The sequence below is a fragment of the Chitinophaga filiformis genome (assembly GCF_021646545.1).
GTDB lineage: Bacteria > Bacteroidota > Bacteroidia > Chitinophagales > Chitinophagaceae > Chitinophaga > Chitinophaga filiformis_A.
In genome coordinates this window covers 519,044-576,714 of sequence record NZ_JAKIRP010000001.1, presented here as the reverse complement: position 1 = coordinate 576,714, position 57,671 = coordinate 519,044, and the positions used below count along the sequence as shown (strand labels likewise).

Genomic DNA, 57,671 nt, shown 5'->3' with positions numbered 1-57,671 from the left:
GAGATGGATTTAATGATGTGCATTATGTGTATGGAAATACCATTGCCAATATCGTAGTGAGATACTACAACCAGTTTGGTCAGCAGATATTCGAAACCAAAGATCAGCGTACCGGATGGGATGGTACCATGGGAGGCCGTCAGCAACCTGTGGGTGTCTACATCTATGTACTCCGCGCTACGCTGCAGGATGGTTCGATTGTGAATAAGAAGGGAACCGTTACTATCGTTCGCTAACGAGATTAGAAAATGTATAAACAGGGCCGGGATGGCATATCATCCCGGCCATTACAAAAAAGTTAAAAATCTTCTTATGAAGAATAGAAACATACGCATCATTGTCTGGATGGTATTGGTCACTTTGCTGCCTGCATGGGCAAACGCACAGGTGGACCCTCACTTCTCACAGTACTACGCTTATCCTATGTGGCTGAACCCTGCACTGACAGGTATCGTTGATGGCGACTACCGTGTCAGCGCGAACTATCGCAACCAATGGGTGAACATTGGTAAGCCGTTTTCGACTACCGGTGTATCCTTTGACGCCGCCGGACCAAATAATATCGGCGTTGGTGCGAACATCATCAACATGTCGGCGGGAGATGCCGGTTACAACTATCTCAATGCTATGGCCAGTTTTTCTTATCGGGGCGTGCGCTTGGGTGAAACAGGTACCAGTCAGCTGGTATTTGGTATCCAGGCGGGCATGATCAACCGTAAAATAGATCCGGCCAAGTGGCAGCTGGGTAGCCAGTATGACCCGGTGATGGGCTTTGATCCTTCGAAACCAAGTGGTGAAAATATCAGTACAACGTCTTCCAATGTATTTGACGCCGCCGCGGGTGCAATGTTCTTTGACAGCAATCCCAATCATCAGTTCAACCCTTTCGGCGGTTTTTCTGCAGGCCATCTTACACGGCCGACAGATCCGTTTTTAACAGGTGAGGATAAGCGGCTGCCGGTAAGGTATATGGTACATGCCGGTACACGTGTTAAATTGAATGACATCTTCAGTATTACACCGCATGGGTTACATATGCGTCAGGGAAATGCACATGAAACCGTGGTGGGTGTATACGGACAGGCATACCTGAATGAAGAATTTGATTTCCTGCTGGGTGCTAATTACCGTATCAACGATTCTGCCATCCCATTTGCGGGTTTTCACTTCAAGAGCTTCGTGCTCGGGCTTAGCTATGATGTAAACACCTCCAGTCTGAGACGATTGGTCAACGGTAGTAATAGCTTTGAACTATCCTTATCCTTCATAAGCCGGAAAAAGAGAGTTTACTCAGAAGAAAATTTCTTTTGCCCGCGCCTGTAAAAACAAAACATACACGGATGAAACAACATGTACGCTATTGGCTGGCTATCGCATTATTATGGATTGTTAGCTCCTCAAAGGCCCAGTATGTATACGACTATAAAAGAACCGGTGATATTTACTTCGAGGCAAAGGATTACTACTCCGCCGCACAGTATTACAACAAAGCCCTTGCTACTTTTAAAATAAAACCCGGCAAGATCCTGCCTTACACTGTTGAGCTGCGGAGCGGTAAGGAGTCCGGTAAGCTCAAAGATTACGAACTGGTGATATATCGCCTGGCAGAATCTTACCGAAATTACTACGACTATGGTAACGCAGAAAAATATTATGAGCAGGTAGTGGGCTTCAACAATAACACGCTCTTTCCGCTTGCCCGTTTCTGGTATGGTGTGAGCCTGCGTGCAAATGGAAAGTATAGTATCGCATTGGAGCAGTTCACAAAATTTAAACAGGAGTATAATAAGATAGACGAATTCAGTACCCGTACTAACCTCGAGATAGCTTGTTGTGAATTTGCGATCGGCGAGGAAAATCGCCTGCCGCTATATACGATTGGCAAATTGTCAGGAGATGTAAATGAAGGGGGCGCAAACTACGCTCCTGCTATGTTGGGAAAGGACCTGCTGCTATATACATCTTCCCGTCCCGACAGTAGCGAGCTGGAGAAAGAGAAGAAATCAAAGAAAGCTAATCCTTACATCAACAATCTGTTCATTGCCCGCGGAAAGGGCGTTGACTTTCGTAATAGTCAGCCGGTTAGTATTCCCGAAGAGAAGGGTGTAGATCAGGGGGCTGCCACTGTCAGTCCTGACGGAAATACGCTTTATCTGACCCGCTGGACGACCAAAAACGGGGTAAAGGCGGCTGCTATTTACACAAGTGCCCGGAATGCCGGCAAATGGGATGAGCCCAAACTCATGGGGCCAAATGTGAACGTGCAGGGATATAGCGCAATGCAGCCGTTCGTGACTGCAGACGGGAAATTCCTGCTGTTTGCATCCAACAGGCCGGGTGGAATGGGGAAAAATGATCTGTGGTATTGTCCGCTTGACAAGGGTGTTGCCGGCCCCGCTAAGAACATGGGCACCAATATCAATACCCGTGATGAGGAACAAGCGCCTTTTTATGATACTGAAAAAAAGGCCCTGTTGTTCAGTACTGACGGAAGGATCGGACTGGGTGGACTGGATTTCTTTGTGGCCGAGGGCGACTTCAGCAGCTGGAGCGTTCCAAAAAACATGGGCATTCCGCTGAACTCCCCCAAGGATGATGTTTACTATTCGGCGGTTGATAATGAGCATCCGTTGGCTGCCGGGTACATCAGTTCGGATAGGGAATCTGTTTGCTGTCTGGAAGTGTTCGCTATAAAAAAGATATCCAAAACCATCAATGGATTAGTACTGGATTGTGATAATAATATGCCACTTACAGGCGCCAAGATCACATTGCTGGATACTATATTACAGCGTGTATTGCAGCAGGTTACATTGGATGAGACCGGACGTTACAGGTTTGAAGTAGAGCCGTTGAAACATTATAAGATCATGGCGGAAAAAGAGAACTATTTCTCAAAGGCCATTTATGCAAATACAGACGATTTAACAAAAATTGACTCTTTGTATAATCCAAATACGTGTCTCAAGCGTTATGAAATAGGAAAGCCCATTATCCTGAAGGATATTTATTATGACTTCGATAAGGCAACCTTACGTTCGCAGTCACTGATAGTACTTGACACAGTGGTCGCTATCATGCAGGATAACCCGAACATCATCATTGAAATGAGTGCACATACGGATAGTAAGGGTAAGGATGCGTATAACATTAAACTGTCTCAGAAAAGGGCGCAGTCCTGCGTAGATTACCTGATAAGCAAAGGTATCTCTAGCGATCGTATGATCGCTAAAGGATACGGTGAGACAAGGCCTATCGCACCTAACGAAATGTCGAATGGAAAGGATAATCCGGACGGCAGACAGCTGAACAGAAGAACAGAATTTAAAGTGTTGCGTGTAACCCAGTTGGCAGACTAACAGGAACGGCAATTTCTTTATAAAGTAGGTTCTCTGACCTACGGGTTGGAGCCATATCCTAATGACTAGCGAAGACCATCACAATAATGGCCGGAAATTTCCGGCCATTATTACTCTTTTTTACCCTGCAGTCTCCTGATATTCTCTATCAGATAATTGCCATCAGAAATTACTGTGCGCTGCTTTTCAGGATGTTACCGATAGCTATAACGCTGTCTTTGCCAGCTTTGAAGTAAACTTTAGAGAATGCGCTTATTTTCAGTGCGCTATCATAGTTAAACTTACGTGTCTGTCCATTTACAACAACGGTCTTAACTTTGTTCCAGATCACTTTTGTTGCTTCAGCACCATTACCCGGAATAGTGTCTTTCAACAGGGTATCGATGGTTGGAGTAGCAACAGAACCACCGATCAGGTAGAACGGATGTTTAGTGTCTTTGGTAGAAGCCTTCAGCGTGATAGACAGGTTTACGCTGCTATCAGCATTTTCAGTCAGCTTAACAGTACCTACCTGAGTAGCATCTGTCGCGCTCTTGGTCAGCTTGTATTCTTTAGAACGTGTGTTCGGTTTTACAGGTTCATCATCATCGCTGCAAGCTGCAAAAGTAATACCCATAGCAAGGGCTAATGCTCCCACTTTCAGAGCATGTTTTTTAATCGTAAGCATGGTTTCCGTTTAATTATGAATTAATAGAAATAGGTTTCCGTATTTAGTACAATAAATTGGTTTCTCAGCGCTGATGCAATTGTTAAACGGAGATGGTCTCGAAAAGTTACAGTGATTGTAGAAAAATTATTTAATGTGTTTCCGGCAAGCAATGAATTGCTTATCTGTACTGCGTTTGAGGCCCGTAAAAAACTATAGGAAAGGAATATATGTTGTGACACCCAGTAAAAAAAAGCAGCCGAATTAAAAAACATTTTACCTTTGTTGCCTACAAATGAAGCGCCATGAAAATGTAATTTAATATCCGGTACTTCCGGATATGCCCACAGCCCCTTTTAGATGTTAACAGGTACAGATCTGTACCGGCAATTTCATTTTTGATTATTTTAATTTTATCTATATGCGAGATACACAGGCCAATTCCCGCCTGGGAAAGGTATTCCGGTTGTTTGTTATGGCAGTATCAGGCACGGAAAAAGAGTTTACAAGTGGTAATATTAACCGTGCTATTTTTTTATTATCAGTACCTATGATCCTGGAAATGGTGATGGAGTCACTTTTTGCAGTCGTGGATATTTTCTTCGTCAGTAAACTGGGTAAACATGCCATTACTACTGTTGGACTAACCGAGTCTATGATGACGCTGGTCTATACTGCCGCATTCGGACTGAGTATGGCTGCTACGGCAGTGGTGGCGCGACGCACAGGCGAGAAGGACAGTGATGCAGCCGCACATACTGCTGTCCAGTCACTGTATGTAGCCCTGGTGCTGGCGATGGCTATTGCTGTAACGGGCATCATATTGGCTCCTGATCTGCTTGCACTGATGGGCGCCTCTGCAGAAGTGATCGATAACGGTCATATATATACGCGTATCATGCTGGGAAGTAATCTTATTGTGATGTTGCTGTTCCTTATCAACGGTATTTTTCGGGGCGCGGGAGATGCTGCTATTGCTATGAGATCATTGTGGATAGCGAATATCCTGAATATCCTGCTCTGTCCTTTGCTGATCAATGGTCTGGGGCCAATTCCCGCATTGGGTCTGAAAGGCGCTGCACTGGCAACTACAATAGGCCGTGGCATAGGCGTATGTTATCAGTTATATTATCTGTTCGGAGGTAAGGGGCTGATCCGTATTACCGCCCGTCATATACGCCCCGATATAGGCGTGATCTGGAAGCTGCTGAAGATAGCTGCAGGAGGAACCGCACAGCTCCTCATTAATACGGTCAGCTGGATATTCCTGGTACGCCTGATTGCCCGTTTCGGCGAAGATGCGGTAGCTGGCTACACCATTGCAATACGTATTGTCATTTTCACGCTGCTGCCTGCTTTTGGTATGGCCAATGCGGCTGCTTCCCTGGTGGGACAGAACCTGGGTGCCGGCCAGCCCGACCGGGCGGAAACATCGGTATGGAGGGCCGCGTTCTTCAACATGTTGTTCCTGGGATCAATATCCATCTTTTTCTTCCTGGCGGCCCGGCCGGTGGTAATGATCTTCACAAGCGACACGGCCATTGTATTACAGGCAGCAGAGTGCCTGCAGCTGGTAAGTATAGGGTATATCTTTTATGCCTATGGTATGGTGCTGTCCCAGTCTTTTAACGGCGCGGGAGATACGCGTACTCCCACTCTGATTAACCTGGTAGGCTTCTGGCTGTTACAGATACCCATGGCCTGGATACTGGCAGTAAACTATAACATGGGGCCAGCTGGTGTTTTCTGGGCAATAGCCATAGCAGAATCCTGTATCGCGGTAGCGGCTATTGTGATATTCAGAAAAGGATGGTGGAAGCGGGTGAAAGTTTAGTTACATTTGCGCTGCTTTGCAAACTAACTAAAACTCAATAAAAAGAATACGCATGTCGCTAACTGTTGTAGGTTCTATGGCGTTCGATGATATAGAAACGCCCTTTGGTAAATCAGGCCGGATCATTGGTGGTTCAGCCACATTCATTGCATGGGCCGCTTCTAATTTTGTAAAGCCCATCAACCAGGTATCCGTAATTGGCGGTGACTTTCCTCAGGAAGAACTGGACGCGCTGGGTGCCAAAGGTGTCGCTTTCGATGGGGTACAGGTGAAGAAAGATGAAAAATCCTTCTACTGGGCCGGTAAATATCATATGGACATGAATACCCGCGATACGCTGGCTACTGAGCTGAACGTACTGGGTGAATTCCAGCCCGTAATACCCGACACTTACCAGGGAAGCGAATTCCTGATACTGGGCAACCTGACACCACAGGTGCAGCTGTCTGTTATCAAACAGATGAAAACAAGGCCCAAACTGATCGTAATGGATACCATGAACTTCTGGATGGAAGTGGCTATGGACGATCTTAAAATAGTGCTGAAAGAAGTAGATGTACTGCTGGTAAATGATGCAGAAGCCCGTCAGCTGACCGGAGAAGTATCGCTGGTAAAAGCTGCCCGCACGATACTGACAACCATGGGCCCTAAATACCTGATCATTAAGAAGGGTGAGCACGGTGCACTGTTGTTCCATGAGAACCATGTATTCTTTGCGCCAGCACTGCCACTGGAAGAGGTATTTGACCCAACCGGCGCTGGTGATACCTTCGCTGGTGGTTTTATTGGCCACCTGGCAAAAACAAAGGACATCTCCTTTGAGAACATGAAGACGGCCATCATCGTAGGTTCCGCTATGGCGTCATTCTGTGTGGAGCGCTTTGGGGTAGGCCGCCTGCGTGAGATCACTTCAGAGGATATCAGTAACCGCCTCGAGCAGTTCGTACAACTGGTAAATTTTGACATTGACCTGATCTAGTCGGAAACGCTATAAAAGAAAAGCATCAGTCCCGGAGGCTGATGCTTTTTCTTTTTTATACTATAACCCATTACTATTTGTAAATCTGATTCAGAATAGCCGCAAGTCTCAACCCTCCTTTCAACAGCTGGTTATTCAGGTCGCTGACAAACCAGAAATTATAACGGTAGCTCAGTTTATCATTGGCATGCGTCAATGAATATACTTTGCCTGACAGTTGATTAGATTCAAACATCCAGTCGGCTACAGTACCACTCTGTATTTTTCTTACAGTGGCAACGGTAGCGGTATCCAGTGCCTGTGTATATTCTGTATAACTGAGCTGCTGGAATTCAATGAGGTGTTCATCCCATACCCTGTGCAGGTTGGTAGGCTTGTCAAACCACATTACCTGGATCTTATTACCCCCCTGGTCCTCATCGCGGCCTGCATGCAATGGCTGATGCATGTCTCCGATCATGTGGATAAGGAAACTCAGTGCAAATACTTTGTCTTCTTTCGAAGTGGCCGGATCTTTTAGTTTTTGGATCAGCGCATTAGTTTGTGCATACAGGTTGTTTCCTGTAGCATGTGCCTTTATTACCTCGTCAAATTGTTGGCGTGTACAGTTAGCAGGGAAATCCAGGTAGTGCCAGGGAGAAGTATGATCATACCGGTGCGTGGTGTCTGACTTGATAAAATCAGGCCAGTTGGCTACCATCGCCATGCTTTGAGGGCCAAGGATGGCATAGATGGCTTTCCGCGCCTGCGGACTTAAATGACGGCTGGCGATCTCGGCTACCACACGGTGGCCGGTAACGCCCCAGGCAAAGCCTGACATGGGCAACAGCAATAGCATACCCATTAGAACATGGTAGAGTTTTTTAAGCATAATGCATGAGGTGGTTAATAAGTCTTATTAAGTGCGTAAAGGTGGGCCAGATTTTTCAAATGAAAAAGCACTGTCTATTAATTTGTACATTTGATAACGCTATAATTTAGAATATGCCCTTTAAGATAAATGCACCATATGCCCCTGCAGGCGATCAACCGGAAGCCATCCGACAATTAGTAGAAGGATTACAGGATGGGGCGCCTGCCCAGACATTACTGGGGGTAACAGGATCAGGAAAAACCTTCACTGTCGCTAATGTTATCCAGCAGGTACAGCGCCCCACCCTGGTGCTGACCCACAATAAAACACTCGTGGCGCAGCTGTACGGAGAGTTCCGTCAGTTCTTCCCGGATAATGCCGTGGAATACTTTGTGTCTTACTACGACTACTACCAGCCAGAGGCTTATATGCCGGTGAGCGATACTTATATTGAAAAGGATCTGTCCATCAACGAGGAGCTGGATAAGCTCAGATTGCGGGCAACGACCAGCCTCTTGTCCGGACGAAGAGATATAATAGTTGTAGCGAGCGTGTCCTGTATCTATGGTATGGGTAACCCGACGGATTATGAAAATGGTATCATCCGTCTGCACAGGGGACAGACCATTGCCCGCAATACAGTATTGCATGGACTGGTCAATTCCTTATATACCCGTACTACCGGCGACTTCAACAGGGGTAATTTCCGCGTTCAGGGCGATACGGTGGATATTAACCTGCCTTATGTAGACTTCGGTTACCGTATTACTTTCTTTGGCGACGAGATCGAGGAGATCGAAAGTTTTGATGTACAGAACGGCAAACGTATCGGTACCATGGAGAATGCGGCTATCTTCCCCGCCAACCTCTACCTGGCGCCAAAGGACATGATGGCCCAGATCATTTTTGAAATTCAGGATGAACTGCTGGCCCAGGTGGAATATTTCCGGTCTATCGGAAAACACCTGGAGGCACAACGTCTTTCTGAGAGAGTGAATTATGACCTGGAGATGATCAGGGAACTGGGCTATTGCAGTGGTATTGAAAACTACTCCCGCTTTCTGGACCGTCGTGCACCTGGTACCCGTCCTTTCTGTCTGCTGGACTATTTCCCAAAAGATTACCTGTTGGTGATAGATGAGAGCCACGTAACGATTCCCCAGATCGGAGGTATGTACGGTGGAGACAGGTCCCGTAAGCTGACCCTGGTTGACTACGGTTTCCGTTTGCCCTCGGCGATGGACAACCGGCCGCTGAACTTCTACGAATTTGAGAACCTGGTGAACCAGGCCATCTTTGTCAGCGCTACTCCGGGTGAATATGAGCTAAGACAGACGGAAGGTGTGGTAGTAGAACAGGTGGTGCGTCCTACAGGACTGCTGGAGCCGCCTATCGAAGTAAGGCCAAGCGTGAACCAGGTGGACGACCTGTTGGAAGAAATAGACAAACGTGTTGCCAAAGGCGGCCGTGTACTGGTAACCACCCTTACCAAACGGATGGCGGAGGAAATGGACAAGTACCTGCATCGTATTAATATTAAGTCCCGCTACATTCACTCTGAGGTGGATACCCTGGAGCGTATAGAAATATTAAGAGACCTGCGTCTGGGTAATATCAACGTGCTCGTGGGGGTAAACCTGTTGCGTGAGGGCCTTGACCTGCCGGAGGTGACACTCGTGGCGATTTTGGATGCCGATAAGGAAGGCTTTCTGAGGGACGAGCGCTCGCTGACACAGACAGCGGGTCGTGCTGCACGTAACGTAGAAGGGCTTGTTATCTTTTACGCAGATAAGATAACAGACAGTATGCAGCGTACTATCGATGAAACTGACCGCCGCAGGCAGAAACAGATTGCCTATAATATCGAGCATAACATCACACCAAGAACGGTGTTGAAAAGTAAGGAACAGATCCTCGGACAGACGGCTGTATTGGAAATCAAACAATTCGATGAAAACTCCCCATACGCAGTACACGATGAAGTAACACTTGTTGCGGAAGAAGCAGTAGGGTATGCAAAACAGGAGGCTACCGTAGCCAAAACAATTCCTCAGATGGAGAAAGCAATTACGAAGATCAGGAAGGACATGGAGAAGGCGGCAAAAGACCTCGACTTTATGGAAGCTGCCAGGTTACGTGACCAGATGTTCGCAATGCAACGCGAATTAGAAAGTATGAAGCAATAATACCGCAGTAAGATCCATTTTTATGTCCTGGATCATAAAAATTATATTAATTTATTTTTAATGTATTGATAATTTTCAACGACACTATTTCATTCAACAAAATCAGTCTAATATTTATTAGACTGATTTTTAGTTTATTATGATGCGTATCTCCTAATTGCAGTAGCAAGTGCCCTTCCAATGTTAGAAAATTGTTAAATGCCCACCTTGAAAATTCATAAATATTTCATAATTAATGTTTTATGTTTCGTTTTGTGGCCTTTTTACACCACCCTTAACATCAAAAAGTAATACTGATATTATTATTATTTATAATATAGTTAATATTTAGCCCCCTATCCTATATTTTTCTTCAATCATTTCTATTTTTTGCCTTTTCTATTTGATGAATTAGATATCCTCCCTATTTTTATTGAAGAAATTTAAAATGTACAGCTATGAAGAAAACATCATTTCAAGACTATTTGCCCTTCCTTTTGCTGGCAGTTGTCGCGATATTTGCATTGTTTGTACCAGGGGAGCTCCCTTTTGCTGATCCCAAGGGTCAATACAATACAGGTGACGTTGCCTGGATACTGGTGGCATCCTGCCTCGTGTTTCTGATGACCCCCGGGTTGTCATTTTTCTACGGAGGTATGGTTAACCGTAAAAACGTGATTTCAACACTGGTACAAAGTTTTATCGCTGCCGGTGTGGTTAGTATCGTGTGGGTAGCCGTAGGATTCAGCCTTGCCTTCGGTAAATCGATGGGTGTGAATGGTTTTGGTCTGATTGGAGATCCTTCAACCTTCCTGTTTTTCAGAGGCGTACCTTCCGGTGAGCCCTGGTCTCTGGCTACGACCATTCCTTTACTGGTATTCGCACTGTTCCAGATGAAATTTGCCGTGATCACTCCTGCTCTGGTAGTGGGTGCTGTAGCAGAAAGGATCCGTTTTACATCTTATGTACTATTTATGGTGTTATTCAGCCTGCTGGTTTATGCGCCTATCGCACACTGGACCTGGCATCCTGACGGTTTCCTGTTCAAATTGGGCGTGCTTGACTTTGCTGGTGGTACAGTAGTACACATCTCTGCTGGCTGTGCTGCACTTGCAGGTGTACTGGTACTGAAACGCCGTAAAGACCATATAGAAAAGAAAGAACTGCAACCTGCCAATATTCCTTTCGTACTGTTAGGTACTGGCCTGCTCTGGTTTGGATGGTTCGGTTTCAACGCCGGTTCCGCACTGGGTGCTAATGGTCTGGCTGCTTCCGCTTTCGCTACTACTAATACTGCTGCTGCCGCTGCTGGTTTATCCTGGATCTTCTTTGATGTGATCCGTGGCCGTAAGCCTTCCGCACTGGGCTTCTGTATCGGTGCTGTAGTTGGTCTGGTAGCTATCACTCCTGCTGCAGGTTACGTAGGTATCCCACAGAGCATCATGATAGGTTTTGCTTCGGCTATCGTTTCCAACCTGGTAGCTCACTATAAATCCAAAACCGCTATTGACGATACACTGGATGTATTCCCTTGTCACGGTGTAGGCGGTATGGTTGGTATGCTGCTCACCGGTATCTTCGCCAGCAAGAACGTAAATGGTGCTATCAGCGATGGCCTGTTCTACGGTGGCTTTGAGCTCTTCAAAAATCAGGTGATCGGATTAGTGATCGTAGTAATATATAGCTTCGTGGTTTCTTACGGAATCTTCAAGCTGATTAACATGATCCACCCGCTTCGTGTAAGCGATGAAGAAGAGGCACTGGGTCTGGATGCTACACAGCACAACGAACAGTATCATCCTGCAATGATGAGTGTAGCCGACAACGGTACACTGAAAGAAGAGCAGCTGATTCACTAAGCGCATAATAAGACATTGACATAGTTTGACACCCAAATGTTAGAATAGCTAATAATCGAACTGGGAAATAAAAAAGTAAACAGTATTTTATTTTATCAACCAGAATTACTTTATCAACCAATATCTCTGTAGTATTCCATGTAGATTCCTTTTCCGGTTGATTATTAGCTATTCTTTTCTCTTCCCTTATTTCCGGCCATAGACCAGCGAGTATAGAATTAACGAAACGATTCACGCACACCATTTTTATCAACCAAACCTCCTTGCATGAAAAAAGTTATATTGGTAGCATTTGCTGCCTGTCAGGCGCTTATTGCGCATTCCCAGACTGCTGCTGATACAACTAAAGCCCCATCGCTTAAGCTTTCCGGCTCTGCAGACGTCTATTATCGTTACAATTTCAATGGCAACATTGATAACAAAACAAGCTTCACCAATTCTCACAACAGTTTTGAATTGGGAATGATCTCACTTAAAGCCGAGCATGAATTTAAAAAAGGAAGTATAGTGGCGGATGTTGGCTTTGGCAAAAGGGCCGCTGAGTTTTCTTACAATGAAACACCAGATAAGACCAACACCGCGGAAGTGGTCATCAAACAACTGTATGTAGGCTACCAGGTCCTGGATAAACTGAAGATCAGTATGGGAAGCTTCGGTACTCATGTAGGATATGAGCTACTGGATGCATACCTGAACAGGAACTACAGCATGAGTTATATGTTCAGCAACGGTCCCTTCTTCAGCACCGGTGTCAAGGCCGATATCACTATCAGCTCCGCATGGACGGCTATGGTGGGGGTCTTTAATCCGACCGATTTTAAATCCGCTTCCTGGACCAATAACAAATATATCGGTGCGCAACTGGGGTATTCTTCTACCCAGGCGCCCCTTAAATTATATCTCAACTACCTGGAGGGCAAGGACACCAGCGGTATTCAGAACCACCAGATCGATTTTGTCGCTACTTACCAGGTGAACAGTGTACTGGGGCTGGGGTATAACGGTACGATGAGTACATACAATAATACCCGCGACAAAGAAGGACTTGAAAGTTCCAAACAATGGTGGGGATCTGCCGTATATGTTAACCTGGATTTCAATGAAAAGCTGGGTCTGACTGTACGTGGTGAATACTTTGATGACCAGGATGCCTTGAAAACCTTTAGTGGTACAGATGGTGGTAATGTGCTGGCAGGCACACTTTCGCTGAATTATAAGGTAGGTAATCTTACTATTGTTCCCGAGTTCAGAGTGGATAAGGCTTCAGTGGATATCTTCCAGAAGAAATCCGGAACGCCGGTGGGCACATCTCCCAGTGTATTACTAGCCGCTACATATCATTTTTAAGCAGTAGCTCCTGCTGCCTTATGCTCTTCTTTCCGGACCGAAGGTCTGGAGGGAAGGGCATAGGCCATTCTTATTACTGGGTAAGGAAAATAATTTTTTTATTTTGTGCGCAAAACTGATTACATGCTGCAACCCTCCACGTTGAAGTTCTTAAAGTTATTAAGTAAGAATAATAATAAAGTCTGGTTTGACGAGCATAAATCCGATTACCAGAAGGCGAAAGCCGATTATGAAAGTGTGGTACAGCAGATCCTGGATGGTTTATGCAAACAGGACCCTGCTATTGTAGGTTTACAGGTAAAGGATTGCACTTTCCGCATATACAAGGACGTCCGTTTTTCAAAAGATAAAACGCCTTACAAGACCAATATGGGTGCGGCTTTTGCACCTGGTGGCCGTAAAACGCCCCGTCCAGGTTATTACTTCCACCTGGAACCGGGAGGCAATAGCTTTGCCGGTGGCGGATTGTGGATGCCCGAAGCCGATGCACTGAAAAAGGTAAGGCAGGAAATAGATTACAACTTTGAGGAATTCCAGCAGATCATCTCCAATAAAGACTTCATCCGCTATTTCGGTAAAATAGAAGGAGAATCGCTGAAGACTGCACCACAGGGCTACCTGCCAGATAATCCGGCCATCGCGTACCTGAAGTTGAAAAGCTTCACGGTATGGCATCACATTTCTGACGACGCTGTCACACAGCCCGCACTGGTAAGAGAAATTCTGAAAATATTTGCTGTAATGCAGCCCTTTGTCAAGTTCCTTGACAGAGCGCTTTATTCGGAATAGTCAGGTAATGCTTCGGGGTGAAAATAATATCAACAGGTCACTGTCTGTCATCACAGATGGGTAAGCCAAACAATGCACCCTGAAATTACGCTGTCATCTGCCGGATACATATACGCCGGTATACATATTTATGCCGGCAGATGATTACAGCTCAATAAGTTTTAACGGGTTAGTTCTTGTGGATCAGGAATTCGAATGGTCTTGCCTTGCGGTTCTTTAACAGATTTTCTTTGTCTGTTTTAGTGTGCGCAAAACGTTGATTGTACACGTTGGCAACCTCAATAATCGGGATTATGCCGTCCAGTGTATCATGTTGATCCACAATGTTCATGATGCGGGACACCTGTGAAGAAAAATTAGAACTCCACTCTTCAGTAAATTTGTGCATCAGTAGCAGCTCGCGATTGGCGTTGGTTTTCATAGGACTTAAGGGTGTTTACGGATTTGTGAATTTTAGTTCTTCGGCTTCTTACTTTCTTTAAAAAATGACTTTTATGGAACAGTAAGTTGGCATAGGATTATTGATACCAAAATTGGATTTTATCTAGCAGAAAGCAATACTACTTCTGTGTAATTTTTGTCAAAGTGATACTTATTTCTCATCAAATTGATACTAAAAGAGCAAGTGTAAGGACACTTGCTCTCTTTTATTGTAAAAAAATCGTTTATACGTTCGCGAAAAGATCCTTTTGAGGGTCATTCCGGTCCTTAGATGTTGTCACTCAGATCCATTTTTGCGCATGCAGGTACTCCGCTATCTGAACAGCGTTGGTTGCAGCGCCTTTACGCAGGTTATCTGCCACGATCCACATATTCAGTGTCTTTTCCTGTGTTTCATCACGACGGAGACGGCCTACAAACACTTCATCCTTCTCATGTGCATCTTTCGGCATAGGATACTGCGCTTTGGATGGATCGTCTACTACAACAACACCAGGTGTTTTCTCCAGTATCGCACGTACATCAGCCAGTTCATACTCCTTATCGAAAGCAACGTTCACTGATTCACTGTGACCACCTATTACAGGTATACGTACAGTTGTAGCGGTTACACGGATCTTGTCATCTCCCATGATCTTAACGGTTTCTTTCACCATCTTCATTTCTTCTTTCGTATAACCGTTATCGAGAAATACATCGATCTGTGGGATCACGTTCAGATCTATGCGATGTGCATAAGCTTTTTCTCCTTCCACACCATTACGCTCGTTCATCAGCTGGTCTACCGCTTTTACGCCGGTACCTGTTACTGACTGGTAAGTAGATACTACCACGCGGTTGATGTTGTACTTTTCATGTAAAGGATTCAGCACAAGTACCATCTGGATGGTAGAGCAGTTTGGATTGGCAATGATCTTATCTTCAGGCGTCAGTGTCTTACCATTGATCTCAGGTACTACCAGTTTTTTGGTAGGGTCCATTCTCCATGCAGAAGAATTGTCGATCACAGTAATACCTGCTGCTGCAAATTTTGGAGCCCATTCCAGGGAAGTACTGCCACCAGCGGAGAACAGTGCAACATCCGGCTTCATGGCAATTGCCGTATCTGCATTCACCACCTTATAAGGCTTGCCCTTAAATGTTACTTCCTTACCAACAGACTTCTCAGACGCCACGGGAATCAGTTCTGTAACCGGAAAATTTCTTTCGGTCAATACTTGTAACATTTTTGAGCCTACCAGCCCGGTAGCTCCTACTACGGCAACTTTCATTGTTTTTACATTTTAAATTTTTGGAAATGCAAATTTAACACAACCTGTGCGGTTTTCAATGTTTACGCCAGAATCATAGAAATTCACTAAATTTCTGCCTAAACCAACCTACTTTTTTAGACATGCGTATTTCCATTGTTTGTGCATGCCTGCTCCTGCAGGCTTCTTTCTCATTCGCACAAGTGAGCGAACAGTTTGATTATCAAAGCATTAATGAGGCGATTTCCTGGAAAGGCTCCGATACCGCCTGGCGGATTGAAAATGGTCGTCTGAAAAGCCATTTACAGCGACAAAGCAGTAGTTTCCATATCGCCACATCCTCTTCCCTGGCCCGCAATGCAATATGGGAATGGTGGCTGCAACTGGATTTCAACACTTCCTCTCTCAACTATGTTGACGTCTTTCTTACAGCAGACAGCGCAAACCTGCAGGGGACGGGCCTTAAAGGTTACTTCGTCCGCATAGGCAATACTAAAGATGAAGTGAGCCTCTATAGAAAAGACGGCAATACAGCCCCAGTCCTGTTGATTGACGGGCGTGATGGAATCACGAATCACACCTCTACGAAACTGAAGATCAGGGTGGTCCGGAAAGACGATGACTGGGAACTGTGGACAGATGAAAAGGCCGACGGCACTGCTTTTATCCGCGAGGGTACCGCCACTGATCATATGTACAATACTTCCTGGTTCATGGGATTTATAGTACGTCAATCCACTGCGTCCTTTTTTGGCCGCCACTACTTTGATAATGTAGTCGTCACCCCCATTGTAGCAGATACAACACCGCCAGTTTTAAACTCGTACCATCTGCGAGACAGTCGTACAATCACATTGTGTTTCAGTGAAGCACCGGATAGCGCCACGCTCTCACAGCCGGAACATTTCCGCTTATCTGTTCCCGGCAATACGCCCGACAGCATCTGGCAGGATAGCAGCCAGCCGGCTTGTCTGCACATCCAATTCCGGGATGTTTTTCCCAACGGAGATAGTTGCCGTTTGTCGATAGATGGAGTAAGAGACCCTTCCGGGAATGTCATGGAGCCGGCTACAGTAACCTTTCTATATTATACCAGCCGCGGATATGACGTACTTATTCACGAGTTTCTGCCACGGGCTTTGCCTTCCGCCGGTTTGTTGCCTGCACGGTTTGTAGAGTTGAAGAACAATAGCTCTTATGCCCTACAGCTGAAAGATTGGCGGATCGGAAACAGCAACCGGGAAGTTCCATTGCCGCAATATCTGCTGCCACCTGGTGGTTTATTGGTGGTCTGCGATAAAGGGAGCACAGATCTCTTCCCTGCCGACATTCCCATCATGGGTATCAGCAGTTTTCCCGCTCCCGGCGACAGTGATATCATCACGTTGCGCAATGACAGTGGGATCCTGGTACATGCCGTCGCATATGATCGTAGCTGGTATGGCAACCCGATTAAGGAAAGAGGTGGCTGGAGCCTGGAAATGACTGACACCAACTGGCCCTGTGCCGGTAGCAGCAACTGGAAACCATCTACTGCACCGGCAGGCGGAACTCCCGGTCGGCCCAATACCGTAGCCGGGACAGGAACTAAGCCTCCTCCTGTATCACTGGTAAAGGCTTTTCCACGGGATACGATGATCTTGCGTCTGTCATTCAACGGTATTATGGATAGTCTTGAGGTAACTGAGCACTTGTATTATGCGTTCTCGCCTTCATTGCAGGTTGCCGCCATCACTGCTGATCCACCCTTATATAATAATATATCGGTCCACCTGACGACACCCTTATTGAAGGACACCGTCTATACAGTAGCCGTATCTGGCATAAAGGATTGTACCGGGCAGGAAGTGACTACTGATGGCGATATTGCCTTTGCCCGGGTCAGTACTGCAGACACTTTCGACATCGTGATCAATGAAATATTGTATGACCCTGCTTCCGGTGTGCCTGAATTTGTAGAGATTTATAACCGGAGCCGCAAAGCTGTGGACCTGTCCCGCCTGTATCTGGCCAGAAGAAAAGAGGACGGACAGCTGGACGACCCCGTCGCTTTGGGTGAACAGTCTTTATTATTGTTGTCAGGAGGCTATGCTGCCTTTACTACAGCGCCACAGTCCCTGTGTACATATTATGATTGTCTCGAGGCAACAGCTATTCATAAAATAAACCTGCCCGCGCTGATAAATGGAGAAGGCACAGTAGTACTCTTAAATGAGGGCGGGCAGATATTGGATGAGCTGTATTATTCTGACAAGATGCATGTAGCACTGGCTGACAACACCCGGGGCGTTTCACTGGAACGTTTGCTGCCGGACAGTCCAACACAGGATAAGTATAACTGGCATTCTGCCGCGGCTACTGTGAAATATGCGACCCCAGGTTACCGCAATTCACAGCAGGTTCCCGTTGCTGAAGTTCAGGGCGACCTGACCGTACAGCCAGCCGTTTTTTCTCCCGATAATGACGGCCTGGAAGATCTTGTCATGGTCAGATATAATTTTCCCGGACCCGGTTATATCATAAATGTCACGATTTTTGATGCAGAGGGCAGGCCGGTAAGGTACCTGGAAAGGAATACTTTACTGCCAGCTTCGGGATATATGACCTGGGACGGCCGGGGAGAATCGAACCGCGAGCTGGTATCAGGAATATACATCATCTTTGCGGAGGCTTTTAACGCCGAAGGAAAGGTCAGACATTGGAAATTGCCTATAGTACTGGGAAAAAGGTAGATTACTTGATTATGTCAAAAAAAATGGTTGATCAGGGCAATTATTAATAATAATTGGGGCGGCAGCCTTATTCCAATTTGTCGGATAGAAACGATTTTTTATATTTGCGCTTCTTAAAAATTTGAACATGCAGTATAGAGAAATAGTTGCAGTAACCGGTTTGGGTGGTTTGTTTCAATTGATTGCCAGCAAACAGGATGGCGCTATCGTAAGATCTCTGGAAGACAAGAGCACTAAATTCGTGAGCTCCCGTGTCCATAATTTTACTCCGCTGGAAAGTATTGAGGTATTTACTACCGGAGACAATGTGAACCTGGCCGAGGTATTTAAGGCCATGCAGGATCAGGAAGCGAAAACAGCCCCGGTGGATGCCAAGGCTGACAATAATGCTATCAAGTCTTATTTTAAAAGCGTGTTCCCTACTTTTGACGAGGAAAGGGTTTACGTCAGCGATATGAAGAAGATGGTAAAATGGTATGCCATCCTCAAGAGCAATGATCTGCTGAAATTTGAAGAAGCACCTGAGGATGGTCAGGAAGGTGCAGCTCTTACCGCAGATGCGTCCCCTGCTCCTGAAGCTGAAGTAGCAGAAAAACCAGCTAAAAAAGCCGCAAAACCTAAAAAAGCCGCCGCTAAGGATGCTGAAGAGGTAGCGACTGAAGAAGCTCCCGCTGAAAAAGCGCCTAAGAAAGCCAAAGCGAAAAAAGAGGAAGCACCTGCTGCTGAAGGAGAAGAAGCTCCTAAGAAAAAGGCTGCTCCTAAAAAGAAGAAAACAGAAGAATAGTCTATATTCATACCTTATAGTAACAGACGCTGTGTGTGCAAAACATGCAGCGTCTGTTTTTTATATATAGCCCCATTTAGCCCTCACGCCCCGCTTAAATCTCAGTTATTGAGTATTAACCCCATCTACTTCTGATTTATAATCACGTGTTTATATAGAATACTTTTCAACTAAGCCTTGTAAGGCTGCTACTATAGTGTGTTCCGGGAGATAACCCATATATAACCCATATATAAGCCATATATGACCCATATATAACCCATATTTATAGAGATATGGGTTATATATGGGTTATATATGGCGAAGTAATGGGTGATCTATGAGTTATAATAGGGAAACAACCGAAGTAGACACAGTATACGACCATTATCAGTGCATATTACGTGCTCATTTTTGGGCATTACTGTCCCTGTGCGCTCATGACATTGGCGCATAATTTCTTATTTTAGTAGAATGAAGACTTTAGACGCAAATATTGAGAAACAGCCACGTAAGCTGTTACCGGAGAATTTTACGGTAACGACGTGGGACGCATTGCAGCCTTATTTTGAAGAACTGCAGCAACGGCCGCTGGAGAGTGTAACGGCCCTGGAGCAATGGCTGAAAGATATCAGTGAGCTGGAGGCTGTCATTAGTGAAGATGCCTGCTGGCGACAGATACGCATGACCTGCGATACAACGGATAAGTCGCTGGAAGAAGCATTTGCCTATTTCTGCATGGAGATCCAGCCTAAGCTGCAGCCATATGCGGATGCTCTGAATAAAAGATTACTGGCCAGTGAATGGGTGAAGGACCTGGACCAGGAACTATATGCTACTTACCTGCGTAATGTGCGGAAACAGGTAAAACTGTTCCGGGAAGAAAACGTGCCCATACTGGCAGAACTGAGCGTACAGTCGCAACAATATGGCACTATTGCCGGCAAAATGACCATTACGGTAAACGGACAGGAATACACCCTGCAACAGGCCGCCCGTTTCCTGGAGGGCAGTGATCGTGCTCTGAGAGAGGAAGTGTTTGCTAAAACGGCTAACCGTCGCCTGGAAGATAAGGATAAGCTTGACGAACTTTACACGACACTCGTGCAGAAAAGGGACCAGGTAGCGAAGAATGCCGGTTTCGCAAACTACCGGGACTATAAGTTCGAAGACCTCGGCCGTTTCGATTATACGAAAGAGGATTGTTTCCAGTTCCATGCCGCGATAAGGGAGCATATTATGCCTCTGGTAAAACGCCTGCAGGAAAAGCAGCGTAAAAAACTGGGTCTGGATGTGCTGAAGCCGTGGGATTCCGACGCCGAGCCAGCCGGAGTGAAGCCACTTGAGCCTTTCAAGACAGGGGAGGAACTGGTGAATAAGGCGATAGAATGCTTTGATGAACTGGGGCCATTCTTTGGGAATTGCCTGCGGGTAATGCAGAAAATGGGGCGTCTCGATCTGGAAAGCCGTAAAGGCAAAGCCCCCGGAGGATATAACTGTCCGCTGGCAGAAACCGGTGTGCCTTTCATCTTTATGAATGCCGCCGGTCAGATGAAAGACCTGACCACCATGGTACATGAGGGTGGCCATGCGGTACATTCCTTCCTGAGCCACGATCTGTCACTCAGCGCCTTTAAAGACTACCCGATGGAGATAGCGGAGGTAGCCAGCATGAGTATGGAGCTGTTTACAATGGATTACTGGAATATCTTTTTCAGCGATGAGGAAGAACTGCGCCGGGCTAAACTGCAGCAACTGGAGCGTGCTATTGTCATCTTCCCATGGATTGCCACAATTGATAAATTCCAGCATTGGGTATATGAAAACCCGCAGCATACTGTAGAAGAACGTACTGCCAACTGGAACAGGATCCAGGACGAATTCTCCACCGGGGTGGTTGACTGGAGTGGCTGGGAGTCTTACAGGTCTATAGGCTGGCAACGGCAACTGCACCTGTTTGAAGTACCGTTCTATTATATTGAGTATGGTATTGCTCAATTAGGGGCTATCGCTATGTGGAAACAGTACAAAGAGAATAAACAGCAAGCATTGGATAACTATGTCAATGCGCTTAGCCTGGGAAGTACCCGTACCCTGCCGGAATTGTATAAGGCCGCAGGCATCCGGTTTGACTTCTCTCCCGCTTATGTGAAAGAACTGGCGGAATTTGTTCAGAAAGAGATTGATAAGATCAGCTGATAGCAATATCAGAATAGAAACTAAAAATGCAGCGAAGACCTCGCTGCATTTTTAGTTTCTATTCTGATCATACTTATTTGCAGTGATTGCACACACCGCTTACCACCACATCCACATTATGTATGGCGTAGCCTTTTGGTAAGTGGATCTCGGGTACGTCTGTGTCCTCCAGGCAGGTGGTATTACCACACTCTTCGCATTTGAAATGAACGTGATGATCGTGGTGATCGTGTTCCGAGCAGTCCGATTTACAGAGTGCATAGCGAATGGAGGTATCGGTGGTCGGGATACTATGGATGATCCCTTTGTCGAGAAATGTCTGTAAGGTGCGGTAAACTGTCACACGGTCAAAGGTCTGACCCGCCAGCTTTTCAAAGCTGCTGTGTTCAAGTGCGCCATTGCTGTTCATGAACAGCTCCAATATCTTCACACGGGTATCTGTTATGCTGAGCTTACTGGCCCGGAGCAATTCAGTGATACTTGCTTTGTTCTTGTTGCTCATGATAAAATTAGATGAGTTATTTTTCTTCCTTTAACAACCTGGATATGTCTGAGATCAGCTTATCCACATCCGGCTTTTTGGTTCCCTCATAGAGTCCTCTTATGCGTCCTTCTCCATCTACGAGGGCAAACCACTGCGTATGTACAAAGTCTTCGTCTCCTGTATAGGTGCCATCATCCACCAGATATCCGGCTCTTGCTAATTTATACAATTCCTTCTTGGTACCGGTGAGGAACCACCAGTTTTTCGGATCAGCGCCATGCTCTTCTGCATATTTCTTCAGTACAGGAATGCTGTCGGTTTCAGGGTCCACGGTGTGGGATAATATGCGGAAGCGGGGCTCGTCCTTGTAGGCGGCGTATACTTTGGTCATGTTGGCATTCATCTTCGGACAGATGCCGGTACAGGTAGTGAAAAAGTATTCCGCCACGTATATTTTTCCCTCTACGTCCTTACTGGTGATAGTCTTTCCCTCCTGGTTGATAAATGAGAATCCGCCAACGATATGACCATTGGTACCTAGTACCGGTAATTTTTCTTCCGCGAAGAAGCTACCTCTCTCCCCCTTGAGCACGTATCCTGCATAGCCCAGGAAGGCGATGGACAACAGCGCGAAGAATATAATATAGAACACATTCTTTTTAGACATAATGCCAGTCGTTTTACGTTACAAAGGTAGTACACAATTAGCTAAATACACTTGTGCAACTATGTTGCATAAAAAGACTAACTTTGCTTTAACATACTCCTCCTGAGTCGGGGGTATCTTTTACTGACAAGGTTTTACGCATACATAGATTAGGGTAAACAATGTGCTGTGCCGCGTAGGTGCGGCACTTGTTTTTTTACATTTTGAGGCCGATTTTAATACCCACATGGACGCTGGGAAGTACGCTGATCAGTCTTCCATCGTTGGAACCGACCATTCCGTTATCATTATTGAAGTTATTATAGTCATATACTTTCATCCGGACACCCAGTCCCACATAGGGGTCTACAATGAACTTATCTTTCCTGATCTGCCGGCCCAGGAGAAACTGCAGGGCATAGACGTCTTTATTGCCGGTATTCTCGTAGGTACCATTATTAATGGTGACCTTGTCACTGGGATAGAATACCTTCTTATATAATAATACCGGTTGGAAATAGGTTCCCTGTGAGCGGAAAAAATCGTCCTGCCGGGAAACCAGGTACCAGCGTAAGCTGGCGCTGAAGCCCAGGCCTCTGCCGTCTACAAACTGCTCAGTGCTGATATCGGGCTTTTTCTGACCGATATCTATTTTTTTTGCCAGGATATAATCGGGGTAGTCAGTATAGATGCCACTTATCCCCAGTTCGACACTTATCTTTTCCGACAATTCCTGTTCTATGGTGACTTCCAGTTCATTGATCAGCCGGGAGGGGTTTACCTTAATATAGGTAGACCGGCGAAAGGGATGTTTGTCCTGTGCGAAAACAGTGATGACACTAAAGCATAACAGGCAAATAACAAGCAGTGGTTTTTTCATATAGTTGTCTGCATTTGACGACAGCAGTCAGTCGGGAGTTGTAGGATTATAAGGGAAGCCTACAGGCTGAGCTGAAAGCTGTGATTAAGAGGTCAATAATCGTTCCACAATTACCGGATACCACTGATGTTCAAGCAGGTGAATTTTGGCTGCCAGTGTTTCTGGGGTATCGTCCGGGGTGACGGTACAACGTTCCTGCAGGATGGTTGCTCCATCATCATATTTTTCGTTAACGAAGTGAATGGTAATACCGCTTTCTACTTCTTTGGCCAGGATCACTGCTTCATGTACAAACTGGCCATACATACCTTTGCCCCCATATTTTGGTAGCAGCGCCGGATGTATATTAATAATACGGTCCGGGAACGCCTGTACCAGGTTGGCAGGTACCTTCCAAAGGAAACCGGCTAGTACGATCAGATCTGTATCTGCCTGTTGTAACACCTTTATATAATGGTCTGTACGGAAAAACAGTTCTTTTTCTATCAGTACGGACGGGATGCCTTCTTTTTCGGCTATCTTCAGCACGCCAGCTTCCGGCTTGTTACAAAGTATCATAGATACTTTTGCGATGGTCGAGTGACGGAAATGATCGATTATTTTTTGTGCGTTACTACCTGCTCCTGAGGCGAAGATGGCTATATTTTTCAAAATATCTGTGTATTAAGGACGGCGCAAAAGTAACTAATTGGTCTTATTTATGAGCGTGTTTGAACTTTCCCGGGGCCAGGCGGTTTATAAAGGAAACCTGCGAAGCCAGCGAGTGTTAAAAAAGCAACAGCCGAATCAAAAATAATACCATTCAAAAGAACACACCATTATATATATAAGTAAAACGATGAAACCGGAAGCAGGCGATCTCAATTCATGACATTTATCATGTTTTTTTTCATGCGAAACGCATTGACCATTACCTGCTTTACCGCGTCGTATATAGGGAAAAGGAATCAGTGATGCAAGTAAGAATTTTTTATAATTGTTGATAAATTGTCAACATTGTGTCTTATTTTTGTGAGCACTTTTAAAGAAACTTAAGGTCAAATCTAAACTAAATAGGCTGTGTATCGTCGTGTTTCCATTCTTATGCGCAAGCATTTTGTGAGTGTTCTTGTCCTATGCGTTGCAATGATCGCATCCTTGTCCGTAAAGGCTGCAGATCCTGCCAAGGGTAAAACATTGTTTCAGCAGAATTGCGCCAGCTGCCATAATGTTCACAAGCAAGTTACTGGTCCCGCACTGAAGGGTGTGGAAGAGCGTTGGTCTGATAAGAAATTATTACGCCAATGGATTCATAACTCTGGTTCTGTGATCGCATCCGGAGATCCTTATGCTGTTAAACTCTTCAATGACTTTAACAAGCAGGCAATGCCAGGTTTCCCTTCTTTCACCGATGCAGATATCGATGATATCCTTGCTTATATCGCGGATGAAAGCACTAAAGGACCTGCGACTACGAAAGTTGATCCTGCCGCTGCAGCGGGTGGTGCTGGTGAAGATAGCGGTAACAACAGCCTGTTGTTCGGTATCATTACCCTGATCCTGGCGGTTGTAGCACTGATCCTGATGCAGATCAACAGTAGCCTGAATAAACTGGCTGCCGATAAAGATGGTGTTGCGGTTCCTGAACCAGTTCCTTTCTACAAGAACAAAGCATACATCGCCTTATTGATCCTGGTGCTGTTCATCGTAGGTGGTTACTACACTATCAACGGTGCTATCGGTCTGGGACGTCAGAAAGATTACATGCCTAAACAGGAGATCTTCTTCTCTCACAGAGTACACGCCGGTGTTAACCAGATCAACTGTCTGTATTGCCACGCAGGTGCCGAGAAGAGCAAGCACGCCATGATCCCTTCTGAAAATATCTGTATGAACTGTCACAAGACCATCAGCGAATACAGTGGTACTCCTGAGCTGTTCACTGCAGAAGGTCAGAAAGTAAATGGTTCTGCTGAGATCCAGAAATTATACGACCACGTAGGATGGGATAAAACTTCCCAGCAATATACCAAACCTGGTAAACCAATCGAGTGGACCAAGATCCACAACCTGCCTGACCACGTTTACTTTAACCACTCACAGCACATAGTAGCTGGTAAACAGCAATGTCAGACCTGTCACGGTGCAATCACTGAAATGGATGAGGTTCATCAGTTTGCAGAGCTGTCAATGGGCTGGTGTGTAAACTGTCACCGTACAACCAAAGTACAGTTCGCAGATAATAAATACTACAGCATTTTTGAACAGTTCCACCAGCAGGTGAAAGAAGGCAAGATCGACAGCGTAACCGTTGAGATGGTAGGTGGTACTGAATGTCAGAAATGTCACTATTAATAAACTAAATGAAGCAAATCGGGTGAAGGAAGCTGGGGAATGTTAGCGAAGGTCAAATCGTTATGCCGGAATGCCATACTTCAAACGTCAGAACTTCATAGGTGTCTAAAAAAATAATCCGTAACTCGTTAGTATAAATAACATGGAGCAAAAAAAGTATTGGAAAGGCTTGGAGGAGTTGCACAATACCAAGGAACATCAGGAGATTGTGAATAACGAATTCAGAGAGGATTTGCCTTTTGAAGAGAGTGAAAGCCTGTTGAATGCTACTACCCCCCGCAGGGACTTCCTGAAATACCTGGGGTTCACTACTGCAGCTGCTACAATTGCGGCCAGTTGCGAAACGCCTGTTAAAAAAGCAATACCTTATGTAAATAAGCCGGAAGAGATCACTCCCGGTGTTCCGAATTATTACGCTTCCACTTACGCAGTAGACGGTGAGTTCCTGCCTGTTGTGGTAAAAACCCGTGAAGGCCGCCCTATTAAAGTTGATGGTAACGACCTGTCTTCTGTAACCGGCAGTGCTTCCACTGCAAGAGTACAGGGTTCTGTACTGAGCCTGTACGATGCGGCACGTCTGCGTTTCCCAACTATCAACGGTGCGGAAACAACATGGGCAGAACTGGACAAACAGGTAGCTGCTGCACTGGCAGGCCTGGGCAGTGCTCCTATCGTGTTGCTGACTTCTACTATTATCAGTCCTTCTACCAAAAAAGTAATTGCCGGTTTCCAGGCTAAATATCCTGGCTTCCGTCATGTAACATACGATGCAGTATCCTACTCTGGTATGCTGCTGGCTAACGAAGCTTCTTACGGAAAAAGAGCACTGCCTGTATACCACTTCGAAAATGCAAAGACTATCGTAAGTCTTGGTGCAGATTTCCTGGGTACCTGGCTGAATCCCGTAGAATATTCAAAACAGTATGGTGCTAACCGTAAGATCGATGCGAAGAAGCCGGAAATGAGCAAACATTTCCACTTCGAAAGCATGATGAGCGTTACCGGCGCCAATGCTGATGAAAGATATACTCACAAACCATCAGAGACCGGTGCAGTAGCACTGGCCCTGCTGAGCGCTGTAGGTGGTGCTGTAAGCAAACCAGCTATCGCTGACAAACGCCTCGCAGAAGGTATCGAAAAAGCGGCGAAAGCGCTGAGAGACAGCCAGGGTAAAGCACTGGTTGTAAGCGGTTCCAATGATGTAAACGTACAGATCATCGTTAACGCCATCAACAGCCAGATCGGCGCGAATGGTGTAACTATCGACTGGGCTTCTACTGTTAGCTACCGTCAGGGTATCGACAGCGAAATGGCGCAGCTGGTAAGCGATCTGAATGCTGGTAGCATCGGCGCTTTATTCGTATACGGTGTGAACCCTGCTTATGACTACTATGATGCCGCGAAATTCATCTCCGGTGTTAAGCAGGCGAAACTGACCGTTACTTTCAACGATCGTAAAGACGAAACTTCTGAACTGTTCAAATATGCGGCTCCTGCTCATCACTACCTGGAAAGCTGGGGAGATGCTGAAGGCCGTACCGGATATTTCAGTTTCATACAACCTACCATTGCACCACTGTTCAAAACACGTGCATTCGAATCTACCCTGCTGGCATGGAGCGGAAACGCTACTTCCTGGGAAGATTTCCTGAAGAACGAATGGATCACCAAACTGGGTAGCCAGGAAGCGTGGGACAAAGTACTGCAGGATGGTATCATAGAACCTGCACAGGCTCCTGCTTTAGGTGGTGCTGCTTTCGCAGGTGATGTTGCAGCAGCTGCTGCAAAGATCAACAGTGCTAAGAAAGGCGGTAAGCTGGAACTGGTACTGTATGAAAAAGTAGCTATCGGTAACGGTAAGGAAGCCAACAACCCATGGTTGCAGGAAATGCCGGATCCAATCACCCGTGCTACATGGGATAACTATGCAGTTATTTCCAACACTCTCGCTAAAACGTTCCACACTGAACTGGGAGACGACTACGAAATCAACAATGACAGGACTGTACTGAAGATCAAAGCAAATGGTAAGGAAATATCCCTGCCGCTGCTGATCCTGCCTGGTATCCATCCTGAAGTAGTTGCGATCGCAGTAGGTTACGGACGTAACAACAATGCCGGTAAAGCTGCAGCAGGCGTAGGTAAAAATGCCTATCCTTTAGTTAGCTACAACGGTCAGACTTTTGATTATTTCGCTGCTGAAGCTTCCGTAGAGAAGACTGCAGAAGTGGCTCAGATAGGTGTTACTCAAACACACAACAGTTACGAAGGTCGTCCTATCGTGAAAGAAACCACCCTGGAAGAGTTCATCAAGAACCCTAAAGAGGTGAATGAAGACCGTCAGGAGATATTCGAGAAATTCGGCGCTGGTAAAGAAGAGAATTTCCGTGCAGGTGGTACCCTGTATCCGGATGTTCACCAATACCAGGGTGTTAAGTGGGGCATGTCTATCGACCTGAATACCTGTTTCGGTTGCGGTGCATGTACTATCGCATGTCAGGCTGAAAACAACGTATCAGTAGTTGGTAAAGAACAGGTGATCAAGGCACACGAAATGCACTGGCTGCGTATTGACCGTTACTTCAGCGGTGATGAAAACAATCCTGAAGTAGTGTTCCAGCCAATGCTGTGTCAGCACTGCGATAACGCTCCTTGTGAGAACGTTTGTCCGGTAGCAGCTACCAACCACAGCTCCGAAGGTATCAACCAGATGGCTTACAACCGTTGTATCGGTACCCGTTATTGCGCAAACAACTGTCCATATAAGGTTCGTCGCTTCAACTGGAGAGACTGGAACGGTGCGGACAGCTTCGAAAATAACCTGTATGATGTAGCAGGTATGAACGACAGCCTGACACGTATGGTGCTGAACCCTGATGTAGTGGTTCGTAGCCGTGGTGTAATGGAAAAATGTTCTTTCTGCGTACAGCGTTTACAGGATGCTAAACTGACTGCGAAGAAAGCAGGCCGTCCAATGAAGGATGGTGAAGCTAAAACTGCTTGTCAGGTAGCATGTGCTGCTGATGCTATCGTATTCGGTAACATCAACGATAAAGAAAGCCGCATTGCAAAACTGCGTAATGAAGAGCAGAAAGACAGGCTGTACTATGTGCTGGAAGAAACCCACACATTGCCTTCCGTGAACTACCTGGCTAAGATCAGAAACAAAGCTGCTGAGCCAAAAGCAAAAGCACATCACGGAGAAGAAGCTCATCATGAAGCAGCAGCAAAACATGAAGCGTAAGCGAGGGTTGAGCTGATTAGAAAGAAAGATTAACAGAGAGATAAAGTTTTAAGTTTAGAACAATTAAAGCTCCTTATTCTGCATCCAGGTGCAGGCGTAGGGGTTAAAGCTTAAAGAATTATGCATTTAAAGTACGAATCCACACTAAGAGAACCATTAGTTGATGGGGTGAAAGATTACCACCAGGTAACAGAAGATATCATCAGCCCGATTGAAGCCAAGCCTGGTAAATTGTGGTATGTGGGCTTTTTCATTTCCTTACTGTTACTGGGATTCGGTGTTTTCTCCGTGACCTGGGAAGTTTATTACGGTACAGGTGTGTGGAACCTGAATAAGACTATCGGTTGGGGTTGGGATATCACCAACTTCGTATGGTGGGTAGGTATCGGTCACGCCGGTACACTGATCTCTGCGATCCTCCTGCTGTTCCGTCAGGGATGGCGTACAGGGGTGAACCGTGCGGCAGAAGCGATGACCATCTTCGCGGTAATGTGCGCGGGTCAGTTCCCGATCTTCCACATGGGTCGTGTATGGATGGCCTTCTTCGTATTGCCTTATCCTAACACCCGTGGTCCGCTGTGGGTGAACTTCAACTCCCCGCTGTTGTGGGACGTGTTTGCGATCTCTACTTACTTTACCGTATCTCTCCTGTTCTGGTATTCCGGTCTGATCCCTGACTTCGCAACAGTGCGTGACAGGGCTAAAACCAAACTGCGTAAGTTATTATATGGTATCGCTTCTTTCGGCTGGACTGGTTCTACCAAACACTGGCAACGTCATGAAGCACTGTCGCTGGTACTGGCAGGTTTATCTACTCCACTGGTACTCTCCGTACACACCATCGTATCTTTTGACTTCGCTACTTCCGTAATTCCTGGTTGGCATACTACCATCTTCCCTCCATACTTCGTGGCGGGTGCGATCTTCTCCGGATTCGCAATGGTACAGACCCTGCTGATCATCGTACGTAAAATATTAAAACTCGAAGAATACATTACCCTGGGTCACATGGAAGCCATGAACAAGGTAATTGTACTGACAGGTTCCGTTGTAGGTTGTGCTTATCTGACTGAGTTGTTCATGGCATGGTATGCAGCAGTTCCTTACGAATTTGCCACATTCTATAAATACCGTGCAGCTGGTCCGCTGGGTTGGTCTTACTGGATCATGATGACCTGTAACGTGATCACTCCGCAGGTGTTCTGGTTCAGCAAAATGAGAAGGAACGTTGCGGTAACATTCATCATGTCTATCGTTGTGAACATCGGTATGTGGTTCGAGCGTTTCGTGATCATCTGTACTTCACTGTACCGCGATTACCTGCCATCCAGCTGGAGTTACTATCGTCCGTCCTGGCCTGAAGTAGGTTTCTACATGGGTACTTTCGGATTGTTCTTTACCTGCTTCTTCCTGTTCGCTAAATACTTCCCGGTTATCGCTGTAGCTGAGATCAAGAGTGTACTGAAGACATCTGGTGAAAGCTTCAAGAAAGATATGGAGAAATATGAGCAGCAGCCTGCAGAACAGTTTGTAGCGGGTTTACACCACCACGATGATCATCATCATGATGCACACGGTGCTGTAGCGCATGCGCATAACTAATCTTATCACCGGGTAATACCGGGCATGTAAAAGATCTGGATTTCGTTTTTTAGACTAAGAATTTTTTAAACATATGGCGGTTAAAAATTTTGTTGTAGCAAGTTTTAGTGATGAGGCGGTATTGTTTCCGGCAGTGAAAAAAGTAAGAACTGCAGGTTACAAGATTCACGATGTGTACACACCATTTCCGGTGCATGGTCTTGACCACGCATTGGGTCTGCGGGAAACCAGCCTGCACACTGCCGGCTTCATTTACGGTATCACCGGTACTACTACGGCATTATCCTGCATGAGCTGGGTATTTAACTCTGACTGGCCTATGAATATAGGTGGTAAGCCACACTTTCCGCTGCCAGCGTTCATTCCTATCACTTTCGAGTTGACAGTGTTGTTCTCTGCAGTAGGTATGGTGCTCACATTCTGCTACCTGTGTCAGCTGGCTCCTTTTGTAAAGAAGCATATCTTCCATCCCCGTCAGACAGACGATCTGTTTGTAATGGCGATCGAAGTAACTGCCAAGACCAATACTGAAGAGCTGAAAAGCTTCCTCGCAAGTATCGGCGGCCAGCAGATTAACGAGCAGCGTGCGGAAGCAGGTTGGTGGTATGGTCGTTTCGACCGTGAAGACCGCCTGTTTGAAACCAAACGGGTAGAAGCTGTTAATGCATAAACTCAGAATTTAAAACTTTCCGGTGAAGTATTTTCCCGGAAGGAGCACACAGAACATAAGCTTGAATTATAATATACAGATGAAAAGGACTTCCAACATATTGATCGCGGCTGCTTTGGTAAGTGGAGCTTTGTTATCGGCATGCGGAAAGAACAACAGAAAACCCGGCTCACATTATATGCCGGATATGGTTGAATCCCGTGCTTACGAGTTCTATAGTGAGCGTCTTTCTACCATGAAGCCAGTGGAAGGAACAGTAAAAAGAGGAGAGCTGCTGCCTTACCATCTGAAAGCGGCAGATACCGCACTGGCTAATGCAGTAAAAAATCCACTGATGCTCACCAAAGCGGATCTGGAGGAAGGAAAACGTTTATTTAATATTTACTGTGCTATCTGCCATGGTTCAAAGCTGGACGGTAACGGTCCGCTGTACAATGGTGGTAATGGTCCTTATGTAGCTGCTCCGGCCAACCTGGCCAGCGGTCCTAAGTCCGACTACTCACAGGGACGTCTGTTCCACGTAATGACTTATGGCTTCAATGCGATGGGTAGTTACGCAAGTCAGCTGGACAGAGAACAGCGCTGGAAGATAGCTGCGTATATCCGTAGTTTCCAGAACAACGGAGCGCATGCAGCAGAAGTGCTGGCTAGTGACTCAACCCAGGCAGCTCCTGCCGCTCCTGCAGTAGCAGCAGCAACAGAAGCGCCAGCGGCTCAGGATTCAACAGCGACTAAATAAGATAAACTAGCATTCAATCAAGTATTTTAATATACAGTAATGAAGGACCAATTTGTAGTACCGGCAAGATTAAAAACGACCAGCTTCGTGTTAATGGGTATTGGCTTGCTGACTTTGTTGATCGGAATTTTTGCATTTCATGGTGAGCATGGCTCTACACGTTTCTGGGCTGGCCTCCTCCAGAACAGTTCATTCTTTGCGCTGATAGTCCTGGCAAGTACCTTCTTTATTGGAGCTACTACCCTGGCGCATGGCGGTTGGCAGATTGGTTTCCGCCGCGTTCCGGAAGCTATCTCAATGGCACTGCCTGTATTGGGTGGTATTCTGTTCTTAGTGCTTATGCTGATTGTATTCGGTGGAAAAGAGCATATCTACCACTGGGTAAATGCAGAACATGTTAAACATGATGAAATATTAACCTGGAAATCAGCTTTCTTAAATAAAGGAATGTTCACAGGCTTCATGCTTGTAACCATCGGCCTCTGGATATTCTTTACAATAAAATTGCGCAACATGTCCATCCAGGAAGATGGATGGGACCTGACAGCAGCAACAGGCCGTCGTATCATCTGGAGAAATACTGTATGGTGCGGTGCATTTATCGTGATCTACGCACTGAGCGTTGGTTCTACTTCTCCATGGCTGATCCTGATGAGTATCGATGCTCACTGGTACTCTACCATGTATAGCTGGTACACCTTCGCAAGCACCTGGGTATCTGGTATTGCACTGATCATCCTGTTCCTGGTTTACCTGAAACGTAACGGTTACCTGCCGAATGTAAATGAAGAGCATCTGCATGACCTGGGTAAATTCGCTTTCGCTTTCAGTATCTTCTGGACATACCTCTGGTTCTCCCAGTATATGCTGATCTGGTACGCAAACATGCCTGAAGAAACTGTCTACTTCAAACCACGCGTATGGGGCGAGTGGAGACCAATCTTCTTCCTGAACCTGCTGATTAACTTCATCACACCGTTATTATATCTGATGAAACGGGATACCAAACGTAACTATTCTTCCATGGTGTTCATCTCTATCGTGATCATCTTCGGTCACTGGCTGGACTTCTGGCAGATGGTAGGCCCTGGTACTTACGGACACCTGGTGTTCCCTTGGTACGAAGCTGGTCTGGCTGTAGGTTTCGTTGGTCTGATCATATTCCTGGCAAGTAACCATCTGACTAAAGCAGCATTGGTGCCAAAGAATCACCCTTATCTGAAAGAAAGTATTATACACCACACCTGATCATCGGGCATTAATGGAGATTCCGGTGTGCAAATACCGGATGTGACAGGTAGTAACGAAAAGCATTAGATAACTTAATTATTTCAAATAGCAATGTCAGGATTTTTAGCAGTCTTAGTTGTTGTGCTCATATTCGTAGTCATCTTCCAGATTGCGAAGGCCAGCGAGTATGTGTCCATATTGAAGGGAGAAAAGAAAACGCGTCAGCAATCCAACCGTGTAAATGGTTTCCTGTTGATGGCCTTCCTGGTACTGGGCCTGATAGGTGTATATTATTGTAACGAAGCCTTGAAGGGTAAGATTCTTATGGAAGCGGCCTCCGAGCAGGGTAAGGGTATCGACGATATGATCAAAACAACTTTGATCATTACAGGTGTCGTATTTGTGATCACCCAGATCTTGTTGTTCTGGTTCGCGTTCAAATATCAGGAGAAAGAAGGACGCCAGGCGTTTTACTTCCCTCATAACAATAAACTGGAGTTAATATGGACGGTTATCCCGGCTATTGCGCTCACTATCCTGGTGGCATTCGGTTTAAGACACTGGTTCCGTATCACTTCCGATGCTCCGAAAGATGCAATGGTAGTTGAAATTACCGGTAAGCAGTTCAACTGGTTGATCCGTTACCCGGGTAAAGACAACCAGCTGGGTCGTAAAGACTTTAAAAATATCAATGATGCGAACAATCCTGTAGGTCAGGATTGGGAAGATCAGCTGAATAAGGACGACTACATGGCTACAGAAATGCACCTTGTAGTTAACAAGCCTGTAAAACTGATCATTGGTTCCCGTGATGTGATACACGACGTAGGTCTGTCTCACTTCCGTTTGAAGATGGACGCTGTTCCGGGTATTCCTACTACATTATGGTTTACTCCGACCAAGACAACCAAGCAGATGAGGGAAACAACAGGCAATGCTGATTTCGTATATGAAATCTCTTGTGATCAGATGTGTGGTGCGGGTCACTACTCCATGAAGGCAAACATCGTGGTAGAAACACAGGCTGAGTATGATGCATGGGCTGCAAAACAGGTAGCTCAGTATGCAGTAGCTCATCCGGCACCGGCAGCTCCAGCTGCTCCGGCGGCAACTCCGGCTCCGGCTGCGGATTCTGCACATCAGGAAAAAGTAGTGGCGGTAAATGAAGCTAAACACTAATTTTGTTTAGCCGAAGAGATTAATATTAATAGACGCAGGTATTTAAAAATTATAAGATAAACTGGTAGCGGTACTCCCCGATGACAGTTTTATATAAATAGAACCGATTATGAGTAACGAAGCAACATTGCACAGTCAGGAGGTAATTCATGGTGTACACGCGCACGATCACGGGCACGATGATCATGATCACCATCATGAGGGCGGCTTCATTTCGAAGTACGTTTTCAGTCTGGACCACAAAACCATTGCGAAGCAATTTCTGATCACCGGTATCATCTGGGCTATCATAGGTGCTTTCTTCTCTGTACTGTTCCGTTTGCAACTGGGTTTCCCGGATGCTACTTTCCCCTGGCTGGAAAGCATCCTGGGTCACTGGGCTAAAGGTGGACGTATTACTCCTGAAGCTTACTATGCATTGGTAACCATGCATGGTACCATATTGGTATTCTTTGTATTAACAGCCGGTTTGAGCGGTACTTTCTCCAACCTGCTGATTCCATTGCAGGTGGGTGCCCGCGATATGGCTTCTCCCCTGATGAACTGTATGAGTTACTGGGCATTCTTCCTCGCCAGCGTGGTGATGATGGCTTCCCTCTTCGTGCAGACAGGTCCTGCTTCCGGTGGTTGGACAGCTTATCCTCCACTGAGTGCGCTGGGTGATGCTTCAATCGGTTCTAAAATAGGTATGGACTTATGGTTGATCAGTATGGCGCTGTTCGTTGTTTCGCAGCTGCTGGGTGGTCTGAACTATATCTCCACTATCCTGAATATGCGTACTAAAGGTATGACCATGACGAAGATGCCGCTGACTATCTGGAGCTTCTTCTTCACTGCCGTACTGGGTGTACTTTCCTTCCCTGTATTATTATCTGGTTTTATCCTGCTGCTGTTTGACCGTCATGCAGGTACCAGCTTCTACCTGGCCGATCTGTTCGTTGCGGGTAAGGCACTGCCTAACGAAGGTGGTAGCGCGATCCTGTATCAACACTTGTTCTGGTTCCTCGGTCACCCTGAGGTATATATCATTATCCTGCCTGCGATGGGTATGGTATCTGAGATCCTGGCGGTTAACTCCCGCAAGCCGATCTTCGGTTACCTCGCGATGGTGGGTTCTATGTTCGCGATCGTTATCCTGGCGTTCCTGGTATGGGCGCACCATATGTTCGTAACGGGTCTGAATCCATTCCTGGGTGCATTCTTCGTACTGTTAACATTGTTGATCGCGGTACCATCTGCTATCAAGGTGTTCAACTGGCTCACTACCATCTGGAAAGGTAACCTGCGCTTTACGCCTGGTATGCTGTTCGCTATCGGTTTCGTGAGCACATTCATCTCCGGTGGTCTGACTGGTATCTGGCTGGGTAACTCTTCTATCGATATTCACCTGCACGATACATACTTCGTAATTGCGCACTTCCACATCGTAATGGGTGTATCTGCGTTCTTCGGTACGTTCGCCGGTGTATACCACTGGTTCCCTAAAATGTTTGGCCGTTATCTGAACAATACAATAGCCTACATTCACTTCTGGATCACCCTGATCGGCGCTTACCTGATCTTCTGGCCTATGCACTATGAAGGTATGGCAGGTATGCCAAGAAGGTATTACGATTACTCCAGCTGGGAATCATTCAAACAGTTTAATGATCTGAACCACTTTATCAGTATAGTAGTGATCCTGGTGTTCGCCGCACAGCTGATGTTCGTGTTCAACTTCTTCTATAGCATCTTCCGTGGTAGAAAAGTTACTACTACTAACCCATGGAGCGCTACAACACTGGAATGGACTACGCCAATCAATCCTGGTCACGGTAACTGGATAGGTGAAATTCCTGAAGTTTACCGTTGGGCATATGACTACAGCAAGAATGGTAAGGATTTCGTACCACAGACTGTACCATTGTCACCAGACGAAGAGAAAGAAAGTCATTAATAAGTTGAATTTTTGGGCAAACTACAGGATAACACCTGTAGGAATGGGCTGAAGAAATGATAAGAGAAAACTCGATAAAATTGTCGACATCGTATGCAGTAGCCAGTAAAGTGAAGGATTACTCTCAGTTAATGAAGTTTAATCTCACTATCATGGTTGTGTTTTCAAGTGTTGTGGGGTATCTGCTGGTGCCGGGAGTCGGGTTCAATCTGATAAAAGTTCTTACTTTATTTGCCGGTGGCTTACTGGTGTCTGGCTCTGCCAACACTATTAACCAGTTACTGGAAAAAGAAACGGATAAACTAATGGCGCGTACAGCCGTACGCCCTTTACCCGCCGGCCGGATGTCTGATACAGAAGCTATTATACTGGCTATTGTAACGGGCGTATCCGGACTGGTGATCCTGGCGCTGGGCTTCAACCTGCTGTGTGCAGGACTGAGCCTGCTATCCCTGGTGTTGTACGGATTCGTATATACGCCGTGGAAAAAATGGAACTCACTGGCCGTGCTGGTGGGTGCTGTGCCAGGAGCATTACCTCTGCTCATCGGATGGGCCGGAGGCGCCAATGCAATAGGTGAAGGCGGATGGGCATTATTTGCTATCCAATTCCTGTGGCAGTTCCCTCACTTCTGGGCTATCGCCTGGATAGGTTATAAGGACTACACCAGGGCTGGGTTCAAACTGTTACCCGCTGGCGGTGAACCTAACAAGCTGATCGCATTACAGGCTGTTCTTTACACACTGTTGCTGATCCCTGCAGGTTTATTACCTTATTATCTGCGTATCAGTGGCGCGGTTTCTGCGATCGTGGTATTGCTGGTAACATTGTTCTTCCTGTACCGTGCATTTAACCTGTATAGGAAATGTGATGTACCTGCCGCCAGAAAGCTGATGTTTGGTTCATATATTTATTTGATGGTCATGGAGTTTGCACTACTCTTTGACAAGATCGGATAGTCAATTTTTGAAACAAGGAGTGATGGACGCAATGAGCTTACAACGAAAAAAAATACATCCGCATAAATATTCCCTATGGATAGCAATGGGTAGTATTACCATGATGTTCATCGGGTTTACGAGTGCGTATGTAGTAAAGCGTGCGCAGGCAAACTGGTTCACCTTCCAGTTACCGGTTATCTTCTGGATCTCCACTGCAGTTATCCTGACCAGCAGTGCAACCATACAGATGGCGGTAAAACAGTTCCGTAACAGGAACATGCAGCGGTATAAGCAGCTGATCACGCTGACCGCAGTACTGGGAGTGGCTTTTGCGGCGTGTCAGTGGATTGGTTTCAAACAGATGACTGATATGGGGCTTCCGTTAAGCGGACCAGCATCTGTATCTTTCATTTACGTGATAGTAAGTGTACACCTGTTGCACGTGCTGGGTGGTGTTGTTGCACTGCTGATTATGTTTGGCAGGGCCTTCCGTACCAGGATCCGTACTTATAGTCCGGTTCCCATAGAAGTAGCAGCCACATATTGGCATTTTGTGGATGGGTTATGGATTTACCTGTTGATATTTCTGAGTATTGCCAGATAAACTTTCTAAAAATTAATTACAAAACAAACAATGGATACAGCAGTTACAGCGAAGAAAAAATGGTGGTCCGGGGGACATTCTCCTTTTAATGTGAGCTACGGAAAGTTGATGATGTGGTACTTCCTGATGTCAGATGCCTTTACTTTTGGTGCATTGCTGATATCATACGGTACGATCCGCTTCATGAGTACTTCCTGGCCTGATCCCAACGCGGTGTTCCACGCATTCCCTGGTATGGGACATGCAGATCTGCCACTGGTATTTGTGAGCGTGATGACCTTCATCCTGATCATGAGTTCTGTAACAATGGTATTGGCTGTACACGCTGGTCACATGAGAGACCGTAAGGCTGTTGTGAAATGGATGGCCTGGACTATCCTCGGTGGTATCGCCTTCCTGTCCTGTCAGGCATGGGAATGGACGCACTTGTATCATTCCGGTGCATGGTGGGGACGCAACCCTTTCCTGAACGTTGACGGAACGCTGGCTTCTACTAACTTTACCAACTTCTTCTTTACCATTACAGGTTTCCACGGTTTACACGTAACTTCCGGTGTGGTGCTGAACATTATCATCCTGGCTAACGTGCTGAAAGGTACTTACGAAGAAAGAGGCCACTATGAAATGATTGAAAAGGTTGGTTTATACTGGCACTTCGTAGATCTGGTATGGGTATTTGTATTCACCTGTTTCTACCTGCTCTGATCGAAGGTTAGTAAGTATTTGTAATCTGGAATTTTAAAAAGAAAAAACTAATGGAACATACACATACAGGAGTAGCGCACGAGGAGCATGCACATGATTCTTCTACGAAATCGATCTGGAAAACGTTCTGGATATTATTAGCGATCACTGTTTTTGAAGTAGGTCTGGCATTCCTTTACCTGGAGTACGACTTCATGGCAAGATGGGCCCTGAACGGTATCTTCGTAACGTTGACACTGGTAAAGGCATTTTTTATCGTGGCTGAGTTCATGCACTTACGTCATGAGATCAGGAACCTGGTAATGACCATTCTGATGCCTTTGTTATTGTTTGTATGGTTCATCATTGCCTTCCTGGCAGATGGTGATTCCTGGAAAAATATGCGTAAGAACCTGTCTCCGGGAACTCCCGTAGCTCCAGCTACGCATATCAGCAACGAGCCGGCACATCACTAAAACAACTTTATATGTTACGCTTTACAGGTGCTGCTCTATTCGTAAGGCAGTATTTGTAAAGCGTAAATTTTATCTGACCATTTAAAACTTCAGGCCATTACCAAGAGAGGACTTATAGGATTGATGTTGGCAATATTGGTGCCATTGGCGGGATACCTGATAGTAGATCATTACAGTAAGGATGTTGTACCTATCCCCCGTTACTATATACCTGAAAAGGTAGATACAATAGTAAAGAATGGTACTGCCACATATGATACCACTTTCCATGTGGTAAAAGACTTCACCTTCACTAACCAGATGGGCCAGAAAGTAAGTCTCAAAGACTTACCGGGAAAGGTCATACTGGTCAATTTCTTCTTCACCTCCTGCCCAAGCATCTGCCCGAGAATGATGGCGAACCTGGAAAAGGTACAGCAGGCGTATGTCAAGAACGACACTTTATTACAGATGATATCACTGACAGTAGATCCTGAAAGAGACTCTTCTGAGCAGTTGCGTATGTATGGTGTAAAGCATGGCATTAATCCCGACAACTGGTGGCTGGTGACCGGCGGGAAGAAGGATATTTATGACTGGGCGAGGAATGAGGTTTTTGTAAGTGTAACCCAGGGAGATGGCGGACCGGATGATTTCATTCATACCGAGAAGCTGGTGCTGCTGGATAAAGATCATCATATCCGCGGATATTATGATGGATTGGATTCAAACGCCGTACGCAGGTGTGCAAATGATATTGCAGTGCTGCACCTGGAAAAAGACAGGCACAGGCCGGGATTATTGAAACGGCTTTTTTCAACAACAGAATAGTTTATGCGGGGTACCACAACGCCCTCAATCACAGCTATGGATATCAAGAGTAAAAATCTTAACATGCCGATTGCTATTGTCTCAGTAGCAATACCCGTGGTGGTAGCAATCTTATTCTACCTGCCACGCCCGAACATTGAGATTGGCTTCAATGTACAGATACTTCCTCTGTTCCATGCGATATTGAATTCAACGACAGCAGTACTATTGCTGGCGAGTTTGTATTTCATCCGCAGGGGGCATATCAAAGCGCATAAAACAACGAATCTGATAGCAGTAGCGCTGTCAGCATTGTTCCTTGTTTCTTATGTTACATACCACTTCTTTACGGAAAGTACCAAGTTTGGCGACACTAACCACGACCATGTGGTAGATGCAGCAGAAAAGGCGCTGGTAGGTGGTAGCGCTTATATTTATTATTTCATTCTGCTGACACATATCCTGCTGGCGATCGTTATAGTACCATTGGTATTGTTTACACTGCTGCGCGGTTTCCAGTCAGATTTTGAAAAACATAAGAAGATAGCGCGTATCACCTGGCCGATATGGTTCTATGTGGCTATAACCGGTGTGATCGTATATGTAATGATATCTCCCTACTATTGAGAGACGGTAATGGAGGAAATGACAGGAATGCTTAAATTTACTGTATGAAAAAGATCGTTCAGTTATTGGTGATGATATTATGCTTCGGTGTACAGGCTATGGCGCAATGCTCGCTTTGTACTAAAACAGCTCAGCAGCTGGGAGAAGGTCCTGCAAAGGGTCTGAATAATGGTATCCTGATGCTGGCAGCCACACCGTTGATAATCATCGGCATAATGGTGTTCAGACACTGGAGAAGTAACCGTGAGGCATAAAGCACCACACTACATCCTAAAGATATTAAAGTAAGAAGGAGGTCCGGTTTTACCAGACCTCCTTTGATGTTCTTATTAGGATACAGTTTACGACTATTTGTATTTGTTACCTGCAGCCTTCCATTTCATAAATATGATAGCCCTGTTGCAGAATGTTTTGTTCCCACATCGGGATCACTTCCTGCACGTGGCAAAACCGGCAGTCCCTGGAAGAAACAGATTGTTTTTCAATAGATTTTGACTTGAGATATGCATTTCCAAAGGTGAGCACATTCTCATAATTGGTGTCGGCGGATACGATAATGTCGAAGTGCATGTAACCGCCCTCACGACGTTTCACGTAGGTGTCAAAGATAGCAACCTCCATAGTAGCGCATTCAGTTTTAGGTCATAGAATATAGTGAATCGATAATGGATTAGGTGGATACAAAATTAGGAATGGTAAAAAGCTGAAGAAATATTTAACATCTTATTTACCAGTGCTAAAACGGATAAGCGGTGATCATAGGAATAATACTAATGTTGTTTATACCACTTATTAATAAATTAAACTTTTTACTAAAACATTGATTCTCTGTTTACATACATTAACTTCCGGTTAACATAACTAATGAGATAATTATACGGTGGTTATTCCTCTGTTGGAATATGTAAATTGAGCGTTTAAACTGACCTGCAATGAAAGGTATTTTCCAGTTATTTATAAAAGGAGGTATTCCGATTTCGGCTCCTGTAAATATGGAAACATCGGTTCCTGTGAATCCCATTCCCGGAAAGAACATTCCTGTGTTACTTTTTATGTCTGTTGTAGTGGCAGCTGTGGCTGCTATGATCACACAAGGCGGAATGATGGCGATGCGGGCATTACAAACATATAGCGGCTTGCCCGGCATGTCCCGGGATCTGGATGAGCACGACATTATGGTGCTGCTGATACCGGTCATTGTTACCTTTGCTATCGTTGTTTTTCTTCGTTACGCAGGTGAAAAAACGAGGCAACTGTTAAGACCTGTTCAGAGTTTCCTTTCCATTAACGCCGGTATTCCGCTTGGATTGGAGGGGCCTGTCGCCGACCTGCCTTTCGTGGTGGCCGGTCAGGTGAAAAAAGCCGGCGTCCGTGAGAAACAGATCCTGGCAGCGGCAGCTATGGCAGGAGGCATAACATATCTTTTTGGTAGTCCCTTGGCGGCCATTGCCCTTATCATCGAGTTACTGATGGTAGAACTGACCTGTATGGGTATTACGGCAGTGATATTGGGTGGAGGAACCGGGATGTTGTTACATTACTGGCTAACCGGGAGTGAACCGGTATTTATGATGCCGGAAGTAACAACAGCGGGTGTGCCTGCATTGCTGGGATACACGGTTACCGGTGTATTGATTGGACTGGTGGCCGTGCTGGCGAAGAAGATGATTAACGGAACAGGTAGTCTCTTCCGTAAGCTGCCATTCGATAAATTGTGGTGGCCTGTAGTAGCAGCTATTATTACCGGCCTGTTGGGATATTTCACACCGGAAGTACTGGGGGCGGGTTATGAACATATAGATAGCTTGTTACTTGGCCAGGTTACGCTTCAATTCCTCGTGGTAATGGCGGTGGGAAAACTATTACTGATGAGCATTGCTGTGGGCAGTGGTATTCCGGGAGGAACTATTGCTCCATTGCTGGTATCAGGCGGAGCACTGGGGCTGTTTGTGACTTTCCTGCTGCAGTTTATGTTTCCCGGGGTACAACTGAATTTCGCACTGGCGGCTTTGGTTGGGATGACAGCCATGTTCGCCGGAGGTAACAGGGTTTTGCCTGCTGCTATCCTTTTCGCAATAGAAACGACTCATATCACCAATGCCCTGTTGCCGGTTATCTGCGGATGTACTGCTGCTTATCTGGTGGTATTCCTGCTGGCAAAAAAGAAGCTAGCACAGCCGGCTGTGCTAGCTGAAAAGATCTCCTGACCCTCGCGGGATTATTCAGCAAATACTTTTAATCCTATAATCGAAGCTATCAACATAAAAAGGAAAAACAGGCGCCAGAAGACTGCAGGTTCTTTGAACAGCAATATGCCTGCAATAGCGGTACCTGCAGCGCCGATACCAGTCCAGACAGCATAAGAAGTACCTATGGGAAGCCCGTTGGTAATTGCCTTGTTCAGGAACAGAAAACTAAGCGAGATACAGGCAAAGAAACCGATAGATGGCCAGAGCCGTGTAAAGTTCTCAGAATATTTCAGTGAGATAGTAAAGCCGATTTCAAATAATCCACCGATAATCAGGAATATCCAGGCCATGATGAATGAGTTTTAATGATATTAGAAATTGCAGATCCGGTTTGGAAGGTTGCATCGCTGATAGCCTATGCCAGGTTTATTACCACGATCAACTCTGGTGAGTGCTCACAGTGAATAATAATTCCCTCCATCATGCTTCAGCAGAAACCGTGCAAATGGAACATGCGTTTACGTATTGTTATAGCAATGGTGTTATTGTGCTGACGCACCTTGTGTGCCGGCAAACGGCGTCGGGGCTGAGTGTTACAGCATGACCTTGCCTGTTATCCAGGATTCGTCATTGCCGGCTGCATAATGGAATACAGCGTACGCGATGGAGATACGATATGTAGGAAATCTTAACACGCGGCAAAGATACGTAATCCGGGGGCTTAGTAATTGTTCACAAAGCGGTAGAGATTGAATGCACCGGTAGTCATTTGTTGTAGTATCTGCTCCTGCAGTGAACGGCGGTTAACATCTTTCATACGCCGGTGTTGTAATAACTGATACGCTTTTTCCGCCAGCAATAAGGCATGATGCTGACGATTAGCCTGCACCTGTTGCTGATGACCGGTAATAGCATTCACCAGCGCAGCCAGACCTTCTTCTTTTGTGGCAATGGTTTTCAGTACAGGGATCTCCCAGTTTTCTTTATGGCGGCTATGCGCCAGCAATCTGAGGTTCTTTACAAATTCGTCGGCATTATCTCTATCTGCTTTATTCACCACGAAGATATCTGCAATTTCCATAAGTCCTGCCTTCATGGTTTGTATCTCATCCCCTGCTTCCGGTACGACAACTACAACAGTTGTGTCGGCAATGCCGGCAATTTCTACTTCACTCTGTCCCACACCAACTGTCTCAATAAACAAATAATCGAAACCGGCTGCCTTTATCAGGTCACTTACTTCTATGATCTTGGGACTGAGACCTCCTAATGCTCCCCTGCTGGCCATGGAGCGGATAAATACCTGCTGGTTATCAAAATGTTGCCCCATGCGGATACGGTCGCCCAGTAAGGCGCCATAATTGAACGGTGAAGAAGGATCAACAGCGATGATCGCAATCCGTTTGTCCTGGCCCAAAAGAAATGTTATCAGGGCATTCACGAGCGTGCTTTTCCCTGCTCCCGGAGGGCCGGTAATACCTATTACCCTGGTATCACTGTTTGCCGGAAGTGCTTCGAGCAATTGCTCATAACCGGCAGCCTCATTTTCAACGAGTGAAATGCTCCTTGCAAGGGCCTTGACTTCTTTGTTCATTAAGGACGATAAGAGGGGCTGATGCATGCATCTAAATTACGTAATTCATTATTGATTATATATCTTCGCAAACATTATATCTCTCATATGAAAGTATCGGGGTTCACTTTTGTTCGAAATGCAGTAAAGTATGATTATCCGGTGGTGGCAGCTATCAGCTCCATTCTGCCTTTGTGCGATGAAGTGATTGTCAGCGTGGGTAATTGTGACGATGGTACCCTGGAACTGATCCAATCTATCGGTTCTCCGAAAATTAAAATCACACATTCCGTATGGGATGATTCTCTGAAAGAAGGAGGCCGTATCCTTGCAGTAGAGACGGATAAGGCATTTGCACATATAAGTCCTGATGCTGACTGGGCGTTTTATATACAGGCAGATGAAGTTGTGCATGAACAGGACTATCAAGCTATTCGTGCAGCCATGCGTGAACACCTCGATGACAAACGTGTAGAAGGATTACTGTTTAAGTATATGCACTTCTTCGGTAGTTATGACTACGTTGGTGATTCACGTACCTGGTATCAGCATGAGATCAGGGTGATCCGTAACGATAAACGTATCTCCTCTTACCGTGATGCGCAGGGGTTCAGAAAAGAAGGAGAAAAATTGCATGTAAAGCAGGTGAACGCAAGCATGTATCATTACGGATGGGTAAAAGATCCGGAAATACAGGCAAAAAAACTCAACAGCTCTTTTCAGCTATATCATGGCGCTAATGAAGAACAGGTCAGCAACCGGGTGCCTATTGTGCAATTTGATTACGGCGAAGTTGACTCACTGGCGCCTTTCAAAGGCACACATCCTGAAGTGATGAAGGAGCGGATCAAAAAGAAGAACTGGCAGTTCACACATGATATCAGCCGGAAGAAATTTTCATTTAAAGATAGTATCCTGTATTGGATAGAGAAGAAGACAGGTAAACGTTTATTCGATTACAGGAATTATAAGATTATTTAAACCAGGAATCAGTAAGTGGCAAATAATATTGCCTTTTCCTGATTCCCGGCAGAACGTTATCAGTACAGACTTCTGTATAGTTTCATATACTCTCTTGCGTTAGTATCCCAGCTGAATTTTCTGGCATGTTGCTGTATGGCGTCAACAGGATTGTTAGTTGCATAATGTGTCAATCCCTGCTCCAACACCTGTTGCATATGTTCATTGTCAAACTGCTTAAAATAATATGCAGCGTCTCCTCCTATTTCGGGTAAACTCGTTTTGTCTGAAAGAAAAACCGGTTTACCAAAATGCATCGCTTCCACAACAGGTGCACCGAATCCTTCTGCTACCGAAGGGAACATGAAGGCTTTACAATTTTTATAGTACCAGTATTTCTCCTCATCAGTGATACTGCCGAGTAATTTAACCCGCGAGCTGACGCCATATTTTGCAGCCTCCTCTTCTATCTTTTTAAAATAATCTCCCTGTGTTTTTCCTGCTATCAGCAATTCATAATCGTTATGCTCCAGCAACCTTGGTAATACATGGAAATTCTTTTTGGGCAGTATCATTCCGATGGCAAACAGGAAGGGCGCTACGGGCCTGTATTGCGGTGCGTCGAAGCCGGGAAATTCTTTTATTTCAGAGCCCTGGTAAATGATGCTGCATTTACTTTTAGGTACCTTGATATATTCCTGTATAGTGTTCAGCGTGAATTGAGAGATTGCAACGATACGATCTGTCTCATCTGCCTGTCTTTGTATAGCTTCCAGTGACCTGCTTTTCTCTGCCTTGCTTTTATTAGGTTCAAAAAGGAAATTCAGGTCATGAATAGTGAGGATGGTTTTCTTTGCTTTCTTCCTTGGCCATACATTCCCTGTCTGATGTACGGCGTGCCATATATCCATTTCCGACGGATTAAAAGCATATCGGTGATACCATTTGTAAGGGATCTTTTTGAAGTCGCCCTTAAAGTCATTGAAACCTCCGGGCAGATAATAGCGCAGTTGTTCGTCGTCTGCCTTCAGTTGCAGCAGGCGTTGACCCAGCTGCATACAGAAGGTATACAGACCATTATGAGGATATTTTAATTTCTCGAAGTCTAAACCGATACGATGCATATATAAAAATAGGATAAGTTAATACAGACTGCGATAAACCTGTAAGTAATTTTTTATCGCATGATCGAATGTCATGGAAGCTGCCCGCTCTTTCATGGCAGCGACCGGCTGTATGTTATTGAAATGTTGCATTCCTTCTTCAAAGACCTGCTGCATGTGTGCCGCTGCAAAGTCGCGGAAATAATAACACAGCGGACCGCCCACTTCCGGCAGGCTGGTCTTATCAGAGAGAAAGCAGGGTTTGCCTTCACTCATGGCATCTACAACAGGCAGCCCAAAACCTTCTGCCAGCGATGGAAATGCAAATGCTGTACAACGGTGATAGTACCAGTATCTCTCCTGGCTGGAGATACTTCCCAGTACCTTCACCCGGTCAGCCACCTGGTATTGTTGCGCAGTAGCCAGTATTTTTTCCTTATACGTTTCGTCAAATACAGGGCCCGCAATGACCAGTTCGTAGTCATTGTGTTGTAACAACGGCGGCAGCACATGAAAATTCTTTTTCGCATCAATACTACCGATGGTAAAAATGAAAGGGCGTTGAGGCCGGTATACAGGATTGTCGAAATCAGGAAAGGTTTCCAGTGTCCCGCCATTATATATCACACTGGCAGGTTTGTTGCGCAGATCAAGGTGTTGTTTGACATCTTCAAGCACGAACCGGGAGATAGTGACAACATGATCTGCACGGTCTATATTCCGTTGGATCTTCTTCAATACGGAATCTCTCTTAGCCGGAGAGATGGATTGCTGGTGAATAACGTTGAGATCGTGTATAGTCAGTACATGCCTGGTATTCTTGTTGGAGGGACGGAAATGTGAAGATTGAAAAGAGGTATGCCATATATTCAACTGCGGAAAAGAAGGCATCAGCCAGCGATGCAGTTTCCTGTTGATAATATACTGTTCCTGCGGACCAAAAAATCCTTTGCGGTTAGCTGGCACATAAAACACTATTTTTTCATCTTCTGCTTTGTTGCGAAGCAGCGCATTACCGAACTGTTTGCAGTATTCAAAGAGTCCGGTATTGGCATATCTCATTTTTTCGCAATCAAACAATATTTGCCGCATGGATAAGATTTAGATTTGAAGCTGAAGGCCTTACACGCATGCCGGGCTCATTTCAACGTATCGGGCAAATATAGAGAACATCCTTATATATTTCATTCGTAACAACTAATTCTATAATTTAGGCTATATGACGAATTTTATTCCAATATTTCCCCTTGGCGTTGTGGTATACCCGGACGAGCAGTTGAATCTGCATATCTTCGAGCCAAGATATAAACAGCTTATCAGAGATTGCATTGCTGAAAATAAACCCTTTGGTATTCCCGCAGTGATCGATAAAAAGGTGGTCGAGTATGGTACATTGGTAGAAATCGTAAGGATAGAGAAAACATATGACAATGGAGAGATGGATGTCGTGACCCGCGGCATCAAGGTATTCAGGATACTGGAAGTGATCAAAAGTATTCCGGACAAGATGTTCACCGGGGCCATCGTTTCCTACCCTGAAAATCATTTTAACAGTAATAACCGACTGCATGCACAGGTATTGCAGGCACTGAGGGAATTGCATCACATTCTGCAGATCAATAAGACGTTTAAGAAGGCGGATGAAGAACTGATCGCTTATGATATTGCCCATCATGCCGGCCTGTCCCTACATGAGGAATATGAGGTGCTGCATCTTTTCCAGGAACTGCAACGTCTGGAATACCTGAAACGTCACCTCCTGAAAGTCATTCCTTTAATGGCGGAAATGGAGCGGCTGAAGGACCGGGTAAAATTGAATGGACACTTCCGGAATCTGACCGCCGGAGATATCTAAAAGGCTCCGGCTTCTCCCCGTTCCTGGTTTGCCGGGGATTGTCTACATTTGGGGCCGGAAAATGCCCGTTAGGGCCCCTATCAATCACTAATATGAACAGAATTATAGCGCGTATAGCGTTTGTTTTTTCTCTTTTGGCGATGGTGTCCTGCGAAAACGATATGAATGCCATCATGAACCTCGATAAAAGTACGACAGCCGTTGAGGAGGGAAAAGATATAGAATCCATGTACAGCCAGACAGGACGTGTAAAAGCGAAACTGACGGCGCCAATGATGCTCAGGCACCTGAAGCCTCCTGTATATGTTGAGTTTAGTAAAGGTCTTAAGGTGCTGTTTTATAATGACAGCCTGGATGTGGAAAGTACCCTTACTGCCAGATATGGAAAATATTTTGAGAATGATGCCAACATCTTCCTGAGGGATCATGTGGTGGTGATCAATAAAAAAGGCGAAAGACTGGATTGTGAAGAGTTGAACTGGGATTCCAAACTGCAGAAGTTCCTGTCTAACAAGCCGGTACGTATCAGCACTGTTACTGACACACTTTATGGTACAGGATTAGAGTCTAACCAGGATTTCAGTGATTACACCATTTTGCATCCTAGCGGTCCGTTCATTATACAGGACAGTACAATGATGAATTAACAATATCACCGGTTTATCGGCTATAACGAGAACGGCCCGACATCGCATCTGCAATGTCGGGCCGTTTCGCTTTAACCTATTTTTAACCTAAAATTTTGTCTCTATAAAAACGCAAGAACCATGCCATTAAGTATATGCAAATAGCAGGTTTTTTCCTGATATAAGCGTTAAATATTATGTGATATCCGGCGCTCAACAATTGCCGCTTACCAGCCCTTAAAACGGCGGCATTTGTTAAATGTTGGTTTGATGATAGTTATCAAGGCGATGTATTAGGAAGGCTATAGGTAGAATATAGGTTAAAAAATTATCGTATTAGTTTGATTACTACTATTTTTTTTATTATTTTCCGTTCATAGACGTTCGACATGGAGACAATTACCTGGGCAGATTTTGAGAAAGTAGAGATAAGGGTAGGGACAATCACAGCGGCTGCCGATTTTCCCAAAGCGAAGAATCCCGCTTACCAGCTGACAATAGATTTCGGACCGGAGTTAGGCATTAAGCGATCTTCCGCCCAGATCACGAAGTTATACCAGCCGGAGGAGCTGATCGGTAAACAGGTAGTGGCGGTAGTGAACTTTCCCGTGAAACAGATAGCGAATTTCTTTTCGGAGTGTCTGGTATTAGGAGTCGTTGGAACTGATAAGGAGATCGTGCTGCTTCAGCCGGATAAATCTGTTGCAAATGGGCTTAAAATAGGCTAAAAAGCTAACTTGTTGATAGTATATTCACTATTGAATAGTGAAATTATACAATTGAAAATTAATATAATATGATAATATTTAGTATATGAGTGCTGACCTATCCAAACATGCTGTTTTACGAACTATTTTATAACGTTCACGGAAATAGGGCATAAACACATGGAAGCCTGCTATATCTTTGGCTCAGGTTTTTCATAGGATATGGTTAAAATTATTACAAGGGCGGTATTCTTACCGCCCTTCTATTTTAGAGCCGGTTGCTGATTTATAAGCCCCTTTTACTTCAAATAGTTGATCTTCAATTCTACTTATCAAGAAAGACCCTGAAAATGGGTATATTTTTCCCTACTTATCCTTATACGTTCACCTTCTGTTTCGATACGTTCCCCAACTAAAATATAGCATTCACTAGAATAGCCTTTGAGGGTATGCAAAATACGCGCACCTTTGGTACAGGTTTTTCAATAAAGATATGGTTAAAATTTTTCGGGGCTGTAGTCTTGCAGCCCCGTTTCTTTTTCCTGAAATCCCGATCCACTCTTCCAAGATCCTTTCCCAGTAACGATTTTCCTTCTTAAGGGCGCTTTAACACCGAGCTCATAGTAAGTCTTTTCCTCTTTTGCGTTTAGCTGGCAAATTCATACGTTGGACGGAAATAAGTGGGTATTTTGACTGTGTCGTCTAATACGTTAAACCGGGAAATCTGTACGTTCACGGATGTAATGATCTCTTTGAGCTTCTCCTCCATATCTGGCTTTAGCATTCTCCACCTTTTCTGGAACGGCAGAGGCTACTTTTCCGGGTTCTTCTATCTTCTAAGTTGTGGGATTACTTTCTTTTGAGGCGTGGTCATAAAAGTTATTAGCACCGTCCTCCGGGATTCAATGACGTCCATATTACAGGGGTATTGGTGTATTGTTAGTTATGCTTATCGGAAAGGGGCGCACCTGAAGCCGCAGCGGGAGCTGCAACAAACGGAATCAAAAAAGCCGGTCAGCATAACACTAACCGGCTCTGAATATCAAAAAGGAAGACTACTGCTCAAACTCTCTCGGAAAAGGACGCTCCAGCAGATAGCTATAAATGAAACGGTACATTTCATTATCGCTATGCCTGTTTTTAACACTGTTGCGCCAGCCGTGCCTTTCCCCCGGGTATACCATGAACTCGAAATGTTTGCCAAGATTCTCCAGCTTATCTACCAGCTGAATACTATTCTGCATATGTACATTATCATCCATAGTACCATGCACGATACGGATAAGCCCCTTATAGCGGTCAGCATATGTGACAGGAGAAGTCATGCTGTAACCGGCAGGATTTTCCTGAGGCGTATCCATATAACGCTCAGTGTAATGGCTGTCATACAACTGCCAGTCAGTTACGGCGAAGTTGGCCATACCATGGGTGAAAACATCTGCACCATAAGTCAGGGCCATGCATGTCATGTAACCACCGAAGCTACCACCTGTCATGCAGACCTTGGTGGTATCCGTCCAGGGTTGTGCCCTTAGCCATTTGGCGGCATCCATATAGTCTTCGATTTCATGCTTACCCAGCTGGCGGTGAATGTAGTTCATCCCCATTTTACCCAGTTGTCCGGAGCTGCGGTTGTCGATCGCTACCTGAATAACGCCCTGTTCAGCCCACCACTGGGTGCTGAGTGGCGTTTTCCAGTTGTCGTATACAGTACCGGCGTCAGGACCGCCATAGATGCTGATCAGAACGGGATATTTTTTGCCTGGCTGCATGTGTAACGGCATGGTGATGGTCATTGGAAGTTCCAGGCCGTCGCGGGTCTTGTAGTATTGCAGTTTAGTCTCTGCAAGATTATACTGGCTGAATTGAGCGCCTTTAGCGTCGCCCAGTTCGCGTACTACTTTGCCTTTGTTGTTCAGCAACGCCATTTTGGGCGGAGTGGACAGATTGGAATAGGTAGTAACGAAATAGCTGCCGTTAGGGCTTACATCCACTGCGTGGAAGTAGTCGCCGAAGGTAAGGCGGGTAATAGCGCCTGTTTTCATGTTCACCTGATAGAGGTCTGTACGGGGGGAGGCCTCCTTACGGGCGGTGAAATAGATGATACCTTGTTTATTGTCGATAGCAGGGATGTCTTTTACTGTCCAGTTGCCGGAAGTGAGCTGTTTATTCAGGGAACCGTCCATATTGTGCCAATAAAGATGTGCCCAGCCGCTTTTATCGCTTTTTAGAATGAAACCTTTGCCACCTGTGAGGAAGGGAATGTTTTCATACCAGTCGATCCAGGTGGATTGCTTTTCACTGTAGATTTCCTTCTTCTGACCGTTATCCGGGTTGATCTCATAGATCTTCAGGTTATCCTGTCCGCGGTTCATCCATTGTACCCATAAGCGTCCTTCAGGAGTGAAGAAGGGGGCGCCAAAGTACTGGTCGTCTTTTTCGTTGAAGTCAGCCCATAAGGTTTTGCCGCCTGTTACGGGTACAGTACCTATTCTTACTGCAGGATTGGTATCGCCCGCTTTAGGATAGCGGGTGTTTTCCAGGTAGCCGTGTTGTCCTTTTTCACTGTAGATAGGGAATACAGGTACCTGGGAGTCATCGAAACGCATGTAGGCCAGGTAACGGCTGTCAGGGCTCCACCAGAAAGCACGGTATCTGGACGCACGTCCGAGGATCTCTTCATAATATACCCAGGAAGCCCAGCCATTGTACACTACGTCAGAGCCGTCTGTAGTATAGCGGATCTCCTTTTTTGTGGCAATCTCAATGCTATAGAAATCATTGGCGCGGGTAAAGGCAACATATTTCCCATCAGGGGAAAGTGTCGGGTTCCTTTCCTGGGCGGTATCACTGGTGAGTTGTGTTTCGGTACCCTCTGCGGAAGTGTAGATGATATCATGATTGCGTACCTGTACATTGGCTCCTTCCGGAGGAGTCGCATAGGGTTCCGCCTTACCGGTAGCTGCGTCTACTTTCCAGGCTTTAGAGGCGCCACCTGCAGTGCGGTATTCAATGTAATGAGAGTCGTCAGCCCATCCTTTGATGGCTGGTAGTGGTTGATAAAGTCCGGTCGCTTCTCCTCTGAAGATCTGGCGGAATGAAAGGTCTTTTTTGTCCTGTGCCTGAAGGCTGAGACTGAGAACGCTCAGCGTTATCAAACAGGCTGACCCGTAACGTGTTGTATGCATGTTTAGCTCTTGTTGTAAAATTTCCCGCAAAAAGAGCTAAAATAATTAAATAAAGAAATGATCAGCCTGAAATTACGGATGGGCGGAGCAAAGACCTATTTTCCGGTATTGGCTACCATTATGGCCGCAGCCATTAGCGCAACATCTTTCAACAGCATGGTAAGCGATGGCAGATCTTCGGTGGCGTGAGGGATATGCACCAGCACAATAACGACGAGCAGGAAAAGTGCCAGCAGGTATCCCGCCAGTTTTACCGCTACATTAATGATGAAGGAGATAGCTGCCAGTATCAGCCCCAGGCCTGTGATGTAAATCCAGATCCTGCCGCCGGGGATGGGGACTGCGGCTGCCATAATATTGGCGTGTACAAAATGAATGATACCAAAAAGACCCATGACAACAGCGTAGAGAATAATGGCAACCCGGGTGGGAACGATAGTTTTCATACGGTTTTGGTTTTTGACAAATGTAGGGGGAAATAGTTAAGAAGTTGTACGTGAACCTGGATACAAATGATTATTTATTAGGTATTTACATAACGGTATCAATAGCGTCAATCGGCTCCGGGTGCCGTGTGTTTGTAGCGCGGGGTGCAACCCCGGCGAAACGAATTGGTGCAACCGCGGCGGACGAAATGGCGTCCCCCGGCCCATACAAAACGATGCCCCGGGAGACGCAAAGATCAACCCGGGGGCAACGAAACGATGTAACCCGGAAACGTATCCAATGCAAAACGGGCGTATCACTACTCATGATACACCCGTTTAAATATAATTGGGAGCCTGGTAATCCGGCTCAGATCTTCCCCGAAGGGAAAATAATCACTACGCCATCTTCTCCGGCTTCATCTGTGGGAAGAACAGCACATCCTGGATGGAAGGCTGATTGGTCATGATCATGGTAAGACGGTCTATGCCGATACCGATACCGGAGGTAGGCGGCATACCATATTCCAGGGCGCGGAGGAAATCGTAGTCGATGTACATCGCCTCATCATCTCCACGTTCCATCAGCTGTACCTGCTCTTCAAAGCGAGCGCGCTGGTCGATCGGGTCGTTCAGCTCACTATAGGCGTTCGCAAGTTCCTTCCCGTTCACCATGAGCTCAAAGCGCTCTACCAATCCTGGTTTGCTACGGTGCTTTTTCGTAAGCGGACTCATTTCCACCGGATAGTCAATGATGAAGGTAGGCTGTACGTAATGTCCCTCACATTTTTCGCCGAAGATCTCGTCTATCAGTTTACCCTTACCCATGCTTGGTTTTACATGGATGCCCAGTTGGTTGCAGGTAGCGCGCAGCTGTTCCTCGTCCATGTTGGACACGTCGATACCGGTATGTTCGAGGATAGCGTCGTACATGCTGATCCTGCGGAAAGGCGCTTTAAAGTTGATGGTTTTCTCTCCCACCTGTACTTCTGTTGTGCCGTGAAGGGCTATAGCGATCTTTTCCAGCAGGGTCTCTGTGGTACGCATCATCCACTCATAATCTTTATAGGCGGCATACATTTCCATCACGGTGAACTCCGGGTTGTGGGTACGGTCCATACCCTCGTTACGGAAGTCTTTCGCAAATTCGTATACACCTTCAAAACCACCTACGATGAGGCGTTTGAGATACAGTTCATTGGCAATACGCAGGTACAGTGGTATATCCAGCGCATTATGGTGGGTAGTGAACGGACGGGCCGCTGCACCGCCGGGAATAGGCTGCAGGATAGGTGTTTCCACCTCCAGGTAGCCCATTTCATTATAGAAGTCGCGGATCGTCTTCAGGATAAGAGTGCGTTTGATGAACACATCTTTTACCTGCGGGTTCACGATCAGGTCTACATAACGCTGCCGGTATTTGAACTCAGGATCAGTAACGGCATCGAAGGTCTCTCCTTCTTTTTCACGTACCACCGGTAATGGACGGATGGACTTTGCCAGGACGTCCAGTTTGTTGACATGTATAGATAATTCCCCGGTTTTTGTGATAAAGGCGAAACCTTTCACACCTATAATATCGCCCAGGTCGAGGAGTTTTTTGAAAACGGTATCGAACATGGTTTTGTCGTCACCGTTGCTGATATCATCACGACGGATATATAGCTGGATACGTGTAGTATGGTCCTGAATCACCACAAAGGCGGCCTTTCCCATATCGCGTACACTCATGATACGGCCGGCCAGGCATACGTCCTGGAACCGGTCCTTGGTCTCTTCCGTATACAGGGCCTTAACGTTGGCAGCCGTATTATTTACCGGATATTCTTCCGCCGGATAAGGGTTGATGCCCAATTTCTCCAGTTCCTGCAGTTTCTCCCTGCGTATGATCTCTTGCTCAGATAATGGTGTCATGTAGTACTGATTACAATAATGGAGTGCAAAAATAATCGATTTAAGGGGGAAATGAACGAAACGTGGAATTGGCACCAAATTTTCATTACACATAAGCCCCCTGTCGGGATTCATCAGCTTATAAAACCACAAAGGATGAAAACCATTATTGTACCTACAGACTTCTCCGCCACTGCTTACAATGCCGCCCGTTACGCACTGGGCCTGGCGCAGCAGATGGGCACTACCCGGATCGTGCTTTATCATGCATATGAACTGATAGTGCCTATTCCGGACGTTCCTACTTCCATTCCCATGGTAGATCCCACTGAGCTTAAGACTGCCAGCCTGGAAGGCCTGGAACGTATGAAACAGGACCTCCTGGCCGAACTGCCGGAAGGAACAGTGCTGGACTATCGGGCAGACAATGCCCTCCTGGCGGCTAATATCGATACCCTCAGCAAAGAGGAAAATGCAGATCTGATCGTAATGGGTACTACCGGCGGCAGCCAGCTGGAAGAGATCCTGATCGGTTCCAATACAATAGATGTGGTGAAACATACTACCTGCCCGGTACTGATCGTGCCTTCCATGGCTACTTTTAAACCTGTCAGGAAGATCGTTTTTGCCTGCGACTTCAGGAAAGTAGGTACCCACACCCCGGTTTATCCGCTGAAACGCCTGCTGGACGTTTTTGGGGCAGAACTGCATGTGCTGAATATTGATAAGGAAGGTAAGGGGCTGGGTAAAGATACGCCACAAGCCAGCCTGCTGCTGGACAGTTTACTGGAGGGGTACCATCCGAAGTACCATTTTGTGGACGATAGCAACGTGGTACATGGCATTATGGAGTTTGCAGACAAGGAGCAGGCAGACCTGATCCTGACCATTCCCCGCAAACACGGGCTATTTGAAGGGATTTTTAAACGCAGCCGTACCGCTCAGCTGGCATTCCATACACATATTCCCCTGCTGTCTATCCACGAATAACCGACCATATTGCCACTCGTCCTTGCCGTTAAACTTCGGGGGATCTTTTTGTTCTAACTTTAGATCTGCGGATCTTAAATATTGTTACTATTTTGCATATTAAACCACAACATCAGTCTATGTACAAGAAACTATGTCTATTGTTATTATCCAGTGTAGCCTTACTGCCAGCGTCCCAGGCCCAGTTGCTGAAGAAATTGGGAGATGCTGCTAATTCTGCTGTATCTAAAGCTTCCGGTTCCAGCAATGTTACCCAATCAGAAGCAGGTAATGCCATTAAAGAAGCCCTGTCAAAAGGCGTGGCTAATGGTATCGCTTCCCTGAACAAAAAAGATGGCTTTTTCGGAAATGAAATATATAAGCTCTTATTACCTCCAGACGCTGTAAAGATCGGTAATACCCTCCGTTCTGTGGGGCTGGGCAGCCAGGTAGATAAAGCAATCCTGTCTATTAACCGTGCTGCCGAATCGGCAGTTGGATACGCCGCTCCTATCTTTGTAGATGCGATCAAGGAAATGAGCATTACTGATGCGCTGAAACTGGTTTCCGGCGGTAATAATGCTGCGACTGAGTATTTTAAAGGTAAGACCACTGATAAGCTGAAAGCTGCTTTCTCTCCTGTTGTAAAAGGTTCATTGGACAGCACCAGTGCCACCAAATATTACGGAGATATCGTGACTACATACAACAAGCTGCCTACCACTTTCAATAAAGTAAATCCTGATCTGCAGGACTACGTAACTGGTATGGCGGTGAATGCACTGTTTGACCAGATTGCCAAGGAAGAAGCGAATATTCGCGCTAATCCTGGTGCAAGAACAACTGACCTGTTAAAGAAAGTGTTCAGTAAATAATTACTCAATCATTCAGAGATAGATAGTAGAACGCCTCGTATCGAAAGACACGAGGCGTTTTTTATTGTATGATCTTTTCTTTATACAGTCCCTGCGAGTAATACCTGCCAGGCGTCCTGTACACGTCCCTGCTCCAGCAGGCGTTGCGCATGACGATGCAGTTCTTTCTCCATCTCGTCGGGTGTGATACTGTAATACTGGATGATATTCTTCAGATGATCGTCATCAAAAGCCGGATCAACAGTGGGTTGCTGCTGCACATTGGCTAGCTGCCCCAGGTTATTACCCGTCAGGATGCTGCTTTGCCGGATGGCCGGCGGTAACGCATCTATTCCTATGCCCAGTTCCGTGAGTGGTTTAGCTACTTCGAATACGGCTGCGCCGGATGCCCGGCAGTAATAATCTCCTCCCATTCTGGCTACCAGGTCTATCTTGTGAGGATCGATGACGCCATTTTCATTTAAAATAGCATCGTTGATGTGAATCAGTACCGGTTCACAGATCACCAGGTTGCCGGCGCCTCCTTCCCGCCCCTGCGGCAACACTTCTCTTACAATGCACTCAAACTGTACAGGACTCTCCTTTACACGGAAAGGTTTCACTTTTTCAGAAGGCTGCGGCGTGAAGCCGGCCTTCTCAAATTCGTTCACGCCTCTAGGATACTCACAACTGGAAAGAGACGCTTGCTGTACCATAGCATAGGTAACCACGTTGATGACCACTTCCATGGTTTCCAGGACGTTCTCCAGGGTATGTTTGGTAGTATTGTCGCGTACCCTGCGGGAGGGGGAAAATATAAGTGTGGCAGGGTTACTGCCGAAGAGGTTAAAAAAGCTGAAGGGAGACAGGTTCGGATGTCCATCCTTATCGACAGTGCTGGCAAAACAAATAGGTCTCGGAGCGATAGCGCCCTGTAGATAGTTATGCAGTTGTGCTGTCTTGATCTGCCCTGGAATGATCTGCATGTAAATGGTTTATTTTTTCAATTGCAGAATGGAGAAAGTAGAGTCTTCTTCCACAATTGTAT

53 protein-coding genes (2 of these 53 running past the window's edge) are annotated in these 57,671 nt (G+C 45.8%); 34 read left to right on the top strand and 19 right to left on the bottom strand.

The annotated features are described in order from the left end of the window. The 3 genes from L3C95_RS35185 to L3C95_RS02345 form a co-directional block, all read left to right on the top strand. Positions 1 to 236: the end of a gliding motility-associated C-terminal domain-containing protein gene (locus tag L3C95_RS35185; protein WP_410682695.1), read on the top strand. 2,854 nt of this gene lie to the left of the window's left edge; 236 of the gene's 3,090 nt are visible here — the last part of the coding sequence; its start codon lies beyond the left edge, outside the window; its stop codon occupies positions 234 to 236. 76 nt (positions 237 to 312) lie between these two features. Beyond that, positions 313 to 1,323 (top strand): PorP/SprF family type IX secretion system membrane protein, encoded by a 1,011-nt coding sequence (locus L3C95_RS02350; protein WP_236384796.1) that lies wholly within the window; start codon positions 313 to 315, stop codon positions 1,321 to 1,323. 17 nt (positions 1,324 to 1,340) lie between these two features. After that, complete coding sequence (locus L3C95_RS02345; protein ID WP_236384793.1) at positions 1,341 to 3,359, top strand: OmpA family protein; 2,019 nt, start codon at positions 1,341 to 1,343, stop codon at positions 3,357 to 3,359. A 169-nt stretch (positions 3,360 to 3,528) separates the two neighbouring features. On the opposite strand, the gene L3C95_RS02340 is transcribed toward L3C95_RS02345, so the two are convergent. After that, positions 3,529 to 4,026 (bottom strand): hypothetical protein, encoded by a 498-nt coding sequence (locus L3C95_RS02340; RefSeq protein WP_236384791.1) that lies wholly within the window; start codon positions 4,024 to 4,026, stop codon positions 3,529 to 3,531. A 400-nt stretch (positions 4,027 to 4,426) separates the two neighbouring features. Here L3C95_RS02340 and L3C95_RS02335 point away from each other — a divergent pair, with 400 nt between their 5' ends. Both L3C95_RS02335 and L3C95_RS02330 read left to right on the top strand, forming a co-directional pair. Next, complete coding sequence (locus L3C95_RS02335) at positions 4,427 to 5,839, top strand: MATE family efflux transporter (RefSeq protein WP_236384789.1); 1,413 nt, start codon at positions 4,427 to 4,429, stop codon at positions 5,837 to 5,839. 52 nt (positions 5,840 to 5,891) lie between these two features. After that, the gene (locus L3C95_RS02330; RefSeq protein WP_236384787.1) at positions 5,892 to 6,818 is read left to right on the top strand and encodes a PfkB family carbohydrate kinase; all 927 of its coding nucleotides are present in this window, start codon (positions 5,892 to 5,894) and stop codon (positions 6,816 to 6,818) included. A gap of 73 nt (positions 6,819 to 6,891) precedes the next feature. Here the strand turns inward: L3C95_RS02330 and L3C95_RS02325 are convergent, their stop codons facing one another. Continuing rightward, the gene (locus tag L3C95_RS02325; protein WP_236384783.1) at positions 6,892 to 7,689 is read right to left on the bottom strand and encodes a S1/P1 nuclease; all 798 of its coding nucleotides are present in this window, start codon (positions 7,687 to 7,689) and stop codon (positions 6,892 to 6,894) included. Between the two features lie 113 nt (positions 7,690 to 7,802). On the opposite strand from L3C95_RS02325, the gene uvrB reads away from it, so the two are divergent. From uvrB to L3C95_RS02305, 4 genes are all read left to right on the top strand, one after another. Then, positions 7,803 to 9,857 carry an excinuclease ABC subunit UvrB gene (gene uvrB / locus L3C95_RS02320; protein ID WP_236384781.1) on the top strand — a complete coding sequence of 685 codons (2,055 nt, stop codon included), beginning with the start codon at positions 7,803 to 7,805 and terminating at the stop codon, positions 9,855 to 9,857. 437 nt (positions 9,858 to 10,294) lie between these two features. Beyond that, on the top strand, positions 10,295 to 11,695 hold the full coding sequence (locus tag L3C95_RS02315) for an ammonium transporter (protein ID WP_236384780.1): 1,401 nt from the start codon (positions 10,295 to 10,297) through the stop codon (positions 11,693 to 11,695). Between the two features lie 267 nt (positions 11,696 to 11,962). Further along, positions 11,963 to 13,042: a porin gene (locus tag L3C95_RS02310; protein ID WP_236384779.1), complete on the top strand. Its 1,080-nt coding sequence runs from the start codon at positions 11,963 to 11,965 to the stop codon at positions 13,040 to 13,042. A 123-nt stretch (positions 13,043 to 13,165) separates the two neighbouring features. Next, complete coding sequence (locus L3C95_RS02305; RefSeq protein WP_236384778.1) at positions 13,166 to 13,831, top strand: DUF2461 domain-containing protein; 666 nt, start codon at positions 13,166 to 13,168, stop codon at positions 13,829 to 13,831. Between the two features lie 169 nt (positions 13,832 to 14,000). Here L3C95_RS02305 and L3C95_RS02300 read toward each other — a convergent pair whose 3' ends face one another. Further along, a complete protein-coding gene (locus L3C95_RS02300; RefSeq protein WP_089829114.1) occupies positions 14,001 to 14,252 on the bottom strand; it encodes a hypothetical protein in 252 nt (83 codons plus the stop codon). 301 nt (positions 14,253 to 14,553) lie between these two features. Then, positions 14,554 to 15,543, bottom strand: coding sequence for an aspartate-semialdehyde dehydrogenase (locus L3C95_RS02295; RefSeq protein ID WP_236384777.1), 990 nt, complete (start codon positions 15,541 to 15,543; stop codon positions 14,554 to 14,556). A gap of 122 nt (positions 15,544 to 15,665) precedes the next feature. Between L3C95_RS02295 and L3C95_RS02290 the strand changes: the two genes are divergently transcribed. The 3 genes from L3C95_RS02290 (at position 15,666) to L3C95_RS02280 (ending at position 21,216) form a co-directional block, all read left to right on the top strand. Continuing rightward, positions 15,666 to 18,254 (top strand): lamin tail domain-containing protein, encoded by a 2,589-nt coding sequence (locus L3C95_RS02290; RefSeq protein ID WP_236384773.1) that lies wholly within the window; start codon positions 15,666 to 15,668, stop codon positions 18,252 to 18,254. A gap of 127 nt (positions 18,255 to 18,381) precedes the next feature. Continuing rightward, positions 18,382 to 19,038 carry a DUF5606 domain-containing protein gene (locus L3C95_RS02285; RefSeq protein WP_236384770.1) on the top strand — a complete coding sequence of 219 codons (657 nt, stop codon included), beginning with the start codon at positions 18,382 to 18,384 and terminating at the stop codon, positions 19,036 to 19,038. A gap of 453 nt (positions 19,039 to 19,491) precedes the next feature. Further along, positions 19,492 to 21,216 carry a M3 family oligoendopeptidase gene (locus L3C95_RS02280; RefSeq protein WP_236384768.1) on the top strand — a complete coding sequence of 575 codons (1,725 nt, stop codon included), beginning with the start codon at positions 19,492 to 19,494 and terminating at the stop codon, positions 21,214 to 21,216. Positions 21,217 to 21,289: 73 nt separating this feature from the next. Here L3C95_RS02280 and L3C95_RS02275 read toward each other — a convergent pair whose 3' ends face one another. From L3C95_RS02275 to purN, 4 genes are all read right to left on the bottom strand, one after another. Next, a complete protein-coding gene (locus L3C95_RS02275) occupies positions 21,290 to 21,718 on the bottom strand; it encodes a Fur family transcriptional regulator (RefSeq protein WP_236384766.1) in 429 nt (142 codons plus the stop codon). Positions 21,719 to 21,734: 16 nt separating this feature from the next. Then, a complete protein-coding gene (locus L3C95_RS02270) occupies positions 21,735 to 22,367 on the bottom strand; it encodes an SCO family protein (RefSeq protein WP_236384764.1) in 633 nt (210 codons plus the stop codon). A gap of 196 nt (positions 22,368 to 22,563) precedes the next feature. Beyond that, positions 22,564 to 23,226 carry a hypothetical protein gene (locus tag L3C95_RS02265; protein WP_236384762.1) on the bottom strand — a complete coding sequence of 221 codons (663 nt, stop codon included), beginning with the start codon at positions 23,224 to 23,226 and terminating at the stop codon, positions 22,564 to 22,566. Between the two features lie 84 nt (positions 23,227 to 23,310). Beyond that, positions 23,311 to 23,877: a phosphoribosylglycinamide formyltransferase gene (gene purN, locus L3C95_RS02260; protein WP_236384758.1), complete on the bottom strand. Its 567-nt coding sequence runs from the start codon at positions 23,875 to 23,877 to the stop codon at positions 23,311 to 23,313. Between the two features lie 474 nt (positions 23,878 to 24,351). Here purN and L3C95_RS02255 point away from each other — a divergent pair, with 474 nt between their 5' ends. From L3C95_RS02255 to L3C95_RS02185, 15 genes are all read left to right on the top strand, one after another. Beyond that, the gene (locus tag L3C95_RS02255; protein ID WP_236384756.1) at positions 24,352 to 25,560 is read left to right on the top strand and encodes a c-type cytochrome; all 1,209 of its coding nucleotides are present in this window, start codon (positions 24,352 to 24,354) and stop codon (positions 25,558 to 25,560) included. 142 nt (positions 25,561 to 25,702) lie between these two features. After that, complete coding sequence (locus tag L3C95_RS02250) at positions 25,703 to 28,804, top strand: TAT-variant-translocated molybdopterin oxidoreductase (protein WP_236384754.1); 3,102 nt, start codon at positions 25,703 to 25,705, stop codon at positions 28,802 to 28,804. Between the two features lie 120 nt (positions 28,805 to 28,924). Next, entirely contained in the window at positions 28,925 to 30,406 is a 1,482-nt protein-coding gene (gene nrfD / locus L3C95_RS02245; RefSeq protein WP_236384753.1) for an NrfD/PsrC family molybdoenzyme membrane anchor subunit, read from the top strand. Between the two features lie 73 nt (positions 30,407 to 30,479). Continuing rightward, positions 30,480 to 31,076 carry a DUF3341 domain-containing protein gene (locus L3C95_RS02240; protein ID WP_236384750.1) on the top strand — a complete coding sequence of 199 codons (597 nt, stop codon included), beginning with the start codon at positions 30,480 to 30,482 and terminating at the stop codon, positions 31,074 to 31,076. A 79-nt stretch (positions 31,077 to 31,155) separates the two neighbouring features. Beyond that, a complete protein-coding gene (locus L3C95_RS02235) occupies positions 31,156 to 31,815 on the top strand; it encodes a c-type cytochrome (RefSeq protein WP_236384748.1) in 660 nt (219 codons plus the stop codon). A gap of 39 nt (positions 31,816 to 31,854) precedes the next feature. Then, entirely contained in the window at positions 31,855 to 33,063 is a 1,209-nt protein-coding gene (locus L3C95_RS02230; RefSeq protein ID WP_236384746.1) for a quinol:cytochrome C oxidoreductase, read from the top strand. A 93-nt stretch (positions 33,064 to 33,156) separates the two neighbouring features. After that, positions 33,157 to 34,224 (top strand): cytochrome c oxidase subunit II, encoded by a 1,068-nt coding sequence (locus L3C95_RS02225; protein WP_236384744.1) that lies wholly within the window; start codon positions 33,157 to 33,159, stop codon positions 34,222 to 34,224. A gap of 109 nt (positions 34,225 to 34,333) precedes the next feature. After that, positions 34,334 to 36,160 carry a cbb3-type cytochrome c oxidase subunit I gene (locus tag L3C95_RS02220; protein WP_236384743.1) on the top strand — a complete coding sequence of 609 codons (1,827 nt, stop codon included), beginning with the start codon at positions 34,334 to 34,336 and terminating at the stop codon, positions 36,158 to 36,160. Positions 36,161 to 36,240: 80 nt separating this feature from the next. Further along, positions 36,241 to 37,119, top strand: coding sequence for a heme o synthase (gene cyoE, locus L3C95_RS02215; RefSeq protein WP_236384742.1), 879 nt, complete (start codon positions 36,241 to 36,243; stop codon positions 37,117 to 37,119). Between the two features lie 22 nt (positions 37,120 to 37,141). Next, positions 37,142 to 37,705: a heme-copper oxidase subunit III gene (locus L3C95_RS02210; RefSeq protein WP_236384741.1), complete on the top strand. Its 564-nt coding sequence runs from the start codon at positions 37,142 to 37,144 to the stop codon at positions 37,703 to 37,705. Positions 37,706 to 37,735: 30 nt separating this feature from the next. After that, complete coding sequence (locus tag L3C95_RS02205) at positions 37,736 to 38,410, top strand: cytochrome c oxidase subunit 3 (RefSeq protein ID WP_236384740.1); 675 nt, start codon at positions 37,736 to 37,738, stop codon at positions 38,408 to 38,410. Positions 38,411 to 38,460: 50 nt separating this feature from the next. Further along, a complete protein-coding gene (locus L3C95_RS02200) occupies positions 38,461 to 38,865 on the top strand; it encodes a cytochrome C oxidase subunit IV family protein (protein ID WP_236384739.1) in 405 nt (134 codons plus the stop codon). A gap of 123 nt (positions 38,866 to 38,988) precedes the next feature. Beyond that, positions 38,989 to 39,675: an SCO family protein gene (locus L3C95_RS02195; RefSeq protein WP_236384737.1), complete on the top strand. Its 687-nt coding sequence runs from the start codon at positions 38,989 to 38,991 to the stop codon at positions 39,673 to 39,675. 63 nt (positions 39,676 to 39,738) lie between these two features. Further along, the gene (locus L3C95_RS02190; RefSeq protein ID WP_236384735.1) at positions 39,739 to 40,281 is read left to right on the top strand and encodes a DUF420 domain-containing protein; all 543 of its coding nucleotides are present in this window, start codon (positions 39,739 to 39,741) and stop codon (positions 40,279 to 40,281) included. 44 nt (positions 40,282 to 40,325) lie between these two features. Continuing rightward, positions 40,326 to 40,535, top strand: coding sequence for a hypothetical protein (locus L3C95_RS02185; RefSeq protein ID WP_236384734.1), 210 nt, complete (start codon positions 40,326 to 40,328; stop codon positions 40,533 to 40,535). A gap of 106 nt (positions 40,536 to 40,641) precedes the next feature. On the opposite strand, the gene L3C95_RS02180 is transcribed toward L3C95_RS02185, so the two are convergent. After that, on the bottom strand, positions 40,642 to 40,902 hold the full coding sequence (locus tag L3C95_RS02180; RefSeq protein WP_236384733.1) for a DUF2024 family protein: 261 nt from the start codon (positions 40,900 to 40,902) through the stop codon (positions 40,642 to 40,644). A 311-nt stretch (positions 40,903 to 41,213) separates the two neighbouring features. Between L3C95_RS02180 and L3C95_RS02175 the strand changes: the two genes are divergently transcribed. Beyond that, positions 41,214 to 42,488: a chloride channel protein gene (locus L3C95_RS02175; protein ID WP_236384731.1), complete on the top strand. Its 1,275-nt coding sequence runs from the start codon at positions 41,214 to 41,216 to the stop codon at positions 42,486 to 42,488. 11 nt (positions 42,489 to 42,499) lie between these two features. Here the strand turns inward: L3C95_RS02175 and L3C95_RS02170 are convergent, their stop codons facing one another. Together L3C95_RS02170 and meaB are read right to left on the bottom strand one after the other, a co-directional pair. After that, entirely contained in the window at positions 42,500 to 42,820 is a 321-nt protein-coding gene (locus L3C95_RS02170; protein WP_236384729.1) for a DMT family transporter, read from the bottom strand. A 371-nt stretch (positions 42,821 to 43,191) separates the two neighbouring features. Further along, entirely contained in the window at positions 43,192 to 44,064 is an 873-nt protein-coding gene (meaB, locus tag L3C95_RS02165) for a methylmalonyl Co-A mutase-associated GTPase MeaB (protein WP_236384726.1), read from the bottom strand. 87 nt (positions 44,065 to 44,151) lie between these two features. Between meaB and L3C95_RS02160 the strand changes: the two genes are divergently transcribed. Continuing rightward, positions 44,152 to 45,024 carry a glycosyltransferase family 2 protein gene (locus L3C95_RS02160; RefSeq protein WP_236384723.1) on the top strand — a complete coding sequence of 291 codons (873 nt, stop codon included), beginning with the start codon at positions 44,152 to 44,154 and terminating at the stop codon, positions 45,022 to 45,024. 59 nt (positions 45,025 to 45,083) lie between these two features. Here L3C95_RS02160 and L3C95_RS02155 read toward each other — a convergent pair whose 3' ends face one another. Further along, a complete protein-coding gene (locus L3C95_RS02155) occupies positions 45,084 to 46,127 on the bottom strand; it encodes a glycosyltransferase family 4 protein (protein ID WP_236384722.1) in 1,044 nt (347 codons plus the stop codon). Between the two features lie 18 nt (positions 46,128 to 46,145). Then, the gene (locus L3C95_RS02150; RefSeq protein ID WP_236384721.1) at positions 46,146 to 47,198 is read right to left on the bottom strand and encodes a glycosyltransferase family 4 protein; all 1,053 of its coding nucleotides are present in this window, start codon (positions 47,196 to 47,198) and stop codon (positions 46,146 to 46,148) included. A 127-nt stretch (positions 47,199 to 47,325) separates the two neighbouring features. Between L3C95_RS02150 and L3C95_RS02145 the strand changes: the two genes are divergently transcribed. From L3C95_RS02145 to L3C95_RS02135, 3 genes are all read left to right on the top strand, one after another. After that, positions 47,326 to 47,961: an LON peptidase substrate-binding domain-containing protein gene (locus L3C95_RS02145; RefSeq protein WP_236384719.1), complete on the top strand. Its 636-nt coding sequence runs from the start codon at positions 47,326 to 47,328 to the stop codon at positions 47,959 to 47,961. Positions 47,962 to 48,053: 92 nt separating this feature from the next. After that, the gene (gene lptC / locus L3C95_RS02140; protein ID WP_236384718.1) at positions 48,054 to 48,608 is read left to right on the top strand and encodes an LPS export ABC transporter periplasmic protein LptC; all 555 of its coding nucleotides are present in this window, start codon (positions 48,054 to 48,056) and stop codon (positions 48,606 to 48,608) included. A gap of 368 nt (positions 48,609 to 48,976) precedes the next feature. Further along, positions 48,977 to 49,315: a tRNA-binding protein gene (locus tag L3C95_RS02135; protein ID WP_236384715.1), complete on the top strand. Its 339-nt coding sequence runs from the start codon at positions 48,977 to 48,979 to the stop codon at positions 49,313 to 49,315. Positions 49,316 to 49,940: 625 nt separating this feature from the next. On the opposite strand, the gene L3C95_RS02130 is transcribed toward L3C95_RS02135, so the two are convergent. The 4 genes from L3C95_RS02130 to lysS all read right to left on the bottom strand — a co-directional run bounded on the left by L3C95_RS02130 (position 49,941) and on the right by lysS (position 54,821). Then, positions 49,941 to 50,078, bottom strand: coding sequence for a hypothetical protein (locus tag L3C95_RS02130; RefSeq protein WP_236384714.1), 138 nt, complete (start codon positions 50,076 to 50,078; stop codon positions 49,941 to 49,943). A 271-nt stretch (positions 50,079 to 50,349) separates the two neighbouring features. Next, positions 50,350 to 52,482, bottom strand: coding sequence for a S9 family peptidase (locus L3C95_RS02125; protein WP_236384713.1), 2,133 nt, complete (start codon positions 52,480 to 52,482; stop codon positions 50,350 to 50,352). A gap of 95 nt (positions 52,483 to 52,577) precedes the next feature. Further along, on the bottom strand, positions 52,578 to 52,928 hold the full coding sequence (locus L3C95_RS02120; RefSeq protein ID WP_236384711.1) for a hypothetical protein: 351 nt from the start codon (positions 52,926 to 52,928) through the stop codon (positions 52,578 to 52,580). Between the two features lie 378 nt (positions 52,929 to 53,306). After that, positions 53,307 to 54,821, bottom strand: coding sequence for a lysine--tRNA ligase (gene lysS / locus L3C95_RS02115; protein ID WP_236384710.1), 1,515 nt, complete (start codon positions 54,819 to 54,821; stop codon positions 53,307 to 53,309). A gap of 135 nt (positions 54,822 to 54,956) precedes the next feature. Between lysS and L3C95_RS02110 the strand changes: the two genes are divergently transcribed. Together L3C95_RS02110 and L3C95_RS02105 are read left to right on the top strand one after the other, a co-directional pair. Next, positions 54,957 to 55,790, top strand: coding sequence for a universal stress protein (locus L3C95_RS02110; RefSeq protein WP_236384708.1), 834 nt, complete (start codon positions 54,957 to 54,959; stop codon positions 55,788 to 55,790). 119 nt (positions 55,791 to 55,909) lie between these two features. After that, positions 55,910 to 56,644: a DUF4197 domain-containing protein gene (locus L3C95_RS02105; RefSeq protein ID WP_236384703.1), complete on the top strand. Its 735-nt coding sequence runs from the start codon at positions 55,910 to 55,912 to the stop codon at positions 56,642 to 56,644. A gap of 80 nt (positions 56,645 to 56,724) precedes the next feature. Here the strand turns inward: L3C95_RS02105 and L3C95_RS02100 are convergent, their stop codons facing one another. Then, a complete protein-coding gene (locus L3C95_RS02100) occupies positions 56,725 to 57,609 on the bottom strand; it encodes a flavin reductase family protein (protein ID WP_236384702.1) in 885 nt (294 codons plus the stop codon). Between the two features lie 9 nt (positions 57,610 to 57,618). Then, a protein-coding gene (locus L3C95_RS02095; protein ID WP_236384701.1) for a fumarylacetoacetate hydrolase family protein crosses the window boundary here: on the bottom strand, positions 57,619 to 57,671 show its 3' portion. Its footprint extends 955 nt past the window's final position; the window shows 53 of its 1,008 coding nt (coding positions 956–1,008); its start codon lies beyond the right edge, outside the window; it ends in the stop codon at positions 57,619 to 57,621.

Coding starts and splice junctions, on each gene's coding strand:
- lysS (WP_236384710.1), bottom strand. CDS start 54,821: ATGACACCATTATCTGAGCAAGAGATCATACGCAGGGAGAAACTGCAG.
- L3C95_RS02190 (WP_236384735.1), top strand. CDS start 39,739: ATGCCGATTGCTATTGTCTCAGTAGCAATACCCGTGGTGGTAGCAATC.
- L3C95_RS02255 (WP_236384756.1), top strand. CDS start 24,352: ATGATCGCATCCTTGTCCGTAAAGGCTGCAGATCCTGCCAAGGGTAAA.
- uvrB (WP_236384781.1), top strand. CDS start 7,803: ATGCCCTTTAAGATAAATGCACCATATGCCCCTGCAGGCGATCAACCG.
- L3C95_RS02105 (WP_236384703.1), top strand. CDS start 55,910: ATGTACAAGAAACTATGTCTATTGTTATTATCCAGTGTAGCCTTACTG.
- L3C95_RS02310 (WP_236384779.1), top strand. CDS start 11,963: ATGAAAAAAGTTATATTGGTAGCATTTGCTGCCTGTCAGGCGCTTATT.
- L3C95_RS02185 (WP_236384734.1), top strand. CDS start 40,326: ATGAAAAAGATCGTTCAGTTATTGGTGATGATATTATGCTTCGGTGTA.
- L3C95_RS02100 (WP_236384702.1), bottom strand. CDS start 57,609: ATGCAGATCATTCCAGGGCAGATCAAGACAGCACAACTGCATAACTAT.
- L3C95_RS02205 (WP_236384740.1), top strand. CDS start 37,736: ATGGATACAGCAGTTACAGCGAAGAAAAAATGGTGGTCCGGGGGACAT.
- L3C95_RS02340 (WP_236384791.1), bottom strand. CDS start 4,026: ATGCTTACGATTAAAAAACATGCTCTGAAAGTGGGAGCATTAGCCCTT.
- L3C95_RS02195 (WP_236384737.1), top strand. CDS start 38,989: ATGTTGGCAATATTGGTGCCATTGGCGGGATACCTGATAGTAGATCAT.
- L3C95_RS02280 (WP_236384768.1), top strand. CDS start 19,492: ATGAAGACTTTAGACGCAAATATTGAGAAACAGCCACGTAAGCTGTTA.
- lptC (WP_236384718.1), top strand. CDS start 48,054: ATGAACAGAATTATAGCGCGTATAGCGTTTGTTTTTTCTCTTTTGGCG.
- L3C95_RS02350 (WP_236384796.1), top strand. CDS start 313: ATGAAGAATAGAAACATACGCATCATTGTCTGGATGGTATTGGTCACT.
- L3C95_RS02335 (WP_236384789.1), top strand. CDS start 4,427: ATGCGAGATACACAGGCCAATTCCCGCCTGGGAAAGGTATTCCGGTTG.
- meaB (WP_236384726.1), bottom strand. CDS start 44,064: ATGAACAAAGAAGTCAAGGCCCTTGCAAGGAGCATTTCACTCGTTGAA.
- L3C95_RS02305 (WP_236384778.1), top strand. CDS start 13,166: ATGCTGCAACCCTCCACGTTGAAGTTCTTAAAGTTATTAAGTAAGAAT.
- L3C95_RS02240 (WP_236384750.1), top strand. CDS start 30,480: ATGGCGGTTAAAAATTTTGTTGTAGCAAGTTTTAGTGATGAGGCGGTA.
- nrfD (WP_236384753.1), top strand. CDS start 28,925: ATGCATTTAAAGTACGAATCCACACTAAGAGAACCATTAGTTGATGGG.
- L3C95_RS02290 (WP_236384773.1), top strand. CDS start 15,666: ATGCGTATTTCCATTGTTTGTGCATGCCTGCTCCTGCAGGCTTCTTTC.
- L3C95_RS02325 (WP_236384783.1), bottom strand. CDS start 7,689: ATGCTTAAAAAACTCTACCATGTTCTAATGGGTATGCTATTGCTGTTG.
- L3C95_RS02110 (WP_236384708.1), top strand. CDS start 54,957: ATGAAAACCATTATTGTACCTACAGACTTCTCCGCCACTGCTTACAAT.
- L3C95_RS02175 (WP_236384731.1), top strand. CDS start 41,214: ATGAAAGGTATTTTCCAGTTATTTATAAAAGGAGGTATTCCGATTTCG.
- L3C95_RS02225 (WP_236384744.1), top strand. CDS start 33,157: ATGTCAGGATTTTTAGCAGTCTTAGTTGTTGTGCTCATATTCGTAGTC.
- L3C95_RS02145 (WP_236384719.1), top strand. CDS start 47,326: ATGACGAATTTTATTCCAATATTTCCCCTTGGCGTTGTGGTATACCCG.
- L3C95_RS02125 (WP_236384713.1), bottom strand. CDS start 52,482: ATGCATACAACACGTTACGGGTCAGCCTGTTTGATAACGCTGAGCGTT.
- L3C95_RS02230 (WP_236384746.1), top strand. CDS start 31,855: ATGAAGGACCAATTTGTAGTACCGGCAAGATTAAAAACGACCAGCTTC.
- L3C95_RS02150 (WP_236384721.1), bottom strand. CDS start 47,198: ATGCGGCAAATATTGTTTGATTGCGAAAAAATGAGATATGCCAATACC.
- L3C95_RS02135 (WP_236384715.1), top strand. CDS start 48,977: ATGGAGACAATTACCTGGGCAGATTTTGAGAAAGTAGAGATAAGGGTA.
- L3C95_RS02285 (WP_236384770.1), top strand. CDS start 18,382: ATGCAGTATAGAGAAATAGTTGCAGTAACCGGTTTGGGTGGTTTGTTT.
- L3C95_RS02275 (WP_236384766.1), bottom strand. CDS start 21,718: ATGAGCAACAAGAACAAAGCAAGTATCACTGAATTGCTCCGGGCCAGT.
- L3C95_RS02160 (WP_236384723.1), top strand. CDS start 44,152: ATGAAAGTATCGGGGTTCACTTTTGTTCGAAATGCAGTAAAGTATGAT.
- L3C95_RS02130 (WP_236384714.1), bottom strand. CDS start 50,078: ATGCTAAAGCCAGATATGGAGGAGAAGCTCAAAGAGATCATTACATCC.
- L3C95_RS02180 (WP_236384733.1), bottom strand. CDS start 40,902: ATGGAGGTTGCTATCTTTGACACCTACGTGAAACGTCGTGAGGGCGGT.
- L3C95_RS02315 (WP_236384780.1), top strand. CDS start 10,295: ATGAAGAAAACATCATTTCAAGACTATTTGCCCTTCCTTTTGCTGGCA.
- L3C95_RS02210 (WP_236384741.1), top strand. CDS start 37,142: ATGGACGCAATGAGCTTACAACGAAAAAAAATACATCCGCATAAATAT.
- L3C95_RS02235 (WP_236384748.1), top strand. CDS start 31,156: ATGAAAAGGACTTCCAACATATTGATCGCGGCTGCTTTGGTAAGTGGA.
- L3C95_RS02250 (WP_236384754.1), top strand. CDS start 25,703: ATGGAGCAAAAAAAGTATTGGAAAGGCTTGGAGGAGTTGCACAATACC.
- L3C95_RS02295 (WP_236384777.1), bottom strand. CDS start 15,543: ATGAAAGTTGCCGTAGTAGGAGCTACCGGGCTGGTAGGCTCAAAAATG.
- L3C95_RS02220 (WP_236384743.1), top strand. CDS start 34,334: ATGAGTAACGAAGCAACATTGCACAGTCAGGAGGTAATTCATGGTGTA.
- L3C95_RS02155 (WP_236384722.1), bottom strand. CDS start 46,127: ATGCATCGTATCGGTTTAGACTTCGAGAAATTAAAATATCCTCATAAT.
- L3C95_RS02120 (WP_236384711.1), bottom strand. CDS start 52,928: ATGAAAACTATCGTTCCCACCCGGGTTGCCATTATTCTCTACGCTGTT.
- L3C95_RS02265 (WP_236384762.1), bottom strand. CDS start 23,226: ATGAAAAAACCACTGCTTGTTATTTGCCTGTTATGCTTTAGTGTCATC.
- L3C95_RS02345 (WP_236384793.1), top strand. CDS start 1,341: ATGAAACAACATGTACGCTATTGGCTGGCTATCGCATTATTATGGATT.
- L3C95_RS02300 (WP_089829114.1), bottom strand. CDS start 14,252: ATGAAAACCAACGCCAATCGCGAGCTGCTACTGATGCACAAATTTACT.
- L3C95_RS02330 (WP_236384787.1), top strand. CDS start 5,892: ATGTCGCTAACTGTTGTAGGTTCTATGGCGTTCGATGATATAGAAACG.
- L3C95_RS02200 (WP_236384739.1), top strand. CDS start 38,461: ATGGAACATACACATACAGGAGTAGCGCACGAGGAGCATGCACATGAT.
- L3C95_RS02170 (WP_236384729.1), bottom strand. CDS start 42,820: ATGGCCTGGATATTCCTGATTATCGGTGGATTATTTGAAATCGGCTTT.
- L3C95_RS02270 (WP_236384764.1), bottom strand. CDS start 22,367: ATGTCTAAAAAGAATGTGTTCTATATTATATTCTTCGCGCTGTTGTCC.